This is a genomic window from Kineosporia sp. R_H_3, from assembly GCF_002198675.1.
Taxonomy (GTDB): Bacteria; Actinomycetota; Actinomycetes; order Actinomycetales; family Kineosporiaceae; genus R-H-3.
The window spans coordinates 1-48904 of record NZ_MWLL01000161.1 but is presented as its reverse complement, the minus strand read 5'-3'; the positions used below and the strand labels follow the sequence as shown (position 1 = coordinate 48904).

The following is a 48904-nucleotide window of genomic DNA, read 5'->3' as shown; positions in this document are numbered from 1 at the left end:
GCCGGCCAGGGCGAGGACCCGGGTGGCCGCCGCCCGGGCCGCCTCCGCCGCCGCGCACGCCGACCACGACCGGACCGTCGCGCGGCACACCGCCGCCACCGCGAAGCTCGAGGCGCTGCGGGTCCGGCTCGCCGAGGTCACCGCCGTCGCGGCCGGGAAGGCGCAGGCCGACGAGGCGCACCGCACCGCCGGCCAGGTCTTCGCCGCCGCCGAGGAGCGCGACCGGCTGCTGGCGACCGAGCAGACGCTGACCTCCCGGGTCACCACGACGACCGAGACGCGCAACACGGCGTGGAAGGCATGGCTCGACGCCCGCGAGGCCCGCCTCGACGGGATGGCCGCCGAGCTCGCCGCGGACCTGGCCGTCGACAAGCCCTGCCCGGTGTGCGGCAGCGCCGAGCACCCGCGGCCCGCGACGCCACCGGCGCCCGACGCCACCGGCCGGTCCACCGCTGTCACGGCGCAGGCCGAGCGGGCGCTCCACGAGCGGTACCTCGCGGCCGACGCGACCCTCACCGCCGCCCTCAGTGAGCTGGCCGGCGTCCGGGAGCGGCTCGCGGCCGTCGCCGCGACCGCCGACGGCCGCACCCGGGACGACGCCCGCACGGCCCTGCGCGAGGCCCGCTCCCGGCTCGAGGCCTGCGACGCCGCCCGCGCCGAGGCGGCCGCCCTGACGACGGCCGAGCCGGTGCTCGCCGCCGAGGTCACCGACCTCGCGGGCCGGGTCGCCGCCGCGNGCCCGCTCGGCCTGCGCCGTGACAGCGGTGGACCGGGCGCGCGGCAAGGACCGGACCGTCGCGGCCCGGCGCGACCGGCTGCGGGCCTGGGCCGACGCGGCCGAGGGCGTCCTCGACGCCCGCCGCGGGCTCTCGGACGCGAGCGTCACCGCCGACCGGGCGACGGCCTCCGCCGCGACCGCGGCCCGCGCGGCCGGGTTCGACGACGTCATCGACTGCGTCCGCGCGGTGCTCAGCCGGGAGCAGACCGACGCCTACACCGCGGCCCTGCGCGCCCGCGACGACGAGCTCGCCGCGGTGACCAAGCGCCTCGAGGACCAGGCCCTCGTCGCAGCCGCCGCGGCCCCGGAGCCGCAGCCCGAGACGGCCGCCGCGCTGCTCGAGCTCGCCCGGGCCGACGAGGCGGACGCCGTCCGCACCCTCGCGCACGCGGAGGAGGCGGTCCGCGCGCTCGACGGGATCGCCGCCGAGCTCGATGCGCACCTCGCCACGGCGGCCCCGGTCCACGAGCGGTTCGCCGTCCTCGACGGGCTGAGCCGCTGCCTCGACGGCACCGGCGGGGAGAACTCGCGCCGGATGCCGCTGTCGGCGTTCGTCCTGGCGGCCCGCCTCGAGCAGGTCGCCGAGGCCGCGAGCCTGCGGCTGGCCCAGATGTCCGCGGGCCGGTACGCGCTCGTCCACAGTGACGTCGCCGAGAAGGGCGCCCGCCGCGCGGGCCTCGCGCTCCAGGTCGTCGACGCCTGGACGGGCCAGCGCCGGGACACCGCGTCCCTGTCCGGCGGGGAGTCGTTCTACACCTCGCTTGCTCTCGCGCTCGGCCTCGCCGACGTCGTCTCCGCCGAGTCGGGCGGGACGACGATCGAGACCCTCTTCGTCGACGAAGGCTTCGGCAGCCTCGACGAGGACACCCTCGAGGAGGTCATGGACGTCCTCGACGACCTGCGCTCCGGGGGCCGCGTCGTCGGCCTCGTGAGCCACGTCGCCGACCTGCGCGACCGGATGCCCGCGCGCCTCGAGGTCGTCAAGGGCCGCACCGGCTCGACGCTGCGGCTCGCCGTCCCCGCATGACGGACGGCGCCGCACCGGAGGGCGACCGGCTGCCCGACGTCGCCGTCCTCGACCTGGACGGCGTCCTCGCCGACACCCGGCACCGGCTCCACCACCTGGCCGGCGGCCGTGCGCGCTGGGCCGCGTTCTTCGCCGCGGCGACGGACGACCCGGTGCACGCCGAGGGCCGGGCCGTCGTCGAGGAGGTCCTCGGCCGCGGTCTCGCCGTCTTCTACCTCAGCGGCCGCCCCGAGCGCACCGCGGCCGCCACCCGGGCCTGGCTGCGCCGGCACGACCTGCCCGACGCCCCGCTGCTCCTGCGCGCCGACGACGACCGCCGCCCCGCGACCGCCGTGAAGATCAGCCACCTGCGCCGGCTCGCCCGGCAGGCCCGGGTCGTCGTCCTCGTCGACGACGACCCGGCCGTCGTGGCCGCCGTCCGCGCGCTGCGCCCGCCGCTCGCCGCCTCGGTCCTCCACGCGACGTGGCAGCCGCGCGACGACGCGACCGACCGTGGCCAGCACGGGTCCGGCCGCATGTGAGCCACCGGCCCCGTCCACCGGTGGTCGACGACCTCGCGGAGCGCCTTGCCCTGCTCGGCTGGGTCACCGACCTGCTCGTCGCGGGCTCGCTCGCCACCGGCGACTGGACGCCGTCCGTGAGCGACCTCGACCTGGTCGCCGTCACCTCGGGCCCGGTCGACCCCGACCGCGAACAGACGCTGCGCAGCATCCACCGCGATCTCGACATTGGCTCCGGGGCGAGACTGAAGCTCGGCTGCGTCTACGTCGACGCCGCGACCGTGACCGCCCCGGACGCCCTGCACCCGACGTGGACGCACGGGCTGCTCGTGCACCGCATCCTGTCGGGCGTGACGCGGGCCGAGCTCGTGCTGCACGGCTTCGCGGTGCTCGGCCGGCCGCCGTCCGAGCTGCTGCCACCGATGACGCCGGACGACGTCAGGGCCGCCGCCCGTGCCGAGCTCACCGGCTACTGGGCCCTGGCCGCCCGGCACCCGCTGTGGTTCCTCGACCCGGTCCTCGCCGACCTCGCCCTCACCTCGATGGCCCGCGGCCGCCACAGCCTCGCGACCGGAGAGCTCCTCACGAAGACCCGCGCCGTCGAGCAGGCGCACGCCCCGGCACCCCTCGTCGACGACCTGAGAGCGCGCCGCCGCGGCGAGGACGTCACCTCACCCCGGCTGCGTACCGCCCTGGTCGCCTGGCGCGACGTCCGCCGCACGGTCGCCGCCGCCCGACCCCCTCGAGCGCCGTGATCGTGACCGATCCCGCGGCACGCCACCGCGGGATCGGTCACGATGCCGTGAACCGCCCGGTTGCACCGGCGTCCTCTGGCGGCCCGTGCACCGCACGAACGCGCTGCGGGGTGCACGACCCGCCAAAGGACGGTGCCTGGGCTCAGCTCTCGAACGCCTCCGGCGGCGGGCACGAGCAGACCAGGTGCCGGTCGCCGTACGCGCCGTCGATGCGGCGCACCGGCGGCCAGTACTTCGCGCGCGGGTCGACGCCGGCCGGGTAGACGGCCTCCTCGCGGGTGTACGGGTGCGCCCACTCCCCGACGAGGCTCTCGGCGGTGTGCGGGGCGTTCGCGAGCGGGTTGTCGCCCGCCGGCCAGCGCCCCGCCGCCACGGCGTCGATCTCGCCGCGGATGGCGATCATCGCGTCGCAGAACCGGTCCAGCTCGACGAGGTCCTCGCTCTCGGTCGGCTCGACCATGAGCGTGCCCGCGACCGGGAACGACATCGTCGGCGCGTGGAAGCCGTAGTCGACGAGGCGCTTGGCGACGTCGTCGACGCTGACGCCCGTCTCCTTCGAGATGCCGCGCAGGTCGAGGATGCACTCGTGCGCGACGAGCCCGTCACGGCCGGTGTAGAGCACCGGGTAGTGGTCGCGCAGCCGGGTCGCGACGTAGTTCGCCGCGAGGATCGCCGTCGCGGTCGCCCGGGTCAGCCCCTCGGCGCCCATGAGCCGCACGTAGGTCCACGAGATCGGCAGGATCCCGGCCGAGCCGAACGGCGCCGCCGAGATCGGGCCGACGCCGGTCGCCGGGCCCGCGCCGTCGTCCATGGGGTGGTTCGGCAGGTAGGGCGCCAGGTGCGCGCGGACGCCGACCGGCCCGACGCCCGGACCGCCGCCGCCGTGCGGGATGCAGAACGTCTTGTGCAGGTTGAGGTGCGAGACGTCGGCGCCGAACTTCCCCGGCTTCGAGAGCCCGACGAGCGCGTTGAGGTTCGCCCCGTCGACGTACACCTGGCCGCCCGCGTCGTGGACGGCGGCGCACAGGTCCGCGACCGCCTCCTCGAAGACGCCGTGCGTCGACGGGTAGGTGATCATCACCGCGGCGAGCCGGGCGGCGTGCTCGTCGACCTTGGCCCGCAGGTCGGCCATGTCGACGTTGCCGTCCTCGTCGCACTTCACAACGACGACCCGCAGGCCCGCCATGACGGCGCTCGCGGCGTTCGTGCCGTGCGCGGACGACGGGATGAGACACACGTCGCGGTCGGTCTCGCCGCGCGAGCGGTGGTACGCCCGGATCGCGAGCAGCCCGGCGAGCTCGCCCTGCGAGCCCGCGTTGGGCTGGATGCTCACGGCGTCGTAGCCCGTGACGCTGGCCAGCATCGACTCCAGGTCGGCGACGAGCGCGCGCGTCCCCTCGGCGGTGTCGGCCGGCGCGAACGGGTGCAGGGCCGCGAACTGCGGCCAGGTCACCGGCTCCATCTCGGTCGTCGCGTTGAGCTTCATCGTGCACGAGCCGAGCGGGATCATCCCGCGGTCGAGCGCGTAGTCGAGGTCCGCGAGCCGGCGCAGGTAGCGCAGCATCGCCGTCTCGGACCGGTACGTCGAGAACACCGGGTGCGTGAGGTACTCGCTGGTCCGCCGCAGCGCCGCGGGCAGCGCGGCCGGCACCTCCGCCGCGCGGCGCACGGCGGAGCCGGCCGCGACCCCGAACGCCGCGCAGACCGCCTCCAGGTGCGCGGGCGTCGTCGTCTCGTCGGTCGTCACCCCGACGTGGTCGCCGTCCACCCGGCGCAGCAGGACGCCGCGCTCACGGGCGGCGGCGAGGACGGCGTCCGCCCGGCCGGGGACCCGCGCGAGGACGGTGTCGAAGAACTCGGCGTGGACGACGTCCACCCCGCCGGCCCGCAGCGCCGCAGCCAGGTCGGCGGCGTGCCCGGCGACCCGGGTCGCGATCGTCCGCAGGCCCTGCGGCCCGTGGTACACGGCGTACATCGAGGCCATGACGGCGAGCAGCACCTGCGCGGTGCAGATGTTGCTCGTCGCCTTCTCGCGGCGGATGTGCTGCTCGCGGGTCTGCAGCGCCAGCCGGTACGCCGGCTTGCCGACGGCGTCCTTGGAGACGCCGACGAGCCGCCCCGGCATCGACCGCTCGATCCCGGCCCGGACGGCCATGTACCCGGCGTGCGGGCCGCCGTACCCGAGCGGGACGCCGAAGCGCTGCGACGTCCCGACGGCGACGTCCGCGCCGAGCTCGCCGGGCGGGGTGAGCAGGGTGAGCGCGAGCAGGTCGGCGGCGACGGTGACGAGCGCGCCGGCGGCGTGCGCGGCGTCGACGACGCCCCGCAGGTCGGTGACCGCGCCGGATGCCCCCGGGTACTGCAGGACGACCCCGAAGACCCCGTGCTCGCCACCGGCGGCCGCCAGCACCGCCGCGACGTCACCGCCGGAGCGGGCCGCGCCGGCGAGGTCGGCGTCCACGACGGTGATGCCGAGCGGCTCGGATCGGGTGCCGATGACGGCCCGGGTCTGCGGCAGCACGTCGGCGTCGACGACGAGGACGGCACCCGCGGGAGCCTTGGTGCTGCGCCGCATGACGGTCATCGCCTCGGCCGCGGCGGTCCCCTCGTCGAGGAGCGACGCGTTCGCGGTCGGCAGCCCGGTGAGGTCGGAGACCACCGTCTGGAAGTTGAGCAGCGCCTCGAGCCGGCCCTGCGAGATCTCCGGCTGGTACGGCGTGTACGCGGTGTACCAGGCCGGGTTCTCCAGGACGTTGCGCAGGATCACGCCCGGGGTGTGGGTGCCGTGGTAGCCCAGCCCGATCATCGGCGTGAGCACGGTGTTGCGGGCGGCGAGGGCCGTGAGCTCGGCGAGCACCTCGGCCTCCCCCACCGCGGGCGGCAGGTCGAGCCCCTCCCGGTCCCGGATCACCGCGGGCATCACGGCCGCGACGAGCGCGTCGAGGCTGTCGTGCCCGACGGTCCGCAGCATGTGCTCGGTCGCCGCGGCGTGCGGACCGATGTGCCGGTCGGCGAACGAGGTCGCCTCGGACGGCGCGTGCGCGGCGCCGGGTACGGCCGGGCCGGGGGCTCCGGGCGTGGACGACACGGAGGGGACTGCGATGACGGAGGTCACGGACGCGCTCCAGACAAGGGTCGGTCGGCGGCCGGGACCGCCCTGACCTCCCCCTCTGTCGCCCGCGTTCGCGCTTCAGAGTTGCCTGACCCGCACGGTCCTGGCGCCTGAGAGGTTCCGGGGAGAGTTGCCCCTTCGGCGCCCCTCACGGGGGCTCTCCCGTGCGGGGTCTGCAGCGAGGAGGACGCTACCAAAAGGGGTGCCACGATGTGGAACGAGAGGACGGCGGGCGCGCCCGGCCGCCCGATCCGTCGCCGAACGGTCGGCGCCGTGGTCAGCCCGCTGATCCGCTCCGCCACCCGACGACGCCCTGTGGACGGTCCTGCTGCCGGGGCCCCGGAGAAGGTAGGTTTCAGGGGTGATCGTCGTCAGCGTGTGCAGTCTCAAGGGCGGCGTCGGCAAGACCTCCGTGGTCCTCGGCCTCGCCTCCGCCGCGCTCGCGCGCGGTGTCCCCACCCTCGTCGTCGACCTCGACCCGCAGGCCGACGCGACGATGGGCCTGGACGTCGTCGACCGCCCCAAGCACACGGTCGCGGACGTCCTGTCGGCCCCGCGCCGCACGGCGCTGGACTCGGCCGTCGCGACGAGCGGCTGGACGGCGGAGGGCGGCGGGACGCTCGACGTCATGGTCGGCACTGTCGAGGCCGCCGCGCTCGACGGCCCCCGGATCGGTGAGCGCGCCGTCCACCGGCTGGAGACGGCCCTGACCCGGGCCACCGACTACCGCCTCGTGCTCGTCGACTGCCCGCCGTCGTTCGGCGCCCTGACCCGCACCGGGCTCGTCGCGAGCCAGCGCGCGCTCGTCGTCTCCGAGCCGGCCCTGTTCTCGGTCACCGCCGCCGACCGCGCGCTGCGCTCGATCGACGAGCTGCGGCGCACGACCTCCCCGGACCTGCAGCCGCTCGGCGTCGTGGTCAACCGCTACCGGGACCGCTCCCCCGAGCACCGCTACCGCCTCGCCGAGCTCCAGCAGATGTTCGGCCCGCTCGTGCTCTCCCCCTCGCTGCCCGAGCGCAGCGCCCTCCAGCAGTCGCAGGGCGCGAGCAGCCCGGTGCACCGCTGGCCGGGCGCCGCCGCGGCGGAGCTCTCCGAGGCGTTCGACGCGCACCTGGCGCGGCTCCTGCGGGTCGCGAACCGCCGCAGGGCCGCGGCGGCGTCCCCGCGCGCCTGACAGTCGTACCGCACCGCCCCCACGAACGGACGGAGGGGCCGCCGGGTCTCCCCTGGCGGCCCCTCCGACGTCCGTCCGGACGGTGGTGACGGGGTCGGCGGCCTCAGCCGACGGCGCGGGTCTTGCGACGCTGCGCGAGCTCGTCGGACGGGTCCACGACGGCCTCGCCCTCCTGCTCGTCGTCCGCCCGCTCGCCCGGCAGCGACGCGAGGCTGCCCTCGACCTCGCGCCAGACCCGGCCGACGGCGATGCCGAAGACGCCCTGCCCGCCCTGGACGAGGTCGATGACCTCCTCGGCGGACGTGCACTCGTAGACGCTGGCACCGTCGCTCATGAGGGTGATCTCGGCGAGGTCCTCGACGCCGCGGTCGCGCAGGTGCGTGATCGCCGTCCGGATCTGCTGGAGCGAGACGCCGGTGTCGAGGAGCCGCTTGACGACCTTGAGGACGAGGATGTCGCGGAAGCCGTAGAGGCGCTGGGTGCCGGAGCCGCCGGCCGGGCGGACACCCGGCTCCACGAGCCCGGTCCGCGCCCAGTAGTCGAGCTGGCGGTACGTGATGCCGGCGGCGCGGCACGCAATGGGGCCGCGGTAGCCGACCTGCTCGTCGAGCTCGGGCAGGTCCTCGGTGAAGAGCAGACCCTGGGCACGCTCGGGGATCTTGTTCACCGGCTGCTTCGCACGGCCGGTCGTGCCGGTGGCGTCGCTGGAGCCGCTCACCAAGACCTCCTGTCCGTCGTCCTCGCACCCGGGGGAAGGTCCGCCGGCCCGGAAGGACGACAGCGGTGGAACTACAGCGAGGACGTTTTCCTCTCCAGACGGTAGGCCCGCCCCCCACCTGCGTCAACGACGCAGGCTCGGCGCCACTCCGGCGTGTCGTGAACGACGCGCCGTGATCGGCGTGTCGACGGAGCGTGCATCTCGCCCGGACGGGTGAAACGCCTGGTCAGGGGCGTCCCGGGCGGGTCGCCGGGTCAGGACGGCGACGAGCCGGGCCCGGGGGCCTCCTCGCCGAAGTCCTCCGGCGAGATGTTGTCGAGGAACTCCCGGAACTTCTCGACCTCGTCCTCGTCCTCGTCCGGGACCGCCACGCCGCCCGCCTCGAGCACCTCGTCGGTGCCCATGATCGGGGTGCCGGTGCGCAGCGCGAGGGCGATGGCGTCCGACGAGCGGGAGCCGACCGTCAGCCCGCCGTCGAAGTGCAGCTCGGCGTGGAAGACGTTGTCCTTGATCGCGACGATGCGCACCTCGACGAGCCGGCGGCCCAGCGCCTCGATGACGTTGCGCAGGAGGTCGTGGGTCAACGGCCGCGGCGGGACGACCTGCTGCTGCCCGAGGGCGATCGCCTTCGCCTCGTGCTCACCGATCCAGATCGGCAGGTATCTGTCGCCGCCGCGTTCGCGCAGCAGCACCATCGGCGTGTTCGAAGGCATCTCGACCCGCACACCCACCACATCGAGCTCCCGCACTCCGCCACCGTACCCCGGGGCCGGGACAGGCGCGACGGGCACCCGGGACCCGTTGTGCGACACGCGGGGCGAGACGCGGCCCCGCGGGCCCTCCGGCGGCGCGGGAGGGCTTCTCAGGAGCCCTGTCGCTCCACGGCGGCGCGCAGGAGGGTCGCGTGCAGCCGGACGCACAGCGACGCGACCTCACGGCCCACCTCGTCGGCCTTGGCCCCGGACTGGCCGGCCCGCTGGTGCCGCAGCGGCGCGACGACCTGCTCGACGAGGCCCGCCTCGCGGTCGGCCGCCGTCCGGATCGTCCGCAGGTGCCGCGGCTCGATGCCGAACCGGGCGAGCTCGCCCGCGGTCCGGGCGACGAGCAGGGCGTCCCCGTCGTACACCCCGGCGGGCCGGGCGCTGACGAGCCCGAACGACTCCAGCTCGTCGAGGAGCGCGTCGCCGATGTCCGCCGACTCGAGGAGCTCGGACCGGGTCAGCCGGACGTCGACCCGCGCGCCGTCCGTCCGCTCCCCGTCCTCGGCCACGAGCCGGGCCAGCCGCGGCACGCCCCCGGGCAGCGACGGCGGGTCGTCCCCGCGGTCGACCGCCTCGAGATGGTCGCGGATGACGCGCAGCGGCAGGTAGTGGTCACGCTGGACCGCGAGGACGTAGCGCAGGCGCGCGACGTCGCCCGAGGTGAACTTGCGGTACCCGGACGGCGTCCGGTCGGGCTCGATGAGCCCCTGGTCCTCGAGGAAGCGGATCTTCGAGATGGTCACGTCGGGGAACTCCGGCCGCAGCTCCGCGAGCACCTCGCCGATGCTCATCGTCGCGCGCGGCGCCGTCGCGCGCCCGAACGCGGCATTCACCAAGGTGCTGTCACCACCCGCCGACGCCGCCGGCGGTGCGCTTGCTCGGGTGGAAGACCATCCGGAACTTGCCGATCTGGACCTCGTCGTTGTCGCGGAGGACGGCCTCCTCGATCCGGTCGCGCTGCACGTAGGTGCCGTTGAGGCTGCCGACGTCGCGGACGACGAACGCGCCGTCCCGGCGGACGAACTCGGCGTGCTTGCGGGAGACCGTCACGTCGTCGAGGAAGATGTCGCTGTCCGGCCGACGGCCGGCGGTCGTCTTCTCCGCGTCGAGCAGGAACCGCGCACCGGCGTTCGGGCCGCGTTGTACGACGAGCAGCGCCGACCCTGCCGGGAGCGCGTCGATCGCGGCCTGGTCGGCCGGGGACAGCCGCGAGACCGGGGCCTCGGCGTCCGCCGAGATCGCCCCGAGCGTGATCGTGGTGTCCGGCCCCAACGGCGAGCCCTGCTCAGCGTTGTGGTCGTACGTGGGAACCGACATCGCCTGCTCCTCCTCTACCCCTGCACCGTCGGCCGGTCCGGGTACCGGTCGGCCGCCCTCGGCCGATGGTCCCCCCGAAGCCGGATCAGGCAGATCGGGCATGTGGACACGCCTCCTCGTCCCCTGGTCCCCGCAGGATGTCTGGCCGCACCCTGACAGGACGCGTACCAGCCGGCGCGCGTCAGCAGACCGTAAGACTAACCCTCGACGCTTGGTCGAGACAGCCCGCCCGCGCGTCGGACCACGGCACGCCGGGCCCGCGGGCCCGACATCCTCCGACCGGAGGATGCCCGCGCCGCCGGGCGTCAGCCGAGCTGGGCCTGGTACTCCGCCGCGCTGAGGAGCCCCGACGGCTCGCCGTCCAGGGTGACCTCGAACATCCAGCCCTCGCCGTACGGGTCGGTGTTGACGAGCTCGGGGTTGGAGTCGAGCGCCTCGTTGCGGCCGACGACGGCGCCGTTGACCGGCGCGTAGATGTCGCTGACGCTCTTCGTGGACTCGACCTCGCCGCAGGTCTGACCCGCGCTCAGGGTCGCGCCGTCGTCCGGGAGCGTCACGTAGACGATGTCCCCGAGGGCGTCCTGCGCGTAGCTGGTGATCCCGATCCGGGCCCGGTCGCCCTCGATGCGCACCCACTCGTGCTCGGCCGTGTAGCGCAGGTCCTCGGGGTACGTGAAGTCGGCCATCTCGGCTGGTGCCTCTCCTCGTCGCGGTCGTGCTGCGGGCTGGTGCTGCGGATGGTGCGGGCTGTCCTGCGGGCGGGTCCGGGCCCCGGCCGGTGCGCACGAGCCGGACGGCTACGGCGCGCCGTCCTGGGCCGGGCGAGCGTACTGAGGCGTCGGGAGCACGTGCAACGCGGTGATCTCGACACGGTCGGGGGCCTTCACCTCGGTCACCGTGCCTTTCGCGCCCTTCTGCGCGAGGACGTCGAGCACACCGCCGGGGATGTTCATCGCCGCCGAGAGCGTCTGCGGGTCGCCGATGACGAGGTAGCGGTACGGCGGGGTGACGGGGTCGGACCCGACCCGGACGCCGCCGTCGAGGTCCTCGAACGCGGTGCTGGCGACGACCCGGACCGGGCCGATCTGGACCGCCTCTGCACCGGCGTCGCGCAGCTCCTGGAGCGTGTCGAGGAGCGTCGCGGCGTCGACCTCCTTCTTCGGGTCGGCGATGACGAGCTCGATCCCCGGCCCGGTGGCGGCGACGGTCCCGGTGAGGACGCCGAGCGCCTCGAGGCGGTCCTTGGCGAGCTGGGCGGTGACCCGGCCGGTCGCCGCGTCGCCGACGATGTCCTCCCGGGCCGCCTGGGCCTCGGCCTCCTGGGCGGCGAGCTTCTCCGACTCGTCGTTGACCTGCTGGAGCAGCCGGACGAGGTCGCTCTGCCGCAGCTGGTCGAGCTCCTCGGTCTGGGTCGCCCGGACCTGGACGACGAGCCCGAAGCCGAGACCGGCGCAGAGCAGCGCCGCGAGCAGCTGGCCCCGGTTCGCCTTGGGGCGCATCGCCGTGAGCAGCCGCGACCGCGCCCGCTCACGGGGGCGGTGCTGGACGGAGGGCGCAGCGCGGGATCCGGCCGCGGCCGCGGCGGCGGCCGGGAGCGGGATCTCGTCCGTGTCGGGCTCGGCGGCCGGGGCGGCGGCCTCCGTCGCATCGGCCTCGTCGGTGAGGTCCGCCGCGGTGCCGTCTTCGTCGTCGGTCGGCGCTGCGTCGGTCGGCGCTTCGTCGGTCGGCGCTTCGTCGACNGTCAGTCGGGGCCTCGTCGGTCGGCGCCTCGTCGGTCGGCGCCTCGTTGACCGGGCCCTCGTCGGCCGGCACCTCGTCAGCCGGCACCTCGTCAGCCGGCACCTCGTTGACCGACACCTCGTCAGCCGGCACCTCGTCAGCCGGCACCTCGTCGACCGACACCTCGTCAGCCGGCAGCTCGTCAGGCGCAATCTCGTCAGCCGCGAACTCGTCGACCGACGCCTCGTCGTCCGCGGGCGACGGCTCCGCCGCCCCCTCGGGCACGGACGTCTCCGGGACGGCGGTGGCGGACCCGTCCGTGGCGTCCGGCGCGGGGGCGTCGTCGGTGCTCTCGTCGTCCGTGCTCTCGTCGGCCGGGCTCTCGCCGTCCGCGCTCTCCTCGGACTCGGTCGCGTCCGGCCCGGCGACCGGCTCCGGCTCGGGAGTCGCGGTCTCCTCCCCCACGGGGACGTCGACGGGGTCGGGCACGTCGTCGTCCATGCCGGGGATCCGGGGCTGCTCCGGGCCGCTCATCGTCGCCCGCTCACGCCTTGAAGAGGTGGCGTCGGATCGCCGCGGCGTTGGAGAAGATCCGGATCCCCAGGACGACGACGACACCGGTCGACAGCTGCGAGCCGACGCCGAGCTGGTCGCCGAGGTACACGATGAGCCCGGCGACGACGATGTTCGAGACGAACGAGACGGTGAAGACCCGGTCGTCGAAGATGCCGTCGAGCACGGCCCGCAGCCCGCCGAAGACGGCGTCGAGCGCGGCGACGACCGCGATGGGCAGGTACGGCTCCAGTCCGCTGGGGACCGCCGGCTGGAAGAAGAGCCCGGCGACGATGCCGAGCACCAGGCCGAGGACGGCGATCACGGGGTGGCCTCCGGGGAGCTCGAACGTTGCGTCGCCGCCGACGGTAGCGCCGATGGCGTGGCCGGGTCAGCCGGGGTCGGGGACGGCCGGGGTGTCGCGTTGCGCAGGGCGAGGGTCCCCGAGGCGCGGACCGTCAGCGCGTCCTCGACCTTGAGGTCGGCCTTCACGCCGAAGTTGTCCTGGAGGGACTGCAGGTACGCGCCCGCCGTGGAGCCGGCGAACTCGGTCTGCATCCTCGTCGGGTCGCCGATCGCCTTGATCACGTAGGGCGGGACGAGCGGGCGGTAGTCCACGAGGATCGCCTCCCCCGCCGACCGGATCGCCGACAGCGAGGTGAGCCGCTGGTCGTTGATCGACACGGCCTCGGCGCCGGCCGCCCAGAGCCCGTTGACGATGGTCTGGAGGTCCCGGTCGAAGACGCGCCCGTCCGAGCTGGAGGAGTCGGCGCGCGGGTCGCCGTCCGCGCCGATGCCGTCGGCGCTCCCCGGCGCGTCCGCCAGCTCCACGCGCAGCCCGGGACCGGTCACCGCGACGTCACCGGACATGATCCCGAGCCGTGCGGCGGCCGCGGCGGCCGCCGCGTCCCCGCTGTCGTTGAGGGCACGGTCCTGCGCCCGGCGGACCTCGGTGCGATAGCGCTCGATCCGGCCCTTCGCCGCGTCGTTCGCCTTCGTCCGGCCCTCGATCTGCTCGACGAGCAGGGCGCGCGCGGCGACCGCGTCGGGCTTCGGGGCGCGCAGGACGACGACGCTCCACGTGAGGACGAGCCCGCACACGACGGCGATGACGACGGTCACCAGCCCGCCCCGTGGCCGGGCGCCGGCCGCGCGGCGCTCGGCCGCCGTCGCGTAACCCGGGTCGAGCGGGCGCTCCATGACCTCGCGCAGCAGCGTCATCGACTCGTCGACGCGCCGCGGGCGGGCCGTCTTGGTCCGGCCGGCGCGCCGGGACGGCGCAGGCCGCGGCGGCGGCTGCCCGCCGTCCGCGACGTCCTGATCCGCCACCCCAGCCATCGCAGGTCATGCTGCCACGCCGCACCGACACGGCGGGCCCGGGTCGGCGGACCCGTCGGCCCGATCCCGTCGACGAAGGTCGTCGGGCCGGATCCTCCCGGGGGGCGGTCAGGCCCCGCGGCCGACGGCGACGACGGCCCGGACCTGCCGCAGGTACAACCAGCCGGCCCACCAGTACAGGACGGTCCCCCACCACGCGAACGCCCAGGCGACCGGCTGGGCGACGGTCGCGGCGACGTTGTCGCCCTGCGCGAGGAGCAGCAGCGGGAACGCGTAGAGCAGGTTGAGCGTCGCGGCCTTGCCGAGGAAGAAGACCGGCAACGGCCCGTAGCCGTACCGCGCGAGCACGGGGATCGTGAACGCCAGCAGCACGTCACGGCCGACGATCGCCGCGACGAGCCACCACGGGATGACCTCGCGGTACGCCAGGCCGAGCAGCGTCGAGAGGATGTACAGCCGGTCCGCGAACGGGTCGAGCAGCTGCCCGAGCCGGGAGACCTGGCCCCACTCCCGGGCGAGCCGGCCGTCGAGGTAGTCGGAGATCCCGCTCGCCATGAGGACGACGAGCGCCCATCCGTCGTGGCGGTTGAGGATGAGCCACGCGAAGACCGGGACGAGCACGAGCCGCAGCACGCTCAACGCGTTGGGGAGCGTCCACACCCGGTCGACGACCGCGGCCTGCGGCCCGCCCGCGACGGTGCCGCTGTCGTCCGGGGAGGTCACGACCGCCAGCGTACGCAGGTCCGGGGCCGATTCGGACGACGACCCCCGGCGAGGCCGGGACGTCCTGCGCCCGATGCGGCAGGGTGGCGTCGTGGCAGACGTCGCGCGGCTCGCGGAGGGCACCCTCGTCGTCCTCGTCGGCCCGTCCGGGTCGGGGAAGTCGACGTGGGCGCACGAGCACGTGGGCCCGGACGCGGTCGTGTCGTCGGACCGGCTGCGGGCCGTCGTCGGCGAGGGCGAGAACGACCAGTCGGCGAGCGCCGACGCGTTCGCGGTGCTCCGGCTCGTCGTCGCGGCCCGGGTCAGGAGGCGGCTGACGACCGTCGTCGACACCCTCGGGTTCCAGGCCGAGGACCGGCAGTGGTACCGCGACCTGGCCGCGCGGCACGGCGTCCCGTGCGTCGCGGTCGTCGTCGACACCCCGCCCGCGGAGTGCCGGCGGCGCAACGCGGCCCGCGAACGGCGGATCCCTGCGGCCGTGCTGTCCGCGCAGCTCGAGACGTTCGCCCGGGTCCGCGCGGTGCTGCCGGGCGAGGGCTTCGACGAGGTCGTCGTCGCGCAGCCGGTCCGCGTCGTCCCGCCGTCGATGACCGGGCGGACGACGGCCCGCCCGCAGCCGTCCGCCGTCCCGGGGGCGGCGGGGCCGGATCCCGCACCGGGCACCCTGCGGTTCGGCCTGCACCTGTCCGCGTTCGACTGCCCCGGCGGCGCCGCCGGCCTCGCGGAGCACCTCCCCCGGGTCGCGCGCGCCGCCGAGGAGGCGGGGTTCGACTCGCTGTGGGTCATGGACCACTTCCGCCAGGTGCCGCAGGTCGGCCGCCCCTGGGACGACATGCTCGAGCCGGGCGTCGCGCTCGGCGCCCTCGCGGCGGCGACGTCGCGGATCCGGCTCGGCTGCCTCGTGCACGCCGTCGGCTACCGCAACCTCGGTCACCTCGCGAAGGTCGTCGCGACCCTCGACGTGCTGTCCGGCGGTCGGGCGTGGTGCGGGCTCGGTGCCGGCTGGTACGAGCCCGAGTACACCGCCTACGGCTACCCGTTCGGCTCCGCCGCCGAGCGGCTCGACCTGCTCGAGGACGCCCTGCAGGCGCTGCCGCTGCTGTGGGGCAAGGGCTCCCCGCCGTTCGAGGGCCGCGTCGTCCGGCTCCCCGAGACCATGTGCTACCCGCGGCCGCTGCAGGCCAGGGTGCCGATCCTCGTCGGCGGCGGCGGTGAGCGGCGGACCCTGCGGCTCGTCGCGCAGTACGCCGACGCGTGCAACCTCACGGGCGAGCCGGACGCCGTCCGGCACAAGGTCGGGGTCCTGCGGCAGCACTGCGCGGACGCCGGGCGCGACCCGTCGGAGGTCGAGGTCACCCACCTGTCGACGGCCCTCGTCGCCCCGGACGAGGCGTCGCTCGGTGCCGAGGTCGCGCGGCGGGCGCCCGCCCGCGGCCACGCACGCTGGCGGGCCTGGACGCATCCGGGGACCATCGAGGACCACGTCCTGCGCGTGGGGGCGCTCCGGGCCGCCGGGGTGCAGCACGTCGTCGTGAGCCTCGCGGGGGTCTGGGACTCCCCCGCGGTGGAGCACTACGGCGCCGTCGTCGCAGCCGCCCGCCAGGTCCCGTGAACCACACGCCGTGAACCAGACGCCGTGAACCAGACGCCGTGAACCAGACGCCGTGAACCAGGAGCTCCCGTGACGCAGGTCGACCTGTCCTTCGACACCACCTACTGGGTGGAGGTCGACCTCGAGCGCGCCCCGCGGACCTGGGTGCCGGGCGTCGTCCGCGAGCGCTGGGCCGAGGCCGGGGTGCCGGCCGACGCCGAGCTCCTCGACGCTGTCGTGCACGCCGTCGTCATGGTCGTCGAGTCCCTCCACGACGAGGAGCCCGCCCCGTTCATGGCGTTCCTGCTCCACCCCGACCCGGACGACGGGCCGCTGGCCGTCGTCACCCTGCGCACCGAGTCGCTCCCCGAGCCGCAGACCCTCGAGGAGGTCGCGGCCCAGCTCCGGATGCCCGAGGAGCTGCTCGAGCTGCCCGCCGAGGAGCGGCTCCTCGACTCCCCGGCCGGGCCGGTGCGCCGGATCGTCCAGCGGTTCGTCACGATGGACGACCCCGACGACCTCGACGACGCGACCGCCACCGACACGATCGCCTACGCGTGGGTCCTCGAGGACGACGGCAACCCGGTCGTCGTCACCGTGTCGACGGCGTTCGAGGACCACGACGAGGCGCGCCGCTGGCTGCCCCAGCTCGACGAGCTCGCGCTGTCCCTGACGCTGACTCCCTGACCGCGAGACAGAGACGGTGTCGGACGGCGGTGGCAGGCTTGCCGTGACGGCGACGCCGGGTCGTCGGGAGAGGCGGGACCGCCATGGCCGAACCGAAGACGAAGCCGACGGACGCGAGCGTCGAGGACTTCCTCGCCGCAGTCCCGGACGACACCCGCCGCGCCGACGCGCACGCGGTGTGCGCCCTCCTCACCGAGGTGACGGCGACCGCACCCGTGATGTGGGGCGACGCGATCGTCGGGTTCGGGCGCACGCAGTACCTGAACGGGCAGGGCAAGGCGGTCGAGTGGTTCCCGGTCGGGTTCTCACCGCGCAAGCAGCAGACGGTCCTCTACCTGTACGGCGGCCTCGAACGTCACGCCGACCTCCTGGCCCGGCTCGGCAAGCACTCCACCGGCAGGGCGTGCCTCTACGTCAAGCGGTTGTCCGACGTCGACACGGAGGTCCTCGAAGAGCTCGTGCGCCGGACCTGGACGGCCGGCTGACGGCGTGCGGCCGTCAGCCGACCGAGCCGTTCGTCAGCGCGTCGGGCCGCCGTCCTGGCCGTAACCGGCCCGGCGGAACGCCTCGGCGAGCGCGCCCGTCGGCTCCGGCGCCGGGCGTGCGTCGCGTCGTGCACCCTGCCCACCGCGCTGCCCAGCACCCTGACCACCAGCGTGACCGCCACCCTGACCGCCGCGGCCCTGCGGCCCGCCCGGCCGGCCACCGCCGGGGCGGCCCCGCCCCCCGGCCGCACGGCCCTGCTCGGCCGACGGGCCGGCGCCCTTGTCGCCGGGCACCTCGTCGTCGAGCCGCAGCGTCAGCCCGATCCGCTGCCGGGCGACGTCCACCTCGAGCACCTTGACCTTGACGACGTCCCCGGGCTTGACCACCTCGCGCGGGTCCTTGACGAAGGTCCGGCTCATCGCGGAGACGTGGACGAGGCCGTCCTGGTGGACGCCCACGTCGACGAAGGCCCCGAAGGCCGCGACGTTCGTCACGACGCCCTCGAGGACCATGCCGCGGCGCAGGTCCTCGACCTTCTCGACGCCGTCCGCGAACGTCGCCGTGGCGAACGCCGGGCGCGGGTCGCGCCCCGGCTTCTCGAGCTCGCCGATGATGTCGGTGACGGTCGGCAGGCCGACCGAGTCGTCGACGAAGTCGGCGGCCTTCAGGGCCCGCAGCGCGGCCGTGTCGCCGATGAGCGAGCGGACGTCGCGCGCCGTCGCCTCCATGATCCGGCGGACGACGGGGTAGGACTCGGGGTGCACGCCGGACGCGTCGAGCGGGTCGTCGCCGTCCGGGATCCGCAGGAAGCCCGCGCACTGCTCGAACGCCTTGGCGCCGAGGCGCGGGACCTCCTTGAGCGCTGCCCGGGTCCGGAACGGCCCGTTCGCGTCGCGGTAGGCGACGATCGCCGCGGCGAGGGTCTCGCTGATGCCGGAGACCCGGCGCAGCAGCGGCACGGACGCCGTGTTGAGGTCGACGCCGACGCCGTTGACGCAGTCCTCGACGACGGCGTCGAGCGAGCGGGACAGCCGCGCCTCGGAGAGGTCGTGCTGGTACTGGCCGACGCCGATCGACTTCGGGTCGATCTTCACGAGCTCGGCGAGCGGGTCCTGGAGCCTGCGGGCGATCGACACGGCGCCGCGCAGCGAGACGTCGAGCTCGGGCAGCTCGGCCGAGGCGTAGGCGGACGCCGAGTACACCGACGCGCCGGCCTCGGAGACGACAGCCTTGATGAGCTTGGCGTTCCCGGTGCCCTGGAGGTTCGCGATGAGCTCGGCGGCGAGCTTGTCGGTCTCGCGCGACGCCGTCCCGTTGCCGATCGCGACGAGCTCGACGGAGTGCTTCTTCACGAGGTCGGCGAGCAGGGCCAGCGAGGCGTCCCACTTCCGGTGCGGGACGTGCGGGTAGATCGTCGCGGTGTCGACGACCTTGCCGGTCGCGTCGACGACGGCGACCTTGGTGCCCGTGCGCAGGCCGGGGTCGAGGCCCATCGTCGGGCGGGTCCCGGCCGGCGCGGCGAGCAGCAGGTCGCGGAGGTTGCCCGCGAAGACCCGCAGCGCCTCGTCCTCGGCGACCTGCCAGAGCCGGCCGCGGACGTCGAGGTCGAGCCGCACCATGATCCGCGTCCGCCAGGCCCACCGGACGGTGTCGAGCAGCCAGCGGTCGGCGGCCCGGCCCCGGTCGGCGATGCCGAACTTGCGGGCGATCGACTGCTCGTAGCTCGTCGGGACGGCGGTCGGACCGTGCGCCGCGGTGCCCTCCGGCGTCTCCTCGGGCTCGAGGTTCAGCGTGAGGACGTCTTCCTTCTCCCCGCGGAAGAGCGCGAGGATCCGGTGCGACGGGAGCTTGCCGAGCGGCTCGGAGAACTCGAAGTAATCGGCGAACTTCGAGCCGCTCTCCTCCTTGCCCTCCCGGACCGTCGAGCCGAGCCGGCCCTTGACCCAGAGCCGCTCCCGGAGCTCGCCGATGAGGTCGGCGTCCTCGGCGAACGTCTCGACGAGGATCGAGCGGGCGCCGTCGAGGGCGGCCTGGGCGTCGGCGACGCCCTTGTCGGTGTCCACGTACCCCGCGGCGGCCGCCTGCGGGTCGGTCGTCGGGTCGGCGAGGAGGAGGTCGGCGAGCGGCTGCAGGCCGGCCTCGCGGGCGATCATCGCCTTGGTCCGGCGCTTGGGCTTGAACGGCAGGTAGACGTCCTCGAGCCGGGACTTCGTCTCGGCCGACATGATCTGGGCGGCCAGCGCCGCGTCGAGCTTGCCCTGGGAGGCGACGGACTCCAGGACGGCGGCCCGGCGCTGCTCGAGGTCGCGCAGGTACTGCAGCCGCTCCTCGAGCGTGCGGAGCTGGGCGTCGTCCAGGCTGCCGGTGACCTCCTTGCGGTACCGGGCGACGAACGGGACGGTCGACCCGCCGTCGAGCAGCTCGACCGTGGCCCGGACCTGCCAGGCCTTGACGTCCAGCTCGGCCGCGATCCGGTCCTCGATCGGCGGGAGCACGGGCTTGAGCCCGGTGCCGGGGAGGCCGGTCGTGGTCCCGGGGGTCGCACCGGGGGTCGTCGTGATCGTCAGGGCGTCGGTCGTCGTCGGGCTCGTCACGGTCGAGCATTCTGCACTGCGGGCCGGTGGCGCCGGGCGCGGCCCGGCGGGTCCCGGGCGCGTCGTGTCCGGATGGCGAGACCGGGCGGCGGGGGCGCGGCAATCCCGTTGCGAGCCCTCCCCCGGGCTGCCGACACTGCTGCCATGAGCAGCGCCGTCGTGATGATGCGCCCCCGGAGGGGGCGTCCACGCGCGCTGCGCGCCGTCCGGCCACGAGGTCGGTGACGGCGTACCGGTGATCGTCCGAGGGCTCCCGCGCAGCGGGGGCCCTCTTCGCGTGGGTCGTCGTCCGGTGCGGAGCCCTCCTTCCCGAAGGAGAGCACCATGCACGACCCGCAGCAGGACCTCTGCGTCACGACCTCCATCCCGTACGTCAACGGCGCGCCGCACCTCGGGCACGCCCTCGAGTTCGTCCACACCGACGTGATCGCCCGGCACCGGCGGCTGCGCGGCCGGGCCGCCCGGCTGCAGTCCGGCACGGACGACCACGCCCTGAAGAACGTCACGGCGGCCCGCGCGGCCGGTGTCGCCGTCGAGGACCTCGTCGCGCGCAACGGCGACCGGTTCGTCGCGCTCTCGGGCGCGCTCGGGGTCCGGCCGGACGCGTTCGTCCGCACGAGCCGCCATCTCGGCCACGCGGACGCCGTCCGGGAGGTGTGGCGACGCTGCGCGGCGGCGGGCGATCTCTACCCGCGCTCGTACACCGGCCTCTACTGCACCGGGTGCGAGCAGTTCTACGCCGCCGGCGAGCTGGCCGACGGCCGCTGCCCGGAGCACGGGACGGTTCCGGAGGAGGTGACCGAGACGAACTGGTTCTTCCGGCTGTCGCGGCACGCCGGGGTGATCGCCCGGCTCGTGGCGGACGGCGTCCTCGACGTCGTGCCGGCGGCGCGGCGCAACGAGGTGCTCGGGTTCCTCGCCGGTGCGGTCGAGGACGTGTCCGTCTCCCGGCCGGCCGCGCGGGCGCAGGGCTGGGGCGTGCCCGTGCCCGGTGACCCGGGGCAGGTCGTCTACGTCTGGTTCGACGCGCTCGTCAACTACGTGAGCGGGCTCGGCTGGCTCGGTGCCGACGGTGCCGACGGTGCCGACGGTGCCGACGAGGCCTACCGGCGGTGGTGGGCGGGCGACGCCGACCGGGTGCACGTCGTCGGCAAGGGCATCGCCCGGTTCCACACGGTGCTGTGGCCGGCCGTGCTGCTGTCGGCGGGTCTGCCGCTGCCGACCCGGGTGCTCGTCCACGACTACCTCACCGTCGACGGCGCGAAGATCGCGAAGAGCGGCGTGCAGGCGGCCGACCCGGCGGCCCTCGTCGCGTCGTACGGCGCGGACGCCGTCCGGTGGTGGCTCGTGCGCGAGCCGGCCCCGTTGACGACCACGGACTTCACCGTCGAGCGACTCGTCGGCGCGTACGACCGGGACCTCGCGAACGGTGCGGGGAACCTCGTCTCCCGGACGGTGGCGCTGGCGCGACGGCGTCCGGGCGTCGTGGCCCAGCGGCGTCCGGCTCCGACGGCGGACGCCCAGGCCCTGCTCGCCCGCGCCGCGCGCCTGCCCGCCGAGGTGGACGCCGCCGTCACGCGGTACGACCTGCGGGGCGCCTGCGTCGCGGTGACCGAGGTCGTGGCGGACGCCGGCCGTTTCGTCGGTCGCCACGAGCCGTGGCACCTCGCCCGCGCCGCGGCGGCCGGTGACGACAGGGCGGGCGAGCGGTTCGACGCCGTGCTGGCGGTCCTGCTGTCGGTCTGCGCCACCGTGACCGGCGAGCTGCGGCCGTTCGTGCCGGACGGCGCGGAGCGGCTCGGCGGTCTGCTCCGGTCGGTCACCGGTGCCGATGGCGACGGTGCGGTGGGGCCCGCGTTCCCCAGGCTGGGGCGCGCGGTGCCGTGACAGAGCCGGTCGGGGCGGCGGGGGCGAAAATGGTCGATGTGATGGACGAGCCCCGCATCGTCGTGCTGACCCTGGAGGACCTCCGCCAGGTCAGCGCCTGGGCGGCGACGTGCGCGCGGGACTCCCTGGAGGTCTTCGAGCGTGCCTGCCCGGGCGACTCCCGTCCCCGCGAGGCGGTGGACGCCGCGTGGGCGTTCGCCACGGGCGGCGCCCGCGGCAAGCTCCTGCGCGACACGGCATGGGCGGCGCTGCGTGCCGCCCGGGAGGCGGCTGACGGGGGCGGCGCCGACCCGGCCGCACGGGCGGCGGACGCTGCGGCCCGGTCGGCGATGTCCGCGGCCTCGGCGGCCTACCTGCACCCGCTCGCGGACGCCGCCCAGGTGAAGCACATCCTGGGTGCCGCCGCCTACGCGGCACGCTCGGCCGAGATCCTGGCCGGAGACGACCCCGGTGTCGGAAGGGCCTGCATCGCCGAGGCCCGACGACGTGCGCCCTCGACCGTCGTCGACGTGCTCCGCCGCTACCCCGCGGCCCTGCCCGGCGGAGGGCGGATCGGTGACCTGATGCGCGACCTGGACGAGCAGCTCCGCAGGTGACCTGCGTGCACCGGCTGGCTCAGGTGAGTGACCGTCACTCGCTGAGAATCGTTCTGCCGGAACGTATCTCGCGAGGGTCAGACTGTCGGACCCTGTCCCTGGTGTTGGTCTCGTGAGCAGCGACGAGCAGACGTGGGGCGAGGTGCCCGGCAGTGAGCCGGACGCTTCGTTGGCGTCTGGTCATGTCGTGTCCGACGGGTCGTTGCCGGTGCACGATCTGCAGGCCGGGGTGGAGGCGATGCGGGTCGCGACGGCGGTGGTGCTGGAGGCGTCGCGGTGCGCGTGGTCCCTGTCGGACGGTGAGGCACGGGATGTGGTGGAGGCGTTCACCCGGGCGATGGCCTCCGTGGAAGCAGCCCGCCTCGCGGTGATCAAGGTCCTCGACGAACGCCCCGAAGCCGTCCCCGGCGCCAGCGAAGGCAAGGTCGCGGCCGCGTTCCTCACCGGCCGCCTCAACGTCGACCAGGGCCGCGCGAACGCGGACGCGCGGGCCGCGCACGCCCTGGACGCGGACTCCGGGTCGCTGCCGCAGGTCGGTGCCGCGTTGGCGGCGGGGGAGATCACTCGCGAGCACGCAGATGCCTGCGTCCGCGCTGTGGCGCGGCTGCCGAAGCGGCTGCGGGTCGTGCTGCTGGAGGACGAGGCGACCGGTGAGCTGCGGTCGGGGATGGAGATCGCGGATGCGTTCCTGGCCGAGCAGTGCCGCCGGTTCCCGGTCCGGGCGATCCACCGGCTCGTCGACGAACTCGTCCGGGTCCTCGACCCCGACCGCGAAGAGGACTTCGACGAAGACGCCCACCTACGGCGAGGCCTCTCGCTGGTGAAGGACTCCACCGGGATGGGCTCCCTGCGGATGACCCTGACCCCGGCCGACACCGCGGTCCTGTCGGCGATGCTGTCCGCGGCGGGCAAGTCGCGACCGGCCCGCGAGGTCCTCACCGTCGACAGCGAAGGGATCGAGCAGGTCACGCTGGTCAAGGACGACCGGACGGTCGCGATGCGCCGCTACGACGCCGTCATGGGCCTGCTGCGCGCAGCCCTCAACAGCGACAGCGGGGGTGACGCGCCTTCGCCGCTGGTGAACCTCTTGGTGACCGCCACCGTCGAGCAGGTCGCCGCCGCCGGCGCGGCCGCCGAACAGGTCCGCCGACAGGCCACTACCGGAGCCGGAGGCGACCCAGGCGACACAACCACCGACCACATCGAGGCAATCCCTGGCACCGATCCTGCCGCAACTGGAGGTGGATCGATCCCGGAGACGTTCTCCAGCAACGGATCCGTCGAACCGGCCGCAAGCCAGGTCGGCCGGGCAGCAGGGTTCGCCACGCTGCACCGGCACGGACCCATCGAAGCCCACCTGCTCGCCTACCTCGCCTGCACCGCCACCCTCACCAAGGTGCTGCTGGACCCGAACGGGGCACCACTCGACGTCGGACGGACACACCGGCTCGCCACCCCGGCACAGCGCAAGGCCCTCGCCGCCCGCGACGGCGGGTGCGTGATCCCCGCGTGCCCGGTCCCGCACGAAGGCACCGACGCCCACCACCTCCACGCCTGGGAACACGGCGGTCGGACCGACCTGCACAACCTGGTGAGCCTGTGCCCGAACCATCACCAGCAGGTGCACGCCGGCCTGTGGGTGATCGAGCTGCTCAACGGCATCCCGTGGGTCCGGCCACCGTCCTGGATCGACCCCGAACGACGGTTGACGAGGAACCTGCACCACCAGACCCACGCCGCCGCCCAGCAGATCGGCCAGCAGCTACGCCTCGCCCTGGACGAGGACGCCGACGCCCGAGGCATCGGACCGCACCGGACCGGCCTCACCCCGATCGACCTCACACCACCCATCTGGAACCAAGCCCCACCCGACGACACCTGGAAACGCACCGCCTGAGATCGCCGGTCGCCTCAGGAGACGGTGATGTGGCGCAGCCTGTCCACGGCCGGTGGCGCCATCGGCACTCCCTCGCCGGCGAAGAGCTCGAGCTCGTGGACCAGACCGCCGACGACGTGCAGCGTCACCGAGGCGGGCTCGCCGTCCGCGCCACCCGCGACGCCGGCGGACACGCAGACGTAGTCGTCCCGGTCGTTGCTCGACAGCCGCCGCACGACGTCCGGGCCGACGGCCGGGCCGTCGCCGGCCAGCCGGACCGACGAGCACCCACAGCCGCAGTCGGCGGCGACGTGGGCCTGCCGCACCTGGGCGACCAGGTCGTCCTCACGGGTCGCAGCGGCGAGCGTCTCGGCGAGCTGCCGCTCACCCTCGGAGAGCGCACGGGGCGCCTCGCGCTCCCGCCACACCGGCTCCCGGATCTCCATCGGAGCAGGATGCCAGCGGCGTCACCGCAGCATCGGCTCCCGGCCCGCGTCCGCCCCGACGTCCGACCCGACGCCGCGACCGGTGCCCACCCGCTCGACCGCCGCGGCGACGAACGCCCGGATCAGCGGGTGCACCCATGTCTCGTCCGACGACAGCTCCGGCTGGTAGAGCGACGCCAGGAAGAACGGGTGCCCGGGCAGCTCGACCATGCGGGCGTTCCCGGTCTCGTCGAAGGCCGAGAAGACGACACCCGCCTCCTCGAGCCGGGCCCGGAACCGCCCGTCGAGGCCGTACGAGCAAAAGAACCGCTCGACCCGCGGGCCGGCGCCGAGCAGCGCCGCGGCACGGGTCCCGGGCAGCACGTCCACCCGGGCCTCCTCGCCGAGCAGCGAGCACGCGAGCGGCACGATGAGGTGCTCGACGTCCCCGAGCGGATCCTCCGCGTGGTCGACGTCCAGGCCGACCACCGACCGGGCGATCTCGAGCAACGCGTGCTGGAAGCCACCGCAGGTCCCGAGGAACGGCACGCCTGCCGTCCGGGCGGCGGTCACGGCGGCGAAGGCGCCGTCGCGGTCGACGTACGGGCTGCCCGGTACGAGCCAGATCCCGTCGAAGTCCGCGAGACCGGCGACGTCCCGGACGTCGGCCGAGCCGATCCAGTACGGGTCCACGGCGTCCGGGGCCGAGGTGGCGTGGCGCAGTGCCACCGGGATCCGGTCGTGGGCGAGGACGTGCGGGGAACGGTCGCCGACGAGGGCGATCCGGGCAGGTCGGCTGGTCATGTCTCCACGATGCCGATCGACCGCTCATGCAGTCCAACGATGATCAGCACTCTCGGTATCACGTCCACTAATCTCAGACCGATGGACCTCCGCCACCTCCGATCCTTCGCGGCCGTCGCGCGCACCGGGTCCTTCACGGCCGCAGCGCACGAGCTCGGGTTCACCCAGTCCGCGGTCTCGCAGCACGTCGCCGCCCTGGAGGCCGACGTCGGGCGGGCGCTGCTCACCCGCCGCCCGGTGCGCCTCACCCCGGACGGCGAGCGGCTCGCGGCGCACGCCCGCCAGATCCTGCTGCGGGTCGACGTCGCGCGCACCGAGCTCGGGCCCCGGCACGCCCCGCCGGACCGGTTCCGGCTGGCGGCGACCCCGCTCGCCGTCGGGCCCCGCGTGGCGGCCGGCCTGGCCCGGCTGCGCGCGGACGACCGCCGGGCCACCGTCGACCTGGTCGCCGTCCTCGCCGACGATGCCGTCACCCTCGTCGCCGACGGCTCGGTGGACGCCGCGCTCATCGACGGCGTGACGACCCCGAACGCGCCGCTCGACGCCGCCGAACCCGGCACCCTCACCCGGCGGCTCGTGGTGGAGGAGCCCCTCGTCGTCCTCCTCCCCCGCGACCACCCGCTCGCCGGCGTCGCCACCCTCGCGCTGGACGCCGTCCGCGACGCCCTCTGGGTCGACGCGCCCCGGCTGCGCTGCGGGCCCGATGCCGTCCCGGGCGTGCGTGCCGGGCCGACGCCGGCCCGGCTGCGCTACGACGGCACGGACGTCGCCGCCGTGGCCCTCCTCGTCGCGGCGGGCCACGGACTCGCGCTGCTCCCCGCAGGTCTCGCGCCCCGGCACCCGGACGTCGCACCCGTCGTCCTGCGGGACCGGCTCGTCCACCGGGTCGAGCTGCTCGTGGTCCCGGGGCGTGCGGCGGCGTCCGAGCGGCTCGTGTCGGCGCTCACCGGCTGACCGACCCGACAACGGCCGCCCGTGCCGCTACGGGGCGACCTGCTCCGGTGCCTCACCCGCCACGGTGTGCTGGACGCCGTCCGGACGCGACCAGCGGCGTCGCAGCAGCGGCACCGCGACGACCACCACCCCGGCCGGCAGCAGCAGCCACCACCGCAGGAACGGCCCGAGCCCGCAGAAGAGCACGAGTGCGAGCGTGGCGCAGACCCGGAGGCCGCCGGTGAGCATCTTCCGGGCGGCGGCGAGCGTGAGCACGTAGACGGCGACGAAGCACGCGGACGTCGCGAGGACGATCTCCGCCGGGCCGACGACCCCGAGCACGAGCGGCACGTACATCGCGACACCGGTGCACGCGAGGACGGCGAGCGGGCGCCGCGGCACGCTGCGCGCCGCTCCCCCGGCGAACCAGGCCGGCAGCGCCCCCTCGGCGGCCAGCGCGGCCGCGAGCTTGGCACCCGAGCCGATATAGACGTTCATCCCGCCCATCGTCAGGAGCAGGGCGAGCAGCGCGGTCGCGTCCCGGCCGACGGGGCCGAACCCGACACCGACGAGGTCGGCGAGCGGCACCGTCGACCCCGGGGCGGCCGGGACGACGACCGCCGCGACGGCGACCCCGACGTAGAGCAGCGTGACGATCCCGAAGCCCCAGGCGACCGCCCGCGGGACGTCCCGCGCCGGGTCGCGGAAGTCGCCCGCCATCTGCGCCATGGCCTCCCAGCCGATGACGAGCCAGACCAGGCCGCCGGCCGCCGTCCCGACGGCCCACCAGCCGTGCGGCGCGAACGGCGTCCAGCCCTGCGTGACGTGGTCGGGCAGCGCGGCCCCGACGGCCACGGCGATGACCGCGACGAGCACCGCGGACAGCCCGAGCTGGACGCCGGACGACACCCGCAGCCCGAACGTGTTCGCGGCGAGCACGCTCGCGTAGATGACCAGCCCCATCGCCGCCGCCGCGGTCGGGCCGGCGCCGGTGAGGTCGGCGACGTAGTAGGCACCCATGAGCGCGACCGTGGGGCTGCCGATGAGGATCGACGTGAGGAACCACAGCCCGGTGACCGCCCCGGCGACCCGGCCGAACGCCTCGTCGACGTACGTCGCGACCCCGCCCGAGACCGGGTGCCGGACGGCGAGCGCGGCGAACGTCGCCGCGATCGGCGCCGACATCACCATGAGCGCGGCCCAGGCGAGCACCGACGCCGGCCCGGCGATCTGGGTGGCGAGGGCGGGCAGCAGGAGCAGGCCGGGCCCGAGGAGGGCTCCGACGTAGAGGGCGGCGCCCCGGGTCGCTGTCAGCACGCGCGCGACGCTATCCGCGCGGTCCGACAGCGGGCGCGGCAGGGTTCCGGGCCGGCAGGGGCAGCCGGACGACAACTGTCCCGGCCCGCCGGTCGGTGCGCGCCGTAGCGTTGAGGTACGCACCCAGCCGCCGCCGGATCCACGGAACGGCTCGGAGGACGTCATGACGCGATACGGGGCACCAGCGCGAACCGGGCGTACCACCGCACGATGGCACCGCCTCCGCGACAACCTCTCGAAGCTCCCCGCCGAGTTCCGCAGCCCGACGGTGGTCCTCGACGAGCCCGAGGACCTGAGCGTCCTCGACGACTTCGCGGCGGCCTACTGGCGGACGACCCTGCTGAGCCGGGCCGTGATCGGTGCGATGGGCGTGCTGCTGCCGATCGTCTTCATCGTCGGCGAACGGTTCTTCGTCCGCGGACCGGTGGCCGCCCGAGGGTCCATCAGCGCCTACTACCACTCGAGCATGCGGGACCTGTTCGTCGGCGGCCTCACGGTGATCGCGTTCATGCTCGCCACCTACCTGGCGGGGCAGATCTCCCGGCCGGACTACTGGCTGAGCTCGCTCGCGGCGATCGGCCTCATGACGCTCGTCGTCTTCCCGACCGGTCGCCCCGGCCTCGCGGACGGCGTGCCCCGGTGCGGTGACGTACCGGACCTTCCGGGCTGCTCCGCGATGCAGGACCGGTTCGGCGAGACGACGGTGGCGACCGTCCACTTCACCGGGGCAGCCGTCTTCATCGTGAGCCTGGCCCTCATCTCGTTCTACTGGGCCCGTCGCGAGCAGGCGCACGCTCTCCGGGACCAGGCCGGGCCGCTGACGACGTTGGCGTACGTCTCGCGCGACATGCGACGCAGGCTGCGCCACGCGCCCCTCGCGCTCCTGCAGCTGTGCTGCGGTTGGACGATCGTCGGCGCCATCGCCCTCGTCGCGGTCGGCGAGGCCCGGAACTGGTCGATCCTCGGCCTCACGCCGCTCTACCTCGGTGAGGTCGTGTCGGTCTGGGCGTTCGCCGTCGCCTGGTGCTTCCGCGCGCGTGGCTGGTTCATCGCCCTCGTGCGGGGGTGGAAGGACCGGAGCCGGCGCTCGGTGCCACGCCCCTCGCACCGCCCGGAGTCCCTCGTCAGGGTCCGCTTCATCGCCGGCCGGGTGACGTCCGAGGACCCGCGGCGCACCGTCCCTCGTCCGCCGAGCCCTTACGGCAGAGGCTGATCCGCATCAGCGGCACGGGCACCAGCGCCCTCGAGGGCGGCCCGCCAGGCGTCGCCGAGCTCGCCCTCGTAGCGGTGTCCGTGCCCGTCCGGGGCCGACCGCGCCGCGACGACGTCCGCGGTGACCTGCCAGAACGTGAGCACCGGCCACCACCGGCCGTGAGGTCGTGCGCCGTGGACCGTCGCCGGCCCGGGCTCCTCGGGCCGCACCAGCAGCCGCGGTGACCAGGACCGCACCGGGTCGTCCCGGTGGCTGAGCACCTGGACGCGGCCCCCGGAGGACGACGCCGGGAGGTCCGACCCCACGGGCGGGCCGGCCTCGAGGGCGCTGGTGCCCGTGCCGCTGANCCCACACGGCGGCGGCGGCGCCGCCGCCGAGCCCGCCGCTGCCGGGGAACGCGGACAGGCCCGCCCACGCCCCGAGGCTCTCGCCGTACACCAGGAGCCGCGGCCGCGATCCCGGCGGGCGGGCGTCGACCCTCCGGCGCAGCTCGGCGAACAGTGCCCGGACCGACGCCCGCGCTCCCTCGCCGCCGCTCAGGTACGCCAGCCAGCTCGGCCGCGCGGAGTACTGGACGGCGACCGACGCGACGTCGCCGGCGTACAGCCCTTCGACCGCGCAGACCGCCGACTGGTTGACCCATCCGGATCCTGTCGGCACCGCCACGAGGATCGCGGGGCGGTCGAACGCACCAGCCCGGGCGAGGGCGTCCGCCGCCAGGACGGCGCGTCCGGCGGCCGTCGCGGCCTCGTCCTGCCCGACGTACACGCGTACAGGGTCTCCGCCGCCCGGGCGGTCGCAGGGGCTGCGCGGCGCGAGGAAGTCGGCCCGTTTCGTCCCGGCGACGAGCGGCGCGTCCACGACGGGCGTGGAGCGAGCCGCCTCCCGAGCCGTGCCCGGACCGGCGCCGTCGTGCCCGGTGCCGGCCATCGCGGCCGTCGGCGCGGAGGCCGCGGAGAGGACGGCGACCGTCAGCGCCGACGCCGTGAGCACCTGCGCCGGACGGCGGTGCGCGTACGGTCTCCGCGCCGCCCGCAGCCCACGGCGCGCGAGCCGGAGCACCCCGATCACGGCCACCGCGACCACGACCGGGGCGAGCGCGACGGCGAGGTCCTCGTGCCACGTCGTCGGCGCGGTCCCGACGGACAGGCTCAGCGCGGCACCGCCCCGGTGCCCGACGACGAAGGCGGCAGCGGGGAGCACCACCGACGTGGCGACGCCCACAGCGGTCCCGGCGGCACGCACCCTCGTCGCCGCGGTGCCGCCGACCCGCCCGACGAGCCACGGACCGCACCGCCGGGCGCCCGCGCGCACGAGCAGCCCGAGGCCGTACCCCTGGAGCACGACGAGCGCCCCCAGCGGCACCTGGACCCACCACGGGTGCGGCAGCATCGTCGGCTGCATCCACGCGGCGAGCGCGACCGCGGCGCCCGCGACCGGGGCGCCGGCCGCCGGGGCGGCGAACCGGGTCGTCGCGGTGCCCGTCCGGTGCAGCCACCGGAGCCCGCGCCGCAGCACCGTGCGGCGACGCCGCCCGGGAACGGCGACGAGAAGACCGACCGCGCCGGCCGCCACGGGCGGCACCGTCAGTGCGCGCAGCGGCTCCTTCACCGGCACGCCCTCGCCCTGCCGCCAGGAGTTCACCGCGACGGCCCCGGCGTACACGTGCGCGGCGAACCGGCAGTCCGTCGTCCGGCACGCCCGGTCGAGCTCGGCGGCGAACCGCCGGTCGACGGTGCGGCGCGCCCACGGGCCGAGCGGCCGGCCGGTCAGGGCGGCGTAACGCAGCAGGTCGTAGCCGTAGTCGTGCCGCCGGCAGGCCGCATCGAACCCGTACGGCGTCCCGCCGAACGGCGAGGAGCAGCCACCGTCCGACCGCCCCGGCCCTGCACCCCCGGCGCCGGTGACGACGGCGGGCCGGTACCCCATCCGGGGCACGAACCCCGCCGGCACCTGACCCGTGGAGCCGTTGCCCTGCAACGGCTCCGGGGCGGCGACCGCCAGGGCGACGTCTCCGCCGGTCTGCCGCGGGGGGACCACCGGGCGGCCCCACCCGGTGAGCAGGTGCAGCACCACGAGCGCCGTGAGGACGGCGAGCAGGCACCTGGGCAGCCGATCCATGAGGACCTCCGGACCGCCGTCCCGGACCGTCCGGGCTCGGCGTGCCGGGACGCTACGAACGCGGCCTGCCGCGGGGCGTCACGCCTCGGAGCCGTTCCGGACCCGCTACCGCAGGACGACGAGCGCCCGGGCAGCGGCTCCCGGGTAGCCCTCGCGGGCCGGTCCCCGGCCGGGTCGTGTCGTACCGGGGAGGGGGTCGGACGTGGCTCCCACGTATGACGACAGGCCCCGATCGGCCGACCTACGCTCGACGGATGGCAGCGCCGTCCCCGCCCGCCCCGGCCGCACCGGCCGCCCCTGTCGACCGTCCACGATGGCCGCGGCGGGCCGCGCGGGGCCTCGGCCGCGCGCTGCTGGCGGTAGCACGGTTCCTGCGCGCGCTCGGCCTCGGGTTCGGCCGCGCGCTGCTGGCGGTAGCACGGTTCCTGCGCGCGCTCGGCCTCGGGTTCGGCCGCGCGCTGCTGGCGGTGGCACGGTTCCTGCGTCTGCTCGGTCGCGCCGTCGGTCAGCTCCTCGTCGGCACGGGGCGTGCGGGCCGACAGGTCGCCCGGTGGTCCCGGGACGACGGACCCGTCGGCCGACAGGTGCGCGCGGGTCTGCCCTGGGTGCTCGCAGTCCTCCTGGCGGCGATCGCGTTCGGCACCTCCGGCACCGTGTACGACGTCGACCGGTTCGGCTGGGGTCTCATGCCGTTCGTGGGCGCGCTCGCGGGGCTGCCGTTCGGGCTCGTCGCCGTCCGGCCCCTCGTGGGCTGGGCGGTGTCGGTCGGGACGGCGTTCGTGCTGGCGGTCGTCCTCGACCCGACCGGGACCGGACCGTGGCCCTGGCTGGTGGTGCACGGGCTCGTCATGCTGGCGCTGCTGCTCGCGGTCTGCGCCCGCAGCAGGCTGCGGGTGGCGACCGGCGCCTGGCTCGTGACGTGCGCGCTCTTCGCCTGGGGCGTCCCGGGCGACGTCGCGGCGGGCTGGCTCGTCGCCGTCAGCGCGACCGCCGTGATCGGCGTCCTCGCCGGGAGGCTCGTCCTGACGAACGTCGCGCTCGACGGCCAGCGCCGGGTCGCCGAGGAGGAGAAGGCGCAGCGTCTCGTCCTCGAGGAGCGCACCCGGATCGCCCGCGACCTGCACGACATCGTCGCGCACCACATGTCGCTCATCGTCGTCCAGACGGAGACGGCCGCCTACCGGGTGCCGGACCTCGGCGACCAGGCCCGGGCCGAGCTCGCATCGATCAGTGCCTCGGCGCGCGAGGCCCTCACCGAGACCCGGTCGATGCTGTCGCTGCTGCGCCGCGAGGACGAACCGGCGGTGCACGCACCGCAGCCCGGCGGTGCCGATCTCGCCGACCTCGTCGAGGCGGTCCGGCGGGCCGGGGTCCCGGTCGAGGCCCGGATCGACCCGGTCGTCACCGGGCTGCGGCCCGCCACGGCCCTGGCCGTGTACCGGATCCTCCAGGAGTCGCTGGCCAACGCCGCCCGGCACGCGCCGGGCAGCCGCGTGGACGTCACGGTGGCCCCGAGCGCGTCGTTGCTCACCGTCGAGGTGCGCAACGGCGTGCCGGCCGGTCCGGCCGGCGCGGACCGGTCGGCGGAAGGGCCCGGCCACGGCATCCTCGGGATGCGCGAGCGGGCCGCGGCCGAGGGCGGCACGCTCTCGGCCGGGCGGACTCCCGGCGGCTTCGAGGTCGTCGCGACGATCCCGCTGCCCGGGGAGGCCGGATGACCCGCGTCGTCGTCGTCGACGACCAGGCGATGGTCCGCGAGGGCTTCTCGGCGCTGCTCGCGGCGCAGCCGGGCATCGAGGTGGTGGGGGCGGCCGCCGACGGGCTGGAGGCCGTCCGGGAGGTGCGACGGCTCGAACCGGACGTCGTCCTCATGGACGTCCGGATGCCGGAGCTCGACGGGATCGAGGCGACCCGGCGCATCATGGCGGCGCCGGGTGACCGGCACCCGCGCGTCCTCATCCTCACGACGTTCGACCTCGACGACTACGTCTACGAGGCGCTGCGCGCGGGTGCGAGCGGCTTCCTCCTCAAGGACGCCCGCGGCGAGGAGCTCGTCAACGCCGTCCGGGTGGTCGCCGCCGGCGAGGGGCTGCTCGCGCCGTCCGTGACCCGCCGGCTCATCGAGGAGTTCGCCCGCCGTCCCGCGCGACCGGCCCGGCACCCCGCGCGGCTGCGGTCGCTGACCCCGCGCGAGACCGAGGTGCTCACCCACATCGCCCGGGGGCTGTCGAACACGGAGATCGCGACGGCGCTCGTCCTCGCCGAGCAGACCGTGAAGACGCACGTCGGCAGGATCCTCGCCAAGCTCGGCCTGCGGGACCGCGCCCAGGCCGTCGTCGTCGCGTACGAGACCGGACTCGTCCGGCCCGAGAGCTGAGCGGACGAACGGTCAGGCCGAGGCCGCGGCGGCCGCGCCGGCCTCGGCGACCGCCCGGTCCTGGTCGGCGCTGCCGCCGGAGCACCCCACGGCACCGACGAAGCGCCCCTCCACCCGGATCGGCACACCGCCCGCGAAGACGACGAGCCGGTCCGTGTGGACGATGCCGTGCAGGAGCGCGGGCTCGTTCTCGATGAGCCCGAAGAACTCGTGCGTCGCGAGCCCGTTGAAGGCGCTCACCGTGTACGCCTTGTTCGTCGCGATGCCCGCCGAGAGCAGCGGCGCGCCGTCCATGCGGCCGAAGGCGACCTGGTTGCCGGACGCGTCCGCGACGCTGATGCAGACCGCGATGCCCATCTCCTCGGCGGCGCGCGCGGCGCCGTCGAGCGCGGCCCGCGCCGTCGCGAACGTCACGGACTCGACCGACCTCGTCGTCGCCATCGCAGTGCATCCCGTCGCCGGCGTCCGCCCGGCCGGTCGACCGGGCCAGGCGCACGATGCCACCGGACGAGTCGCCGCGGCAGTCGGCGTTCCGCCGAGCGGGACGCGCGGCGACGGGCCGGCGGCCGGACGGCGCTCAGCACAGACGCCGCAGCCCCGCTCCACCGGTCCCGCCGCCCGTCGTCCCCCCGCCGGCCGTGACGACGTCCGCGACGACGACGGCCACGTTGTCCGGCGCCCCCGCGTCACGGACCGCCGCGAGCAGGGCGTCGACCGCGGCCTGCGGGTCGGCGGCGCCAGTGAGGGTGGTGCGCAGGACCGCCTCGGGCAGCACGGCGGACAGGCCGTCGGAGCAGACGAGGTAGCGGTCGCCGTCCCGGGCGTCGTGCAGCCGGACGTCGGCCTCGGTGCCGCGGCCGACGAGTGCCTTGGCGAGCATCGGCCGCTGCGGGTGCGACCACGCCTCCTCCGGGGTGAGGCGGCCCTCGTCGACCATCGCCTGCACGAGGGAGTCGTCCCGGGTCAGCCGGAAGAGCCCCTCGTCGCGGAGCCGGTAGACCCGCGAGTCGCCCACGTGGACGACGGCGAGCCCGCCGGCTGTGCGGACGAGCGCCGCGAGCGTCGTCCCCGCGGTGGCGGTGCGCCCGGTGTCGCCGACGACGGCGGCGACCGCCGCGTCGGCTGCGGCGGCCGCCTCCCGCAGTCGCTGGACGACATCGGTCGAGGCGTCGGTCGGGTCCGGCAGCGCGGCGGCCAGCGCGGCAAGGGCGGCACTGCTCGCCTCGGCGCCGGTGTCGCCGAACCCGTCGGCGACGGCGAAGAGCGGGTCGCCGGCGTGGACGGCGTCCTGCTGGGCGGGCCGGACGAGTCCGGCGTCGAGGCCGGTCGCGTGACGGACGGTGTACCGGGGTGCGGTCATCGGTGCGGTCATGGCGGTGCCCTTCCTGGCGAGGTCGTCGACGAGGAGGGTGGCGAGGTCGCGCCGGGCGCCGGTCTGCTGCTCGACGCCGGACCACCAGCCGGCCACGGCGTCCGCCGCGTCGGCCGGGCCGAGCCCGACGACCTCGGCGATGCGCGCGAGCGGCATCCCGAGCCGGCGCAGCGACCCGACGAGGACCGCCCGGTCGAGCTGGCCCGGGCCGTAGAACCGGTAGCCGCTCGCGGGGTCGACGTACGCCGGGACGAGCAGCCCGAGGTCGTCGTACAGGCGCAACGCCTTGTGCGACAGTCCCGACGCCCGGGCGAAGTCCCCGATCGTCAGCAGGTCCTCGGTCACGTCGTCCTCCCTCTCGTGCCGGGCGTCCGGCCCGGCACGGACGACGGTGGTGTCTGCCCCAGGGACAGAGTCAACAGCAGCGACCTGCTCGCCGTCCGGCCAAAATTGTTGTACGTTCAAGTTCACTAGTTCGGTCGACATGCCGCCCCCTCCGGAGGTCCCGGTGCCGCTGCCCACGAACCCGCTGCGCCGCATAGGCTTCCTCACGATCGGCCTCTTCGACGGGGACGACCCACACCCCGGTCACGAGTCCCTGCTCGAGGTGATCCGGCTCGGCGAGGACCTCGGCTACGACAGCGCCTGGGTGCGGCACCGGCACCTGCAGTTCGGGGTGTCGTCCCCGGTCGCCGTGCTCGCGGCGGCGTCGCAGCGCACCTCCCGGATCGAGCTCGGGACGGCGGTCATCCCCCTCGGCTGGGAGAACCCGCTGCGCCTCGCGGAGGACCTCGCGACGGTGGACATCCTCTCCGGCGGGCGGCTCAACCCGGGCGTCAGCGTCGGGCCGCCGATGCGCTACGAGGAGGTCAAGGACGCGCTCTACCCCGACACCGGCGACGTCGAGGACTTCACCTACCGCCGCGTCGAACGGCTGCTGTCGCACCTGCGCGGCGAGCCGGCGACCGGCTTCAGCGGCACCGAGGGCATCGAGGTCTTCTCCGACCGGGTGCAGCCGCACAGCCCGGGGCTCGCGCGACGGGTCTGGTACGGCGGCGGCAGCACGCGCTCGGCGCAGTGGGCCGGGGCGCAGGGCCTGAACTTCCTCACGAGCAACGTGGTGCGGGCCGACGGGCAGCAGACCTTCGAGGAGATCCAGCTCTCGCACGTGCGGGCCTTCCGGGAGGCGCACCCGGACGGCGGTGCGGCCCGGGTGTCGCAGGGCCTCGTCGTCATCCCGACCGACTCGGCGACGCCCGCGCAGCGCGCGAAGTACGAGGCCTACGTCGCCGCCCGGACGCCCCGGGTCGGCACCCCGCAGGGCCCCGCCGGGCTGCTCTTCGCGCACGACCTCGTCGGCACGTCCGACCGGATCGCGGAGCAGCTGTACGCGAACCCGGCGTTCCGCGAGGTCGACGAGGTCGCCTGGGCGCTGCCGTTCTCGTTCGCGCACGACGACTACGTCCAGCTCCTCACCGACATCGCCACGAAGCTCGGCCCCACGCTCGGCTGGACGCCCCGGACCTGACGGCACGGCCCGCCGCTGTCGGACCCCACCCCTAGCCTGCCTGCCATGGACGACGTCTTCGCCACGGCCGGGCAGTTCCTGCAGACGAACGGCCGGCTCCTCGAGCGCAGGCTCTTCGACGCGACGTTCGGCGGCGGCCCGCCGGGAGCGGTCGTCGACGTGCTGCGCGGCTACCAGAACGAGGACGGCGGTTTCGGGCACGGGCTGGAGCCGGACAAGCGCTGCCCCGCGAGTCTGCCGATCGACGTCGAGCAGGCGCTGGCAGCGATGGCCGACGCCGGCACCGTCGACACCGCGATGGTCCTGCGGGCCTGCGACTTCCTCGGCGCGGTCGCCGGCCGGGCCGCTGCCGGCGGTGCCGTCCCGCTCGCCTTCCCGGTCATCGAGGGCTTCCCGCGCGCCGCGCACTGGTCGGGGTGGACGTACGAGCCCGGCCTCAACCCGACCGCGGGCCTCGCGGGGCTGCTGCACCGGCTCGGGGTCGAGCACCCCTGGCGGAGCGCCGCGACCGCGTGGTGCAGGCAACGGCTGGACGCCGGGCCGCTGCCCGACGAGGTGCACTCGATCTCCGAGGTGCTCGTCCTCCTCGAGCACGTGCCGGACCGGGCCTGGGCCGACCCGCTCGCCGAGCGGGTCGTCGAGCACCTCCGCTCGACGCAGATGTTCCACCTCGACCCCGGTGCGCCCGGGTACGGGCTGTCCCCGCTCGACCTGGCGCCCCTGGCGACCTCCCGCTGGCGCGGCCTGTTCGACGCGGAGCGCGTCGACGCGCACCTTCAGCACCTGCTGTCGCAGCAGCAGGCGGACGGCGGCTGGCCCGTCGCGTGGGAGCCGCCCGGTCAGGCCGCCCTGCTGGAGTGGCGCGGGATCGTCACGCTCAAGGCCCTGCGCACCCTCACCTCGTACGGGGTTGTGACGCAGTCGACGTGACGGCCGGGCCGCCTCGACGGGCCGTGGCCCGCGGTCGCCCCTACGGTCGAGAACCGTGCCCTCCCTCACGGACTCCCCTGCCGCCCCCGCCCCGTCACCGTCGGCGACCGTGGGCGCCCACGTCGTCTTCGACGTCCGGGAGCCGTCGCTCCTCGCGCTGCAGGTCGTGGCCGCGAACGACGACGGCGCCTCGCTGCGCGCCACGCTCGACGGCACCCCGGTCGAGGTCAGGGAGGTCCGCGGTCCGGCACCGTTCACCCGTCAGCACCTCGTCGAGTGCGGCCCGGGGACCCTCGAGATCGCCTACGACGCAACCGTTCAGCCCGGGTCCGGCGCGGCGAGCACCGTCGACGAGGCCGAGCGGATCCTCATGCTGCGGCCGAGCAGGTACTGCCCCGCGGACCGGTTCACCGGTTACGGCGCGACCCGGTTCCCCGGCCCCGACGCGCCGGCCCTCGAGCGGCTGCGGGCCATCACCGACCACGTCCACGACAACCTCCAGTACGTCTCCGGCAGCACCGGGCCGACCGACGACGCCGTCGACGTCCTGCTCGCGGGCCAGGGCGTGTGCCGCGACTACGCGCATCTCGTCGTCACCCTGGCCCGGGCCGCCGGGATGGCCGCCCGGCTCGTCGCGGTCTACGCGCCGGGCCTGTTCCCGATGGACTTCCACGCCGTCGCCGAGGTGGAGGTGGACGGCGTGTGGCACGTCGTCGACGCGACCCGGCTCGCGCCCCGGGAGTCGCTCGTGCGGATCTGCACGGGCCGGGACGCCGCCGACACCGCCTGGTGCACGACGCTGACCGGCGTCGCCGACCTGCGCGACGTCGTCGTCACGGCCGTCGCCGACCAGGGCCTGCCGACGGACGACGGCGACACGGCGACGACCCTCAGCTGACCCGCTCCCGGGACGCCGCGACGAGCGCGTCGAGCGCGACCGCCGTCCGCTCCCGGTACTCCGCGACCCGCGCGAGCTTGATGTCCTCGTACCCGCGGATCTCCTCGGGCAGCGCGGCGATCGCCTCCACCGCCTCCGCCGTCGCCGGGGTGAGCCGGCCCAGGGCCTCCTGCATCGTCGCGCGGAACTCCTCGACGAGCGCCCGCTCCACCCGCCGGACGTGCGCGTAGCCGAAGACGTCGAGCGGCGTCCCGCGCAGCCGCCGGGCCGCGGCGAGCACCCGGAACGTCGGCGTCGCCGACCTGCGCAGCCGGATCTTCCGGCGCATCCCGAGGGCCCGCAGCGCCGGCGGGTGCAGGAGCACCGAGACCCGCGCCCCCGGGCCGAACTCGTCGCGCAGCCGGGCCTGCTCGGCGGGGTCGAGGTGCAGCCGGGCCACCTCGTACTCGTCCTTGTAGGCCATGAGCCGGTGCAGGCTGCGGGCGTAGGCGAGCCCGATCCGGCGGCCCGCCTCCTCGCCCGCCCGCGCGGTCGCGGTGCTGACGACCTCACGGACGGCGCTCTCGAAGGCCTGCGCGTACGCGCCGCTCTGGTAGCCGGTGAGGTCCGTGACCCGCAGCGCGACCGCCTCCTCGAGGGACGCTGTCCGGCTGCCGGCGAGGGACGCCGCACCCGCGGCCGCCGGCGATGCGGGCGCCGACACCGCACGCGCGACGGCGTCCGGGTCCTGCACGCTCGCCCTCCCCCAGCGGAACGCGGCGAGGTTCTTCTCGACCGCCGTCCCGTTGAGCGTGATCGCCTGTTCCATCGCCTGCGCGCTCACCGGCAGCAACCCGTGCTGGTAGACCGCGCCGAGCAGGAGCAGGTTGACGGGCATGTGGTCACCGAAGAGCGCCTCGGACAGACCGTTCGCGTCGACCGCGTGCACGCCGTCCGGCCGGGTCACCGACGCGATGCGCAGGAGCGCGTCGTCCGGCGTCCCCGGCACGAGGACGCGCCCGGTGACCATGCCGATGGTCGGGACGACGGCGGTGTTGACGACGGCGACGGTCCGGTCGGCCCGGCACGTCGCGAGGTTGGCGTCGGCGGCCGCACCGAGCAGGTCGAACCCGACGAGGACGTCGACGGTGCCGCGGGAGGCCTTGACCGCACCCGCGACCGGGTCCTTGCCGATCCGGACGTCGCTGACGACCGGGCCGCCCTTCTGCGCGAGGCCGATCTGCTCCAGGCCCGCGGCGTGCAGGCCGTCGACGTGCGCGGCCATCTGGAGGATCTGCGAGACGGTGACGACGCCGGTGCCGCCGATGCCGGGCATCCGCAGCACGACCTCGGCGCCGGTGGCGGCGCGGCGCTGCGGCTCGACGAGGGCCACCGGCAGGTCCGGGGTCGCCCGCCGGGTGCGCGGACCGGTGCCCGGCTCGACGAGCAGGAACGACGGGCAGTCCCCCGACAGGCACGACAGGTCGGTGTTGCACGACGCCTGGTGGATCCGGGTCTTGCGGCCGAGCTCGGTGTCGACCGACTGCACCGACATGCACGTCGACTTCGACGCGCAGTCGCCGCAGCCCTCGCAGACCCGTTCGTTGACGACGACCTTCTCCTTCGGCGTCGGGAGCAGACCGCGCTTGCGCAGGCGGCGCTCCTCGGTCGCGCAGCGGTCGTCGTGGACGATGACGGTCACGCCGTCGAGCTCCGCGAGCTCCCGCTCGACGGCGGGCAGGTCGTCGCGGTGCCGTACCGTGGCGCGGTGGTCGAGCGAGACCCCCTGGTACGTCTCGGGTTCCGGGGTCGTGACGACGACCCGGGTGACGCCCTCGAGCATGAGCAGCCGGGTCAGGGCGGGGACGTCGACCCGGCCCTCGGCGCGCTGGCCGCCGGTCATCGCGACGGCGTCGTTGTAGAGCAGCTTGTACGTCATCTTCACGCCGCCGGCGACGGCGGCCCGGATCGCGAGCGACCCGGAGTGGTGGAACGTGCCGTCGCCGAGGTTCTGCACGAAGTGCCGGTCGTCGGTGAACGGGGCGAGGCCCAGCCACTGGGCACCCTCGCCGCCCATCTGGGTGAGCCCGATCTGGTGGCCGCGGCCGCCCCCGTCGTCGAGCGCGATCATCGCGTGGCAGCCGATCCCGACGCCGACGAGGGTGTCGTCCGTCGTCCGCGTCGAGCGGTTGTGCGGGCAGCCCGAGCAGAAGAACGGGGTGCGGGCGGCGACCAGCGGCAGCGTCCGGCGGGCGGCGGCGGGGCGTTCCACGGCGAGGTGCGCGACGGCGCGCGGGCCGAGCCGGTCCGCCCCGACGACGCGCGCGAGGGCGGCGGCGACGTCGTCCGCCCCGAGGGTGCCGCGGGCGGACAGCAGCGGCCGCCCGCTCTCGTCGGAGCGGCCGAGGACGGCCGGCGCGTCCGGGCGACGGTAGAGCGCCTGCTGGAGGTGCCCTTCGAGGAACGGGGTCTTGTCCTCGACGACGAGAAGCCGGTCGAGCCCCTCGGTGAGCTCGGCGACCTGGGCGCGGTCGAGCGGGAAGGGCATCCCGAGGCGAACGAGCCGCAGCCCGAGCCGTTCCGCCTCGGCCTCGTCGATCCCGAGGTCGGCGAGCGCGCGCTCGACGGTCGCGAAGGACGTCCCCGACGCCACGATGCCGAGCGTCGCCCGGGTCGCCGAGAAGGTGACCCGGTTGAGCCGGTGGGTGCGGGCGTACTCGCGGGCGAGGTCGAGGCGGCGGGTGAGCATGTCGTGCTCGGCGGCGACGGCGGAGGGGCCGACGAGGGCCGGGCCGTCGCCGACGACGCGGCGCTCCGGCTCCGGGACGTCCCTGTCGAGGCCCGACAGGTCCACGGTCGCCGACGCGTCGGCGATGTTCGCGACGATCTTCAGCCCGACCCACAGGCCGCACGCCCGGGAGAGCGCGACGGCGTGTAGGCCGTACTCGACGATCTCCTGCACCGACCCCGGAGCGAGCAGCGGCATGGACAGGCTCTGGCACATCGGCTCGCACGAGCTCGGCACCGTCGACGACTTGCAGTCGGGGTCGTCGCCGATCCAGGCGACGGCCCCGCCGAGCGGCGCGGTGCCGGCGAGCATCCCGTGCCGGATGGCGTCCGCGGCCCGGTCGAGGCCCGGGTTCTTGCCGTACCAGAAGCCGGTCACCCCGTCGTGCCGGCGACCCGGCAGCCGGCCGATGAGCTGGCTGCCCGCGACGGCGGTCGCAGCGAGCTCCTCGTTGACACCGGCCTGGAAGACGACGCCGGCCTCGGCGAGGAACCGCTTCGCACGACCCATCTCGAGGTCGACGGTGCCGAGCGGCGAGCCCTGGTAGCCCGAGACGTGGACGGCGGTGTCGAGGCCGCGCGCGGTGTCGAGCCGGCGCTGCTCGAGGGTGAGCCGGACGAGCGCCTGGACCCCGGACATGAGGGCCCGGCCGTCGGTGGCCGCGTACTTGTCGTCGAGCGAGGGCGGTGCGCTCACGGTGGTTCCTCCGGCGTGGTGGGCGACGGTCCGGCCGAGCACTGGCGACGGCACGGGTCGGGACTGTGGCGCGGTCCCGAGGTGCCGCTACCGACCATGCCGCATCGGCGCGCCGAGTGCGACGTGGCTCACAGGAGACAGAACAGGGCATCCTCGACGCAAGGTCCTGGTCGTCAGAGCGGGCGAAGACGCAAAGATTGTGTGGACTTCTCTCGGATCGCTCGCTTGACTTGCGTCATGAGCCCCGATCCCGCGGCACCGCAGCGTCCGCCGGCCGGCCCCGCCGACGTCGATGCGGTCGACCACCACCTGCTGCGCCTGCTCCGTGAGGACGGCCGCCGGACGTTCTCCGAGATGGCGCCCCTCGTGGGCCTGTCCGTCGCGGCGGTCAAGCGCCGGGTCGACCGGCTGCGCGACCTGGGCGTCATCACCGGCTTCACCGTCCAGGTCGACCACGCCCGTCTCGGGTGGGGCGTCGAGGCGTTCACCGAGGTGCGCTACGCGGGGACGGCGAGCGTCGGCGACATCATCGCGACCGCCGCCCGGGCCCCGGAGGTGCAGGCGGTCTTCACCATCGCCGGCGACCCGGACGCGCTCGTGCACCTGCGCGCCCGCGACATCAACCACCTCCAGGAGGCGATCGACGGGCTGCGGACGTCGCGCAAGGTCGCCGGGACGAAGACGCTCATCGTGCTCGGGTCCTGGACGCGTCCGGACTGACCCACCGGGTCGACCGGGCGGCCCAGGCCGGCCGGGCCGGCCGGGCCGGCCGGGTCAGCCGGGTCAGCCGGCGGTGATGGGCACCAGCCCGTCGTCGTCCGCCCCGAGGCTCGTGACGACGCGTGTCGTCCGGTCGAGCGCGGCCTGCAGCCGGGCCCGGGTGGAGCTGCCGTACCTGCCGTCCCGCAGCGCCTTCGGGACGTCGAGCACCCGGATGGGCGCGGCCCGCGCGACCATGATCGGCTCGTACTCGGCCGTGGTCACGGCGAACCGGTGGGCTTTCGTCTCGGTGAACGTGAACCGCACGAGCAGGCCCTCGGCGTTCGGGTCGCCCGGCGTGCTGTGCCAGGCCATGAGGTTGCCGAGGCCGTAGACGACCCAGGTCCTGCCGATCTTGCGGATCGGCTCGACGACGTGCGCGTGGTGGCTGATGATCACGTCGATGTCGGTCGACCGGGCGAGCCGGCGGGAGACGTCGACCTGCTGCTTGTTCGGCGTCTGCACGTACTCGGTGCCCCAGTGCAGGGACAGCACGACGATCTCCGCGCCGTCCTCCCGGGCCGCGGCAGCCTCGGCGAGGATGCGCCGTTCGTCGATGACGTCGGCCCGCCACCGGTCCCCGCCGGGATAGCTGTTGCCGTTGAAGCCGTAGGTGTACGAGAGCAGCGCGACCCGGACGCCGTGCACGTCGACGACCGTCGTCCGCGCGGCCTCCTCGGCGGTCCGCGCCGAGCCCGCGTGGGCGATCCCCGCGTCGTCGAGCGCGTCGAGCGTGCGCCGGATGCCGGCGGCGCCCTGGTCGAAGGTGTGGTTGCTCGCCGTGCTGCAGGCGTCGTACCCGGTGCGGTCGAGGGCGTCGACGACCTGCGGCGGACCGGAGAACAGCGGGTAGCCGCGGAACGGCCCCGAGGCGGCCGCCAGCGGTGTCTCCAGGTGGCACAGCGCGAGGTCGGCGCCGGCGACGATCGGCCTGATCGGTGCGAGCATCGGTGCGAAGTCGAGGTCCCCGCGGCCGGTGCGGGCGGCGTCCGCCTTGGCCTGCGCCCACAGCGGCGGATGGAGCAGGACGTCGCCGGTGGCGACGAGCGTGACCCGTCGCGGCTCCGCGGACGGCTCTGCCGACGGGGCCGCCGACGGGTCCGCCGACGGCGACCCGCTCGGGTCGGCGGGACCCGTGCCGGAGGCGTTGGTCGGCACCGACGTGACGGGCGTGGTCGCCGGCGGTGCCGCGCCCCGGTCCCCGGCGCCGCAGGCCGCGAGCATGCAGCCGAGCACAAGGGTCCCGACGCGCACCGACATCCGTCCCACCGTGTCCCGCACCCGCACAGTGTGGCCTCTCGCCGGCACCGGGGTGCGCCGGTCGGGGCAACGTCCGCGGGCCGTCGTGCGACGTGGGGGCATGGGCACCCAGCAGCCGTCCCGGACAGGACCTCGTCAGTACCGCAGCCGGACCCGACGCACCGTCGCCGTCGCGCTCGGCGCGCTCGGCGCGCTCGCCGCGGTCGGCCTCGCGACGGTCCTGCCGGCCGCGGCCGACGGCCGGCTCGGCCTGGGCTCGTGGTGGCAGGCGGACGGCGCCGCCGTCGCGGTCGCCCCCGCCGCACCCACGCACGCCACGGCGGCCCTGCCGGACCCGGCCACCACCTCCGCGGCGGCGGCACCGGACGCTGCCGCACCGTCCACCGGCCGGCCCGGGGCGACGACGGCGACCGCCCCCGGGTCGGCCGGCACGGGCCCGAGCGCCCCCGCCGCGGCAGCGACCGTCGCGGCCTCAGGCACGTGCGCGCGGACGGCAGGCGCGACCCCGAAGGTGCGCGTCACCGAGATCGACGCCGGCGTCACGGTCAAGGGCTACGGCGGCGAGGGCGACACCGAGGCGCTCCCGCTGGCGATCGCCTCCCGCCCCGGCGGTTCGTGGCTGGCCTGGCTCGGCACGGACGAGCAGGTCCACCTCGGCAAGCTGGACTGCAACGACAAGCTCGTCGGCAAGCCCACGAGCTTCCCCGGGATCGACCTGCAGGACGTCCGCGCCGACAGCACGGGCGGCGTCCTGCTCCTCACCCGCGCGGGCAGCTGCAAGGGCAGCCCGCTGTGCGGCGGGACGGCGAGCCCCTGCAACACGATGTACATGGTGAGGTTCGACAACTCCGGCAAGCTCGTGTGGCAGGTCCAGGTCACCAACCTCACCGCGACCCGCGGCGGGCAGACGAACGGCGCCCGGTTCGTGTGGTGGTACCAGCACCATGGTCGGCTCGCCTACGACGGCGCGAACTACGCCGCGTACTTCGGTGTCGCGATCACCGTGCAGAACGGCAGCTGCGTCGACATCCACGAGGGCGACCGGATGCAGGTCGTCAGCAAGGCCGGCAAGCTCCTGTCCGGTCACGACAGCTTCGAGGTCGGCTGCAGCCACGCCTGGACGTCGCGCATCGTGTGGGACAAGCGCACCAAGCACTACGTCATGGTCTGCGCCACGGACAACAACTGCCGGATCGCGCAGCCGAACCCGTACCGCACCGTGGCCGCCGGGACGTGCGACGGCACCCTGTTCGGGGGCGACCTCGTCAACGCGAGCACGACCGGCTACTGGACCGCCTGGAGTCAGGGCGGCACGGTCCGGTTGGACCGCTTCTCGACGGGCGCGTCGAACAAGTCCGTGAGGACGTCGGTCAGCGCGAGCCATCCGCACCTCGTCCGGTACGGCAAGGGCCGGATGCTCCTCGCCTGGCAGTCCGGGACGGCGATGGCCGCCCAGGTCTACAGCGCCTCGACGGGCGCCGCGATCGGCGGCCGGATCACGATCCCGGTCCGGGACCACTCGTACCAGGCCTTCAAGGGCTACTCCGACGCGAGCGTCGCGTACCCCGCGGCCGGCAGCACGAGCACGAAGATCAGGATCGCCCGGGTGATGCCGGTCGCGTGACCGGCACGGTCCGGGACGGGCCCGGCCGGCGCGACCCCGCGCGCCGGCCGGGCCTGGGACAGTGACGTATGCAGATCGTGGACCTGGCCGCCGTCCGGTCGGTGCTGACCTGGGACGACGCCCTCGACGCCGCCCGGCGCGCCTTCCGGGCGCTCGCCGACGGCGGCGTGGACCAGCCCGGCCAGCTCGAGATGCGCCCCGACGGCGGCGGCGAGCTCCACGTCAAGGGCGCCTATGTGCGCGGCTCCGCGGTCATGTGCTTCAAGGTCGCGACGGGCGGGTTCCCCGGTGCGGCCCCGGACGGCTTCTCGGTCGTCGTCGACGCCGCGACCGGGCAGCCCCGCTGGCTGCTCGCCGACGGCGGCTGGCTCACCGACACCCGGACCGCCGCCGCGGGCGCCGTCGCGTCGCTCACGCTGGCCCGGCCGGACGTGCGACGGCTGCTCGTCCTCGGCACCGGCGGCCAGGCGCAGGCCCAGGTGCACGCGCACCGGGCCGCGATCCCGGGCCTCGACGTGGCCGTCTGGGGCCGGGACGCCGCCCGGGCCGCGGCGTTGGCCGAGGCCGTCGGCGCCGCGGTCGCCGACGACCTCGAGGCCGCCGTGCGCACGGCCGACGTCGTCGTCACGGCCACGAGCAGCCGGACGCCGCTGCTCGACGGCGCGTGGGTCCGCCCGGGCACGCACGTCACCGCGGTCGGCTCGGACACCCCGGGCAAGCAGGAGCTCCCGGCCGCCCTGCTCGCCGCCGCCGAGGTCGTCGTCTGCGACGCCGTCGACCTCGCGGCGCACGCCGGTGAGCTGCAGCACGCAGCGCCCGAGGTCGTGGCCCGCGCCGTGACCCTCGGCGACGTCCTCACCGGCCGCTCCCCCGGCCGCACCTCCCCCACGCAGGTCACCGTCGCGGACCTCTGCGGGCTCGGAGTCCAGGACGCCGCGATCGCGGAGGTCGTCGTGCAGCGCCTCTCGGCGAGGGCGACGTGACCGGGCCGGCCTGGAGGGCGCGGGCGGCGTGGGCCGTCGCGGGCGTCGTCCTGCTCGTGCTCGCGACCGGAGGCTGCGGGGCTAAGGAGGACGACGCGAAGGAGATGTCCGAGGTCGTCGTCGAACGGCTCAACGACGGCGCGTGCGACGACCCGCCCGCGGACCTCGCGGCGGCGCAGTGGGAGCCGATGTGCCGCGCCGTCCGCGCCGTCCTACCCGCCGGCGGTGTCGTGACCCTCGTGTCGACCTCGGCCCAGCAGTCGGGCGAGATCGGGTACGCCTACACGAGCGAGGCGACGTTCACCGCGACGGACGGCACCGCGCGCACCCTGCGGCTGTTCTACGAGGGCACCGGGGTCTCCGCCGCCGTCCCCGAGCTGACCTACGCGTCGATGGACGGCGTGGTGCTGCTCGACGTCTGACCCGCCCCGCACGCCCGTGCGACGGATCGGTGTGATGATCTCCGCGTGAGCGTCTGGCAGATCATCGGTGTCGCCCTCGTCGTCATCGGGGTCGGCGAGTACGTCCTCTTCCGCTACCTCGCGCCGCGGCGGGAGGACATCGCCCGGCGGATGCCGCTGCTCGTGGCGAACTCGGCGTTCAACGTCGTCGTCGGTGCGGCCCTGTTCGTGCTGCTCTGAGGGCTCAGCGGCGCTCGGGCGCCCAGAGGTCGCCGACGGTGTAGCCGCTCGGGTACGGGTCCGACGGGTGCACGCTCCAGCGCGCCCGGCCGGTCACCCAGGTGCGCCCGGTGACCGTCGGGAGGACGGCGGGCGTGCCGTCGACCTCCGTCGTCCCGACGAGGCGGCCGACGAACAGGCTGTCGATGATGCTGCGGTGCCGGAACTCCTCGTCGAGGTCGAGGTCGCCGCGCGCGTGCAGGGCCGCCATCCGGGCGCACGTGCCGGTGCCGCACGGCGACCGGTCGAGGATGCCGGTCCACGTCGACGGCTCGCCGGGCAACAGCGGGTCCTGGGTGAGGACGACGGTGTTGCGTGAGTCCGTGCCCGCGGTCCGCGGGCCGGAGTGGAGCATGACGAGGGCGATGTCGTCGACGTCCGGGTTGACCGGGTGCCGGACCGGGACCTGTTGCCGCGCAGCCATCTTCACGAGGGCACCGGCCCTGGCGAGCTCGCGGCCCCGGGCCGGGGCGAGGTCGACGCCGCAGTCCGTGGCCCGGGCCTGCACGAAGAACTGGCCGCCGAAGACGACGTCGACGGGCACCGTGCCGAGCTCGGGGACCTCGAGCGGGATGTCGAGACCGACGACGAACGAGGGCACGTTCGCGACCGTGACCGCGGCGACCCGGCCGTCCTCGATCGCCGCCCGCGCCCGGACCACCCCGACGGCGGTGTCGATGGTGACGTCGAGCGTGTCGCCGTCCGGCACGATGAGCCCGGCCTCGACGGCGCCGGCGACCGCGCACATCGTGTTGCTGCCCGACATCGGGGTGAACCCGCCCTGCTCGAGGACGACGACCCCGAAGTCGGCGCCCGGCGTCACCGGTGGCAGCAGCAGGACGGCGCACAGCGCCGGGTAGCCCCGCGGCTCGTGGAGCAGCAGCTCGCGCAGCGGGTGCAGGTGCTCCCGGCAGTACGCGAGACGTTCGGCCATGGAGTCGCCCCGCACGAGATGCGCGGCGTCGAGGACGACCCGGCCGGGCTCGCCCTCGGCGTGCACCTCGACGGTCTCCAGCGCGAGGGTCCCGGACACGAAGGGCCCGGACGCAGCGGTCACGGCGTCACGCGCCCGCGGGGACCTGTCCGGCGGCCGCGAGGATCCGGGTGAACCGCTCGACGTCCGCGGCCGGCAGCGGCAGGATCGGAGCCCGCGTCGGGCCGGCCGGGTGGCCGACGATCTGCAGCCCGGCCTTGATGCCCGCGGCGTAGTCCACCGACTCGAGGAAGTCGCTGATCGCCCACAGGTGCTTCCACTGCTCGCGCGCGGCCGGCAGGTCGCCCTTGACCGCGAGGGTGTCCCACAGCGCGACGGCGAGCTCCGGCACGATGCTCGCGGCGCCCCAGACCGCGCCCTTGGCTCCGGAGGCGATCCCGAAGAACGTCAGGGTGTCCCAGCCGTTGAAGACGGTGATCCGGTCGGTGCGGACGGCGAGCAGCTCGGCCTGGCCGACGGCGTCGCCGGACGTGTCCTTGACGAAGTCCAGGCCCGGGATGTCGCCGAGCTGCGCGAGCTGCTCCGGGGTCAGCGTCACGCCGGTGTGGGACGGGATGTTGTAGTAGACGACCGGGATCGCGATCGAGCCGGCGACGGTGGAGAGGAACGCGACGAGGGCGTCCCAGGCCGGGGCGCCGTAGAACGGCGGCAGCAGCATGATCGCGTCCGCACCGACCGCCTCGGCGTGCTGCGCGAGGGACACGGCCTCGGCGGTGGCGAGCGCCCCGACGCCGGCGACGACCGGGATCCGGTGGTCGACGGCCTCGACCCACGCAGTGATCGCGCGCCGGTACTCGGCCGGGGAGAGGGTGGCGAACTCCCCCGTCGAACCGGTCGCGACGACGCCCTGCAGCCCCGCGGCGACGAGGCGGTCGGCCTGCGCCCGGAGGTTCTCCTCGTCGATCGCGCTGCCGTCGGCGGTGAACGGGGTGGGGACGGCGGCGATGATGCCGTGCAGCGCGGCGGTGCGGCGGGTCATGGCGGTCCTTCCGGGACGACGGCGGGCCCGACGGCGGTCGGGTCGGTCGAGGT

General features: G+C 75.2%; 43 protein-coding genes, 2 pseudogenes and 1 riboswitch. Of the genes and pseudogenes, 22 read left to right on the top strand and 23 right to left on the bottom strand.

The genetic code is table 11. The features are described from left to right. Positions 1–737: 737 nt before the first annotated feature. The 3 genes from ECOMGDLI_RS17280 to ECOMGDLI_RS17270 all read left to right on the top strand — a co-directional run. Positions 738–1805 (top strand): SbcC/MukB-like Walker B domain-containing protein (locus ECOMGDLI_RS17280; RefSeq protein WP_304441400.1); only part of this gene is annotated, 1068 nt, incomplete at its 5' end. Continuing rightward, positions 1802–2326, top strand: a complete 525-nt coding sequence (locus ECOMGDLI_RS17275) for a hypothetical protein (RefSeq protein ID WP_088318098.1) — start codon at positions 1802–1804, stop codon at positions 2324–2326. The genes ECOMGDLI_RS17280 and ECOMGDLI_RS17275, both read left to right, overlap by 4 nt. A 20-nt stretch (positions 2327–2346) precedes the next feature. Then, positions 2347–3060, top strand: a complete 714-nt coding sequence (locus ECOMGDLI_RS17270) for a nucleotidyltransferase domain-containing protein (RefSeq protein WP_088318097.1) — start codon at positions 2347–2349, stop codon at positions 3058–3060. Positions 3061–3202: 142 nt separating this feature from the next. Here ECOMGDLI_RS17270 and gcvP read toward each other — a convergent pair whose 3' ends face one another. Next, positions 3203–6061, bottom strand: coding sequence for an aminomethyl-transferring glycine dehydrogenase (gene gcvP, locus ECOMGDLI_RS17265; RefSeq protein ID WP_369812762.1), 2859 nt, complete (start codon positions 6059–6061; stop codon positions 3203–3205). Between the two features lie 199 nt (positions 6062–6260). Continuing rightward, a riboswitch (glycine riboswitch) is annotated at positions 6261–6347 on the bottom strand. A gap of 186 nt (positions 6348–6533) precedes the next feature. Between gcvP and ECOMGDLI_RS17260 the strand changes: the two genes are divergently transcribed. After that, positions 6534–7346 carry a ParA family protein gene (locus tag ECOMGDLI_RS17260; protein WP_088318096.1) on the top strand — a complete coding sequence of 271 codons (813 nt, stop codon included), beginning with the start codon at positions 6534–6536 and terminating at the stop codon, positions 7344–7346. A gap of 103 nt (positions 7347–7449) precedes the next feature. On the opposite strand, the gene ECOMGDLI_RS17255 is transcribed toward ECOMGDLI_RS17260, so the two are convergent. From ECOMGDLI_RS17255 to ECOMGDLI_RS17210, 10 genes and pseudogenes are all read right to left on the bottom strand, one after another. Continuing rightward, a complete protein-coding gene (locus ECOMGDLI_RS17255) occupies positions 7450–8064 on the bottom strand; it encodes a MerR family transcriptional regulator (RefSeq protein WP_088283433.1) in 615 nt (204 codons plus the stop codon). Positions 8065–8318: 254 nt separating this feature from the next. Further along, the gene (locus ECOMGDLI_RS17250) at positions 8319–8813 is read right to left on the bottom strand and encodes a bifunctional nuclease family protein (RefSeq protein WP_088283431.1); all 495 of its coding nucleotides are present in this window, start codon (positions 8811–8813) and stop codon (positions 8319–8321) included. Positions 8814–8926: 113 nt separating this feature from the next. Beyond that, entirely contained in the window at positions 8927–9616 is a 690-nt protein-coding gene (locus ECOMGDLI_RS17245) for a MerR family transcriptional regulator (RefSeq protein WP_088318104.1), read from the bottom strand. Positions 9617–9668: 52 nt separating this feature from the next. Beyond that, positions 9669–10142, bottom strand: coding sequence for an FHA domain-containing protein (locus ECOMGDLI_RS17240; protein ID WP_088283429.1), 474 nt, complete (start codon positions 10140–10142; stop codon positions 9669–9671). A 305-nt stretch (positions 10143–10447) separates the two neighbouring features. Beyond that, positions 10448–10828 carry a glycine cleavage system protein GcvH gene (gcvH, locus tag ECOMGDLI_RS17235; protein WP_088318095.1) on the bottom strand — a complete coding sequence of 127 codons (381 nt, stop codon included), beginning with the start codon at positions 10826–10828 and terminating at the stop codon, positions 10448–10450. A gap of 111 nt (positions 10829–10939) precedes the next feature. Then, the gene (locus tag ECOMGDLI_RS36865; RefSeq protein ID WP_088318094.1) at positions 10940–11641 is read right to left on the bottom strand and encodes a DUF881 domain-containing protein; all 702 of its coding nucleotides are present in this window, start codon (positions 11639–11641) and stop codon (positions 10940–10942) included. Positions 11642–11882: 241 nt separating this feature from the next. Further along, positions 11883–12395: pseudogene (locus ECOMGDLI_RS17225) on the bottom strand (hypothetical protein); the annotation flags it as partial. A 10-nt stretch (positions 12396–12405) separates the two neighbouring features. After that, the gene (locus tag ECOMGDLI_RS17220; protein WP_088283423.1) at positions 12406–12738 is read right to left on the bottom strand and encodes a small basic family protein; all 333 of its coding nucleotides are present in this window, start codon (positions 12736–12738) and stop codon (positions 12406–12408) included. Further along, positions 12735–13742 carry a DUF881 domain-containing protein gene (locus ECOMGDLI_RS17215; RefSeq protein WP_158221040.1) on the bottom strand — a complete coding sequence of 336 codons (1008 nt, stop codon included), beginning with the start codon at positions 13740–13742 and terminating at the stop codon, positions 12735–12737. Before ECOMGDLI_RS17215 ends, ECOMGDLI_RS17220 begins: the two co-directional genes overlap by 4 nt. Positions 13743–13859: 117 nt before the next feature. Then, complete coding sequence (locus ECOMGDLI_RS17210) at positions 13860–14474, bottom strand: CDP-alcohol phosphatidyltransferase family protein (protein WP_088318091.1); 615 nt, start codon at positions 14472–14474, stop codon at positions 13860–13862. 91 nt (positions 14475–14565) lie between these two features. Here ECOMGDLI_RS17210 and ECOMGDLI_RS17205 point away from each other — a divergent pair, with 91 nt between their 5' ends. The 3 genes from ECOMGDLI_RS17205 to ECOMGDLI_RS17195 all read left to right on the top strand — a co-directional run bounded on the left by ECOMGDLI_RS17205 (position 14566) and on the right by ECOMGDLI_RS17195 (position 17237). Beyond that, positions 14566–16086 carry a TIGR03560 family F420-dependent LLM class oxidoreductase gene (locus ECOMGDLI_RS17205; protein ID WP_158221039.1) on the top strand — a complete coding sequence of 507 codons (1521 nt, stop codon included), beginning with the start codon at positions 14566–14568 and terminating at the stop codon, positions 16084–16086. 69 nt (positions 16087–16155) lie between these two features. Next, positions 16156–16752, top strand: coding sequence for a hypothetical protein (locus tag ECOMGDLI_RS17200; protein ID WP_088318089.1), 597 nt, complete (start codon positions 16156–16158; stop codon positions 16750–16752). 83 nt (positions 16753–16835) lie between these two features. Beyond that, positions 16836–17237 carry a DUF1801 domain-containing protein gene (locus tag ECOMGDLI_RS17195; RefSeq protein ID WP_088318088.1) on the top strand — a complete coding sequence of 134 codons (402 nt, stop codon included), beginning with the start codon at positions 16836–16838 and terminating at the stop codon, positions 17235–17237. A gap of 33 nt (positions 17238–17270) precedes the next feature. Here ECOMGDLI_RS17195 and ECOMGDLI_RS17190 read toward each other — a convergent pair whose 3' ends face one another. Beyond that, positions 17271–19733 carry a Tex family protein gene (locus ECOMGDLI_RS17190; protein WP_088318103.1) on the bottom strand — a complete coding sequence of 821 codons (2463 nt, stop codon included), beginning with the start codon at positions 19731–19733 and terminating at the stop codon, positions 17271–17273. A gap of 417 nt (positions 19734–20150) precedes the next feature. Between ECOMGDLI_RS17190 and ECOMGDLI_RS17185 the strand changes: the two are divergent. From ECOMGDLI_RS17185 to ECOMGDLI_RS17175, 3 genes and pseudogenes are all read left to right on the top strand, one after another. Next, positions 20151–21719, top strand: a pseudogene (locus ECOMGDLI_RS17185) (methionine--tRNA ligase); the annotation flags it as partial. 38 nt (positions 21720–21757) lie between these two features. After that, positions 21758–22315, top strand: coding sequence for a putative immunity protein (locus tag ECOMGDLI_RS17180; protein ID WP_369812759.1), 558 nt, complete (start codon positions 21758–21760; stop codon positions 22313–22315). A gap of 208 nt (positions 22316–22523) precedes the next feature. Further along, positions 22524–24212 (top strand): HNH endonuclease signature motif containing protein, encoded by a 1689-nt coding sequence (locus ECOMGDLI_RS17175; protein WP_143447759.1) that lies wholly within the window; start codon positions 22524–22526, stop codon positions 24210–24212. Between the two features lie 14 nt (positions 24213–24226). Here the strand turns inward: ECOMGDLI_RS17175 and ECOMGDLI_RS17170 are convergent, their stop codons facing one another. Both ECOMGDLI_RS17170 and ECOMGDLI_RS17165 read right to left on the bottom strand, forming a co-directional pair. Further along, positions 24227–24637 (bottom strand): hypothetical protein, encoded by a 411-nt coding sequence (locus ECOMGDLI_RS17170; RefSeq protein ID WP_088318084.1) that lies wholly within the window; start codon positions 24635–24637, stop codon positions 24227–24229. Positions 24638–24658: 21 nt separating this feature from the next. Further along, positions 24659–25420: a hypothetical protein gene (locus ECOMGDLI_RS17165; RefSeq protein WP_088318083.1), complete on the bottom strand. Its 762-nt coding sequence runs from the start codon at positions 25418–25420 to the stop codon at positions 24659–24661. Between the two features lie 81 nt (positions 25421–25501). Here ECOMGDLI_RS17165 and ECOMGDLI_RS17160 point away from each other — a divergent pair, with 81 nt between their 5' ends. Then, positions 25502–26374 carry a LysR family transcriptional regulator gene (locus ECOMGDLI_RS17160; protein ID WP_088318082.1) on the top strand — a complete coding sequence of 291 codons (873 nt, stop codon included), beginning with the start codon at positions 25502–25504 and terminating at the stop codon, positions 26372–26374. A gap of 27 nt (positions 26375–26401) precedes the next feature. Here the strand turns inward: ECOMGDLI_RS17160 and ECOMGDLI_RS17155 are convergent, their stop codons facing one another. Then, positions 26402–27670 (bottom strand): amino acid permease, encoded by a 1269-nt coding sequence (locus tag ECOMGDLI_RS17155; RefSeq protein WP_198954948.1) that lies wholly within the window; start codon positions 27668–27670, stop codon positions 26402–26404. 163 nt (positions 27671–27833) lie between these two features. On the opposite strand from ECOMGDLI_RS17155, the gene ECOMGDLI_RS17150 reads away from it, so the two are divergent. Next, positions 27834–28883, top strand: coding sequence for a hypothetical protein (locus ECOMGDLI_RS17150; RefSeq protein WP_143447758.1), 1050 nt, complete (start codon positions 27834–27836; stop codon positions 28881–28883). Here the strand turns inward: ECOMGDLI_RS17150 and ECOMGDLI_RS36860 are convergent. Then, on the bottom strand, positions 28868–29143 hold the full coding sequence (locus tag ECOMGDLI_RS36860; RefSeq protein WP_369812761.1) for an alpha/beta-hydrolase family protein: 276 nt from the start codon (positions 29141–29143) through the stop codon (positions 28868–28870). The two genes, ECOMGDLI_RS17150 and ECOMGDLI_RS36860, sit on opposite strands and share 16 nt — an antisense overlap. Positions 29144–29230: 87 nt before the next feature. After that, positions 29231–30275, bottom strand: a 1045-nt coding sequence (locus ECOMGDLI_RS36855) for an alpha/beta-hydrolase family protein (protein WP_369812760.1), incomplete at its 3' end; no start/stop codon positions are given. A gap of 983 nt (positions 30276–31258) precedes the next feature. On the opposite strand from ECOMGDLI_RS36855, the gene ECOMGDLI_RS17140 reads away from it, so the two are divergent. Together ECOMGDLI_RS17140 and ECOMGDLI_RS17135 are read left to right on the top strand one after the other, a co-directional pair. Further along, complete coding sequence (locus tag ECOMGDLI_RS17140; protein ID WP_158221038.1) at positions 31259–32722, top strand: sensor histidine kinase; 1464 nt, start codon at positions 31259–31261, stop codon at positions 32720–32722. Further along, the gene (locus ECOMGDLI_RS17135; protein ID WP_088318077.1) at positions 32719–33381 is read left to right on the top strand and encodes a response regulator transcription factor; all 663 of its coding nucleotides are present in this window, start codon (positions 32719–32721) and stop codon (positions 33379–33381) included. Before ECOMGDLI_RS17140 ends, ECOMGDLI_RS17135 begins: the two co-directional genes overlap by 4 nt. A 12-nt stretch (positions 33382–33393) precedes the next feature. On the opposite strand, the gene ECOMGDLI_RS17130 is transcribed toward ECOMGDLI_RS17135, so the two are convergent. Together ECOMGDLI_RS17130 and ECOMGDLI_RS17125 are read right to left on the bottom strand one after the other, a co-directional pair. Next, a complete protein-coding gene (locus ECOMGDLI_RS17130; protein WP_088318076.1) occupies positions 33394–33822 on the bottom strand; it encodes a heme-binding protein in 429 nt (142 codons plus the stop codon). 136 nt (positions 33823–33958) lie between these two features. Further along, positions 33959–35098, bottom strand: coding sequence for a MerR family transcriptional regulator (locus ECOMGDLI_RS17125; RefSeq protein ID WP_198954947.1), 1140 nt, complete (start codon positions 35096–35098; stop codon positions 33959–33961). Positions 35099–35237: 139 nt separating this feature from the next. Here ECOMGDLI_RS17125 and ECOMGDLI_RS17120 point away from each other — a divergent pair, with 139 nt between their 5' ends. Genes ECOMGDLI_RS17120 through ECOMGDLI_RS35990 form a run of 3 tightly spaced genes read left to right on the top strand, consistent with a single transcriptional unit; the run spans position 35238 to position 38109 of the window. After that, on the top strand, positions 35238–36281 hold the full coding sequence (locus tag ECOMGDLI_RS17120; protein WP_088318074.1) for an LLM class flavin-dependent oxidoreductase: 1044 nt from the start codon (positions 35238–35240) through the stop codon (positions 36279–36281). 45 nt (positions 36282–36326) lie between these two features. After that, positions 36327–37211 (top strand): hypothetical protein, encoded by an 885-nt coding sequence (locus ECOMGDLI_RS17115; protein ID WP_088318073.1) that lies wholly within the window; start codon positions 36327–36329, stop codon positions 37209–37211. Positions 37212–37266: 55 nt separating this feature from the next. Then, on the top strand, positions 37267–38109 hold the full coding sequence (locus tag ECOMGDLI_RS35990; protein WP_088318072.1) for a transglutaminase family protein: 843 nt from the start codon (positions 37267–37269) through the stop codon (positions 38107–38109). Here ECOMGDLI_RS35990 and ECOMGDLI_RS17105 read toward each other — a convergent pair. Continuing rightward, positions 38102–41572, bottom strand: a complete 3471-nt coding sequence (locus tag ECOMGDLI_RS17105; protein WP_088318102.1) for an indolepyruvate ferredoxin oxidoreductase family protein — start codon at positions 41570–41572, stop codon at positions 38102–38104. The genes ECOMGDLI_RS35990 and ECOMGDLI_RS17105 overlap by 8 nt on opposite strands. Before the next feature lie 237 nt (positions 41573–41809). Between ECOMGDLI_RS17105 and ECOMGDLI_RS17100 the strand changes: the two genes are divergently transcribed. After that, a complete protein-coding gene (locus ECOMGDLI_RS17100) occupies positions 41810–42292 on the top strand; it encodes an Lrp/AsnC family transcriptional regulator (protein ID WP_088318071.1) in 483 nt (160 codons plus the stop codon). 63 nt (positions 42293–42355) lie between these two features. Here ECOMGDLI_RS17100 and ECOMGDLI_RS17095 read toward each other — a convergent pair whose 3' ends face one another. Further along, a complete protein-coding gene (locus tag ECOMGDLI_RS17095; protein WP_198954946.1) occupies positions 42356–43612 on the bottom strand; it encodes a CapA family protein in 1257 nt (418 codons plus the stop codon). A 79-nt stretch (positions 43613–43691) separates the two neighbouring features. On the opposite strand from ECOMGDLI_RS17095, the gene ECOMGDLI_RS17090 reads away from it, so the two are divergent. The 4 genes from ECOMGDLI_RS17090 to ECOMGDLI_RS34700 all read left to right on the top strand — a co-directional run bounded on the left by ECOMGDLI_RS17090 (position 43692) and on the right by ECOMGDLI_RS34700 (position 46839). After that, positions 43692–45215: a hypothetical protein gene (locus tag ECOMGDLI_RS17090; RefSeq protein WP_198954945.1), complete on the top strand. Its 1524-nt coding sequence runs from the start codon at positions 43692–43694 to the stop codon at positions 45213–45215. 68 nt (positions 45216–45283) lie between these two features. Beyond that, positions 45284–46198 (top strand): ornithine cyclodeaminase family protein, encoded by a 915-nt coding sequence (locus ECOMGDLI_RS17085; RefSeq protein WP_088318069.1) that lies wholly within the window; start codon positions 45284–45286, stop codon positions 46196–46198. Further along, on the top strand, positions 46195–46620 hold the full coding sequence (locus ECOMGDLI_RS17080) for a hypothetical protein (RefSeq protein WP_088318068.1): 426 nt from the start codon (positions 46195–46197) through the stop codon (positions 46618–46620). The genes ECOMGDLI_RS17085 and ECOMGDLI_RS17080 overlap by 4 nt, the downstream gene beginning before the upstream one ends. A gap of 45 nt (positions 46621–46665) precedes the next feature. Further along, positions 46666–46839, top strand: coding sequence for a hypothetical protein (locus ECOMGDLI_RS34700; RefSeq protein ID WP_158221037.1), 174 nt, complete (start codon positions 46666–46668; stop codon positions 46837–46839). 4 nt (positions 46840–46843) lie between these two features. Here the strand turns inward: ECOMGDLI_RS34700 and ECOMGDLI_RS17075 are convergent, their stop codons facing one another. Both ECOMGDLI_RS17075 and ECOMGDLI_RS17070 read right to left on the bottom strand, forming a co-directional pair. Next, positions 46844–47935: a proline racemase family protein gene (locus ECOMGDLI_RS17075; RefSeq protein ID WP_198954944.1), complete on the bottom strand. Its 1092-nt coding sequence runs from the start codon at positions 47933–47935 to the stop codon at positions 46844–46846. A gap of 4 nt (positions 47936–47939) precedes the next feature. Then, complete coding sequence (locus ECOMGDLI_RS17070) at positions 47940–48851, bottom strand: dihydrodipicolinate synthase family protein (RefSeq protein ID WP_088318067.1); 912 nt, start codon at positions 48849–48851, stop codon at positions 47940–47942. Positions 48852–48904 lie beyond the last annotated feature (53 nt).

Coding starts and splice junctions, on each gene's coding strand:
- ECOMGDLI_RS17165 (WP_088318083.1), bottom strand. CDS start 25,420: ATGACCAGCCGACCTGCCCGGATCGCCCTCGTCGGCGACCGTTCCCCG.
- ECOMGDLI_RS17100 (WP_088318071.1), top strand. CDS start 41,810: ATGAGCCCCGATCCCGCGGCACCGCAGCGTCCGCCGGCCGGCCCCGCC.
- ECOMGDLI_RS17085 (WP_088318069.1), top strand. CDS start 45,284: ATGCAGATCGTGGACCTGGCCGCCGTCCGGTCGGTGCTGACCTGGGAC.
- ECOMGDLI_RS17160 (WP_088318082.1), top strand. CDS start 25,502: ATGGACCTCCGCCACCTCCGATCCTTCGCGGCCGTCGCGCGCACCGGG.
- ECOMGDLI_RS36865 (WP_088318094.1), bottom strand. CDS start 11,641: ATGCGCCCCAAGGCGAACCGGGGCCAGCTGCTCGCGGCGCTGCTCTGC.
- ECOMGDLI_RS17120 (WP_088318074.1), top strand. CDS start 35,238: ATGCCGCCCCCTCCGGAGGTCCCGGTGCCGCTGCCCACGAACCCGCTG.
- ECOMGDLI_RS17090 (WP_198954945.1), top strand. CDS start 43,692: ATGGGCACCCAGCAGCCGTCCCGGACAGGACCTCGTCAGTACCGCAGC.
- ECOMGDLI_RS17130 (WP_088318076.1), bottom strand. CDS start 33,822: ATGGCGACGACGAGGTCGGTCGAGTCCGTGACGTTCGCGACGGCGCGG.
- gcvH (WP_088318095.1), bottom strand. CDS start 10,828: ATGGCCGACTTCACGTACCCCGAGGACCTGCGCTACACGGCCGAGCAC.
- ECOMGDLI_RS17195 (WP_088318088.1), top strand. CDS start 16,836: ATGGCCGAACCGAAGACGAAGCCGACGGACGCGAGCGTCGAGGACTTC.
- ECOMGDLI_RS17150 (WP_143447758.1), top strand. CDS start 27,834: ATGACGCGATACGGGGCACCAGCGCGAACCGGGCGTACCACCGCACGA.
- ECOMGDLI_RS17245 (WP_088318104.1), bottom strand. CDS start 9,616: ATGAGCATCGGCGAGGTGCTCGCGGAGCTGCGGCCGGAGTTCCCCGAC.
- ECOMGDLI_RS17135 (WP_088318077.1), top strand. CDS start 32,719: ATGACCCGCGTCGTCGTCGTCGACGACCAGGCGATGGTCCGCGAGGGC.
- ECOMGDLI_RS17275 (WP_088318098.1), top strand. CDS start 1,802: ATGACGGACGGCGCCGCACCGGAGGGCGACCGGCTGCCCGACGTCGCC.
- ECOMGDLI_RS17170 (WP_088318084.1), bottom strand. CDS start 24,637: ATGGAGATCCGGGAGCCGGTGTGGCGGGAGCGCGAGGCGCCCCGTGCG.
- ECOMGDLI_RS17240 (WP_088283429.1), bottom strand. CDS start 10,142: ATGTCGGTTCCCACGTACGACCACAACGCTGAGCAGGGCTCGCCGTTG.
- ECOMGDLI_RS17140 (WP_158221038.1), top strand. CDS start 31,259: ATGGCAGCGCCGTCCCCGCCCGCCCCGGCCGCACCGGCCGCCCCTGTC.
- ECOMGDLI_RS17115 (WP_088318073.1), top strand. CDS start 36,327: ATGGACGACGTCTTCGCCACGGCCGGGCAGTTCCTGCAGACGAACGGC.
- ECOMGDLI_RS17070 (WP_088318067.1), bottom strand. CDS start 48,851: ATGACCCGCCGCACCGCCGCGCTGCACGGCATCATCGCCGCCGTCCCC.